Here is a 57671-nt window from a genome sequence, read left to right on the forward strand (position 1 = left end):
GCAAGGGGGCGCCAAGAACAAGAGTTCGAAAGATGATAAAGAGTGCGTAAAACACTGAGATGAAAGAAATAATCAGTCCAAGCCCACCGACAATCCTGAGTGGCAAAGTAGTGAATGCTGTAATGCCCGAAAGAGCCAGACTGGTCAGTTTGCCATAGCCCCAGCCGGATTGCCCTGCCAGCCGGTTTCTAACCTGAAAGGGAAGACCGATACTCTTATAACCTACCCAGGCATAGATACCTTTCATAAAGCGACTGCGCTCAGGCATGGCTCTGAGGGCATCGACCACTACCTTATCCAGTAGCCGGAAGTCGCCTGCGTGAGCTGGTACATCAATGCCTGTGCTGGAGTGCATGATTCGGTAGAAAAATTGTGCGCCTTTCTTTTTCAGGAAAGATTCATTTTTCCTGTCCTGACGGACGCCGTATACCATCTGGTAACCCTGTTGCCAGTAATCAACAAAAACAGGGATCATTTCCAGAGGGTGCTGAAAGTCTGCGTCGATCAAAACCACAGCGTCACCGGAGGCAGCATCAATTCCGGCAGTCAGCGCAGTCTCCTTGCCGAAGTTTCTGGATAACTCAATCAGCTTGATCCTCTCGTCATTACAGAAGGATTCGACCAGTTCGACCGTTTTGTCGGTACTGCCATCATCCACCACAATAATTTCAAGATGCTCGGTGATCTCTTCAAGCTGTTTAATCAGTGCTTCCATGAACCGACCAATGACCTGGCTTTCATTGAAAACCGGCACCACACAGCTAAGTAAGAAGTTGTTAGAGGGCATTTTGTCTCCGGCTCGATAATTTATAGGGTCATGAGTTTCGCTTTCCATCCTTGAACAGGGAGCGATATATCGGGCTCATGGCTACATTTAATTGTTATTATTTATCGGCTTGGCACTCTTTACAGTGAGGCTCAATTCACTAAGCTGCAGGAAAAGAACAAGGTTATTCATCAGTAAAATGCTTTTTTTCTTGGTGTTGACAGAGCATTCCTGACTCGCGCTTGTGACCAAAAATTGAGCAAAGTTCTACACCATAGTGGTATGGTGTCTCTGAAAAAGCAAGTTGCGGTCAGAGTTTTAAAGGACTGACTCAGGATTGCGTGAATCCTTGCCCTCATTAGAAGAATCTTTTAGCTGGGGCATTCTGTCAGTTCGGGGCACAGAAGCATGACCAATGTCCTGTCGTCTGATACGGTATAGTCCGGATTTTGAGATCATAAACAGACCCTGTGACGGAGTAGCTATGAGAAAGGAACATCTGATTGCCCTGGTATTTGGCTTTGGGATTCTGGCCGTTGCCGCAGGGCTTTATCTGATGCAACCCGCTGATGAACCTGGGCAGGTAGATAGTAACAATGTGCTTGTTGAGACTCCCTCTGAGCCTGAGGCAGAAACCAGGGCAGCTGAAGACGACGATGATTTCCCGTTGTCCAATAATGGTGATGTAACACGGATTATTATTGATGATGAGGCTGGGGATATCGGTGACATTTTGTCTGAAAAGGTTCTGATCAATGACGAAGTGGTAGACCAGAGCGAACTGGATGAGCTGGATCACTGAGATATAACGATTATTTACCGAGGCTTATTGATTGATTACAAGATTGTGGGAAATATCTTACAAAGTCTGGTGCTTTCTTCCTGCATTCTGCCCTTCAGCAGCTTGATATGTTGAAGGTGCATGGACAGCAAATTCACACGGATGTGAACCCATCATGGACAGTCGGGTAGTAACCCTGAGTCTCCCCTCAGGGTTTTTACTCAGCCCCTGCCTCTGAATTGATCAGCAATAATCCAGAACCTCAGTGAAGTCTTCTTACCGAGATGTTTGAGCATCTCCCTGAAAGTTGGGATGGATTTATAGAATGTCACCCTTCATAGAACCCGAAACCCTGGCAGCCCTGCTAACCGCCCCCGGGGTTGTCGTGCTTGATGCTCGCTTCAGTCTTGCCGACCCCAAACTGGGACAGACTCTTTACCGTCAAGGACATCTCCCCGGTTCTCGATACATCGATCTCGAGAAAGATCTGTCTGCTCCATTGGTTCCCGGGAAAACCGGCAGGCATCCCCTGCCGGAGCCTGAGGTGTTTGCTGAACATTTGAGAACCCTGGGTATCAGCAAAACCACCCATGTGGTTGTTTATGATGACGGTAATCATGCTATGGCTGCCCGAGCATGGTGGCAATTGCGCTGGGTTGGCGTGGAACCTGTTCAGGTTTTGCATGGTGGTTTCAAAAGATGGTCTGCTGGCTGTTATCCTGTAACGACTGAAACGCCTGCTATCACCCCCTCTGACTTTATGGCTGATGTTAATCACGGCATGACAGTCTCTGCCAGTGAGGTTATGGAGCAGTTGCAAAGTCCGGTTTTTCGTTTAATAGATGCCCGTGCTCCTGAGCGTTTTGCCGGAGAATCAGAGCCTCTTGACAGTAAAGCAGGTCATATTCCCGGGGCGATCTGTTATCCATTCACTTCCAATATGGATAATTCAGGTTCTTTTCTTTCCATAGAACAGTTACGAAAACAGTTGGGAGTTCTGATGGTCGATGGACTGGAGCCCGTGTTTTACTGTGGCTCGGGTGTTACTGCCTGTCATAACCTTCTGGCTATGGAATACGCTGGTATGCCAGCTGCCAAACTCTTTCCGGGTTCATGGAGTGAGTGGATTACTGATGACAGCAGGCCGGTAGCAACCGGTTTGCGTTGAACCCTGTGTCTTTTGGACTGGATGTTATCATCACAAGCGGCTATTGACTGAACTCTGTATACTCTGCTCTTTTCAGTGAATGCGTTAAGGGCAGAGAGATGGGCAGCAGTTATAGATTCCCGATTGGCACGCCTGGTCAAGTATGGGGCAAGGAAGAACGTAAAGTCTGGTATGAACAAACCACCATCAAGCGTGAATACCAAAGGGAAGTCGTGCCCAAAATAATGGCTTTGAAAGAGCATTATGATGTTGAGCAGTATGGTGCCCTCTCCTACGATGTTGAGCGTTTTCCTTTGTATGCCATCAGGAGTCGAAACTGGAACACTGACAAGCCCGTTGTTCTGGTGACCGGTGGAGTCCACGGCTATGAAACCAGTGGTGTTCACGGTGCGTTAAAATTTCTGGAAGTTGAGGCTAAAAACTTTGTAAGCCACTTCAATATCCTGGTGGCGCCCTGCATCAGCCCCTGGGGTTATGAAACCATCAATCGCTGGAATCCCAATGCCATTGATCCTAATCGTTCCTTCTACAAAGACAGCCCGGCAGAAGAGTCCACCAACTTGATGAAACTGTTGGCAGGTTTGGAGCAGGAAGTATTGGTTCATATTGATCTGCATGAAACTACGGATACGGATGAAACTGAATTTCGTCCTGCTCTGGCAGCAAGGGATGGCAAAGGCTATGTGGAAGAGGGAATACCGGATGGTTTCTACACAGTGGCTGATACCGAAAACCCTGTTCCCGAATTCCAGAAGGCGGTGATTGATTCCGTCAGACAGGTGACGCACATTGCACCCGCAGACGATCAGGGAAAAATTATTGGCTCCCCGGTGATTCAGGAAGGTGTGATCCACTATCCTATGAAAAAGCTGGGTCTTTGTGGTGGTATAACAGACTGCAGGTTTGGCACCACGACTGAAGTTTATCCGGACAGCCCAAAAGTAACTGACGAAGAGTGCAATGATGCCCAGGTGGCGGCTATTGTCGGCAGTCTCAATTATGTAATGGGTCAGCTCTGACTATGAGCCTGCGTTTCCTGCAGCAGGCAATGACGGCAGGAAACATCAACCGCAAACAAGCTTCAAGACAGCTTCAGATTGACAGGCTACAGGATCACCGGCGCAGCGGCGTCAGCTCGCGAATGTCTTTTTCCATAGCCAGCTTACTGACGACCTGGTTCTGGCTGGTAAAGCCTGAGACAGACATTTTGACTTCGTAGTGGCCTCGCTCCGGAACCAGTTCAGCAGAAAAGTTGCTGATCTTGAGGCCCTCTTCTGCACTGGAGTTCAATACTTTCTCAAGGCTGTCGAGGCTACCTGTCGTGACCAGTCTGAGTTTGAGTTCGCTCACTGTCTTCTCCTTTTTTTCGTGACGCTTTATTTCGCAGTGGCAAAAAAAAAGCCCCCGGACCTTCTCTTGGTGCGGGGGCTGTGTTTTCTGCTTTTAAGCTATCCACGACAGACCCCGCGACACATAATAATGCCGCGTTTCATAATGGTTTTGGTCATGGATCGTGTGGAATTCATGGTCGCTAATGCACCAGGCTAAATTTCAGTGCACTGTATACCAAATTTTTCAATTGTGTGTAAAGGCTTTTTGTTGAAAGGCTGAAAGTAAAAAACAGGCTATTCTTTTTGATACAAGTTCGATAGAGATTGGGCTTTGTCCAGTGATTTCATGTAAAATGGCCTGTTATGTTCATGAAGAAATACGACGCCCCGAGAGGAGTAAATGAAACAATGGCAAGTTGATAGCTGGAGAGAAATGCCTGTCATCCAGCTGCCGGAATACCCCGATCAAGATCATCTTAAACAGGTGGAGCAACAGTTACACCGCATGCCGCCGCTGGTCTTTGCCGGTGAGGTAAGAGCGTTGCGACAGAAGTTGACGGCTGCTACCGAGGGCAAAGCGTTTCTATTGCAGGGTGGTGACTGTGCCGAGAGCTTTCTGGAGTTCTCAGCAGATAATATTCGGGATACCTTCAAGGTCCTGATGCAGATGGCCGTCGTGCTGACATTTGGCGCCAGTTGTCCTGTCATCAAGGTAGGCAGGATGGCTGGCCAATTTGCCAAGCCCCGTTCGTCTGGTACCGAAGTCATAGAAGGTGTTGAGCTGCCGATTTATCGCGGCGACATCATTAATGCTATGGACGCCACAGTAGAATCCAGAATTCCTGACCCCGAGAGAATGCTTAAGGCCTATCATCAGGCGTCATCGACTCTGAACCTGCTCAGGGCTTTTGCCCAGGGCGGGCTTGCGTCTCTGGAGCAGGTTCACGCCTGGAATCTGGATTTTGTCGCCAGCAGTCCACAGTCTGAGCAGTACAGTCATCTGGCTGATCGAATTGATGAAGCACTTGATTTCATGAGGGCCTGCGGTATTTCTTCCGAGCATTCCAGGGTGATCAGTGAAACGGACTTCTACACCTCCCATGAAGCTCTTTTGCTGCCTTATGAGCAGGCCATGACCCGTCAGGACAGTCTTTCCGGTCACTGGTACGACTGCTCGGCACACATGCTCTGGGTAGGCGACAGAACTCGTCAGGTTGAGGGGGGACACGTTGAATTCGTTCGGGGTATTAGCAACCCGATTGGTCTGAAGGCGGGTCCAACCATGCCTCCTGAAGATCTGATTCGCCTGATTGATCTGATCAGCCCGGACAACGAAGCTGGTCGCCTGAATGTGATTGTGCGCATGGGCGCAGACAATGTTGAAAAACACCTGCCAGAACTGATTCGTGCTGTCGAGAGGGAAGGGCGTCAGGTGTTGTGGAGCTGTGATCCGATGCACGGCAACACATTCAAGGCCTCCAACGGTTATAAGACGCGTGAGGTCAGCCGAATTCTGCGTGAGGTGAAACAGTTCTTTGCGGTTCACCAGGCAGAAGGAACCTATGCGGGTGGTGTTCACTTTGAAATGACCGGTCAGAAGGTAACCGAGTGCATTGGTGGTTCCCGTGCCGTAACCGAAGACTCTCTGGGTAATCGCTATCATACTCACTGTGATCCAAGACTGAATGCTGATCAGGCGCTGGAACTTGCTTTCATGATTTCCGACACTCTGAAAGACTGTCGAAAACTGCGTGAAAGATGACCACGATGATGCAGTTGGACAGGATCCTTCGAGGGGGTAGTGAATGGCATTGTTACTGCTCAACTCAGCACTGAGGAATTGGAGTTGATAATATCTTTACAGGGCATCTATGCTTCGGAAGGAAATTTTCCCAGTCTGACTAAAAAAATAACCATGAGCGAAAAAACATTTTACATTAAAAAAAGGTCCTTCCTGTGCAAGTTCTTGGTTGTCTGTTTTTTAGCTGGTTGAAGTTTTGTGGCAAATACTTTTGTCAAAGGCGAATCATTTTGGTAGATTAGCCGCCGTTCCGTGGCGAGGCCTCAAAAGCCTGTCACGAGATAGAGACGGGGTATAGCGCAGTCTGGTAGCGCGCCTGCTTTGGGAGCAGGATGTCGGGAGTTCGAATCTCTCTACCCCGACCAGTTTCTTGCAGAAGTAACCTGACTTCTGGACAGAACACGGGGTATAGCGCAGTCTGGTAGCGCGCCTGCTTTGGGAGCAGGATGTCGGGAGTTCGAATCTCTCTACCCCGACCAAATTCTTGCAGAAATTTCACGGTTTCTGGTCAAAACGCATCGGGGTATAGCGCAGTCTGGTAGCGCGCCTGCTTTGGGAGCAGGATGTCGGGAGTTCGAATCTCTCTACCCCGACCATTTTTTCCTCCTTTTTTTCTGTCTATAGTTGTTGTGTAACAACCAACAAAATATTCACAGAAGAAACTCCATGGCGATTTTAAAACTGGTTCCGGAATCCAATCCTACTTTAAGAACTCCCACTACCCCTGTTACTGACTTTGGTCCGGGTTTTCAGAAAATCGTGGATGATATGTTCGAAACTATGTATGCCGTTAACGGTGCCGGGCTGGCTGCTACACAAGTTGGTCTGGGGATGAGAGTGGCGGTAATTGATGTCACGCGTGATAAAAGTCAGCCTCTGGTCATTGTAAATCCTGAGATTATTGAAAAGTCGGGTGAACAGAAAATGGAGATGGGCTGTCTTTCACTGCCGGGCTGCTGGGCAGCAGTTAAGCGGGCAGGCTGGGTCAAAGTCAGGGCTCAGGATCGTCATGGTGAATTTTTCGAGATGGAAGGTGAGGGTATCCTTTCAGAAGCTTTTCAGCATGAAATCGACCATCTGGACGGTGTATTATTTATTGACAAACTCTCGGCTCTGAAGCAAAAAATGGTACGTCAAAGAGCACGTAAGGCGCTGAAGAAGCATGAAAGAGGTAATAAATAAGGCCGCAGACAGATTTGAATCCAACATGTTTTTGACTCTTGATCCTATAGAAGGTTTGTAGGCTGGAAAATAGAAGTGTTTTCATAGTAAACCGAGCCTTGTTCATTTCAGAGTGCATTTATTAATAAACTAAAAGCAGCTTCCTTTCGGCAGAATGAATCGCTTTAGTCTACTTTAGATAAGGTCGTGTTTATTGGCTTGGAGTTACTGTTTTGCTCATTAAAAAAATAAAGGAGTTTGCTCGAACGGGACGTCGTTCATTATTTATAGCTTTTATTGTTTCTATCCCCTGGACTACTGCTGAAGGATCAAACGGCTTGATTGTTCAAGCTCTGGCGATAAACGCTTTTCTTGATTATCTCTATAATCTGCAACAGGGTAATCTGGAAGGAGAAAATGATTCTTCCAGACCTTTTACTATTGGTCTGGATGGGCCTTCCGGAGCCGGTAAGTCTACTTTTCTTGATCAATTTACTCAGGAGCTTCGAACTTCTTCGGCACTTTATCAACGATCACATTCGGAGCTGTCAGGCAGGGTCTGCAGTCTGGAGACACTGGGGATTGATACCTTTCTTCATTCCCGTGCCGACCGACGTGAAATGTTCAGCCATCTGGGCGATGGCGCGTCAGGGAACAACAATGGTGAGGAGTATCGGGCAGAGCTTAGAGATAGCTGTCTGGCAGCGATAGCCCGGGGGGATTCTTTTCGGTATGCCCCTTATTGTCGCCATCTGGAAGGTCAGCTGGGTCCTGAAGAAGCCCGGCGTATCACCTGCGATATTCTTATTATCGAAGGTACTCATGTGAATGATCCGGGGGCTCGGGCTTCCATTGATCACGCCCTGTTTCTCGACAGTGATGATAATTTAATTACCTGGAATATGTGGAAACGGAACTATCTTCTGGGTAATCGAACGAAAAAAGAATTATTTGCAATCTTGCAGGTTTTGTTTGAGCAGTTTAAAACCTGGAGAAGAAGAAATGCTGACCTATCGGACATTCATTTTTATTGGCATACGAATAACGAAGTTCCTGAACTGACAGAAGAAACTATTGATTCAGAGCTGCCAGATCTGGCTCGACAGTTGCGACTTCATCATTTTAACTCAGGCTATGCCCTGACACGTCTTTTTCAACAGAATTCATTAGATTCGGAAGTATTAAGCAGTCGTATGCGTCATCACTTCCAACCTTTCATGTCCAGTAGAAGTCTTGTGGCGATGGAACATGAAAGCTTTCTTTCGTTTGCTAGAATGTTGTTGGAACCATTAAGGCTGACTCTTCACGAGGTCCATCATGGCAATGAGTGTTTATTTGTTTCACTGAACGCTATTCTGCCAAACGATTATTTGAATCGGGAGCGTGTCATTGTCCTGTTGAGACAGTTATGGAAAACCTGGGAGCAGAATAATCTGACTGATGCCCAGAGAAGGCTTTTAAGCTGGATTGCTGCAGATATTGAAGCTGAAGCTGATTTTCTCTCAGAAGGGAATCTGGGCGGACTTCCTACTATTTTGATGACCTGGGCAGCCCTGCTGGGGTCGGATCATCCACCTGATAAACCTTTGTATCTTATGATCCGGTTGGGCGGTGTTATACAGGTCTGGAGCCTTAATCTGGACGGCACCATCAGTGAATTGGATGCTGTTCCTGAAGTTGAGCCGGTGCTGATCTACGATGGTGTTAATCGCTGGATGTTTGCAACGTCCGAACAGAATATCCTGAATAATGTGCCCGGTGTGCTTCCAACGACGCTCTCCACTGATGGTGGTACTTTTAATGATGATGGAGGTCATGACGATGACTCAGGCTTCTATTCTTCTTCCAGTTCCAGTTCATCTTCTTCCCTGTCATCACTCTTGAGCTCATCGGGCGGTCCTATCCGCCAGATTGATGACATGGTGATTGGGGGTAATTTAACCGAACCTGAGCCTGAGCCGTTGTCCAGTTATATTATTTCGCCAGGATTGATAATGCATTCTCGGTAGTAGCCTGTGCGATCTCTTTTGTAGAGCTGGAACGTAATTGTGCCAGATGCTCAAGGACAACAGGTAATAGGGTGGGAGTGTTCCTTTGACCCTGATAGCCTGACATCGGCATGTCCGGGGCATCGGTTTCCAGAACAATACTACTCAGGGGTAACGAGGTGGCCAGCTGGCGTGTTTTTCTGGCCCTCTGGTAGGTAATTGTACCGCCAAACCCCAGTTTGAAGCCCAGTTCAATATACTGTCGGGCCTGTTGTTCACTGCCAGAAAAAGCATGTACGATGCCACCTTTCTCCGGTTTAATTTGCCGGATTTCTTTAAGGATTTCATCGTGTGCTTTCCTGCAGTGCAGAATGACAGGTAGCTTAAATTGATCGGCAAGCTCAAGCTGCCTGATAAAATAGTAGTGCTGTTGCTGACGGTCCGAGTTGGTCAGCGAGTAGTCCAGGCCTATCTCACCCACAGCACAAACCGTCTCGGAATGACGTTCCAGGAATACTTTCAATTCATCAAGGTGTTGAGGTCTGTGGCTTTTCAGAAAATAAGGATGTAGTCCGAGTGAGACAAAGCGTCGCACAGAATCGGGCAAATCATTCACTTGTTTCAGAACTCTGGGCCAGTAACGCGCTTCCGTTGCCGGGATGCAGATTGAGCGGACACCTGCGAGCCAGCATTGTTCAAGGGTTTCATCCCGGTCCTGGTCGAACTCGGGAAAGTCCAGGTGACAATGGCTGTCAAACAATTCTGGTATAGGGGACATAATGTTCATAAAGTTGGTCATCGGGCTTCAGTCTGTTATGTTACCCCGATGAAAATAAAGCAGTACATAGGGTTGGGTGTTTCGCTGGTGCTGATTGCAGTACTGGTTTTTATACCTCGCTACTTCAAGTCGGAATCTGAAACAGGGCTGACCGGGCAGAGCTTCCACAAGAGATGTCTGGTGGCTGAAGGCTGTCGACTGACAACAGCAGACAGCGAGATTGAGCTGAGAATAAAGCCGTCAGGTCTGCCGAAGCTGGAGCCGCTGGATGTTGAAGTTCTCCTGAGAGGCCTGTCAGCAGACAGGGTTACCATGGAGTTTTTTGGCCGGGATATGCCGATGGGGTTAGCTCCTTTTCCACTCTACAAGCAGTCCTCTTTTTTTGGGCCTTCGGTATTCAGTGGCGTAGGTAACCTGACTTTTTGCACGGTTGATAAAGATATGACCTGGCTGGCCAGACTGGTGATTGAATCAGGTTCCGAAGTGACAACAGTTGTTTTTGAACTGGAGACTTGAATTATGAAGCTATTGGCAATGGCTACGTTGGCCATTTTCGCAGGCATGTCACCTATAGCCCTTCAGGCGGCAGATGTTGAGATAAAGGATCAGTACGCAAGAGCGGTACCGGCTGTTTCCACAAACTCTGCGGCTTTTCTGACTATTACCAACAAAGGTAAAGAAGATATCAAGCTGGTCTCTGCCGACAGTGATAGCGCGGTTCATGTTGAGCTGCACGGTCACAGGCATGAAGGGAATATGATGAAAATGTTCGAGTTGAAAGATATTGATATACCGGCAGGTAAAACTGAATATCTCAAAAGTGGTGGCAATCATATCATGCTGATGGGTTTGAAGAGGCCATTGAAAGCCGGTAGTGAGGTTGATGTCACCCTGCATTTCTCTGACGGGGACGCTGTGGATGTAAAAGTGCCGGTAAAGGATCTTAGTCACGAAACCAAAGATATGGCCCATGGCAGTGCCACGAAGCATGGCGAGATGGATCACGGCTCAGTGGATCACAGTACCATGGATCACTGATTCAGAAGTCATCCTGGCCTGATCCTGTCACTTCACTTTAAAGCGAAGTGGCAGGATTCAGGAGAGCTCAGTGCTCGCGGGTGGTCCTGAAGCTAATATCCGGGTAGCGTTCCTCTGCCAGGGAGAGATTGACACGGGTAGGAGCCAGGTAAGTCAGGTAGCCACCACCATCAGTCGCCAGATTGTCAGCGCATTTGCGCTTGAATTCCTCCAATTTACGTTCGTCCGTACAATCCACCCAGCGGGCAGTATTGACATTTACCGGCTCGTACATAGCCTCCACCTTGTACTCATCCTTAAGGCGGCGCATAACGACATCAAACTGGAGTACGCCGACCGCACCCAGGATCAGGTCATTATTGTTCAGAGGCATGAACAACTGGGTTGCGCCTTCTTCTGAAAGTTGTTGCAAGCCTTTCTGGAGCTGCTTGAGCTTCAGAGGGTCTCTCAGGCGAACGCGCTTGAAAAGTTCGGGGGCGAAGTGTGGAATCCCGGTAAAGCGAATCTCTTCGCCCTGGCTGAAAGTATCGCCAATCTGGATAGTGCCGTGGTTGTGCAGACCGATAATGTCACCGGAGATAGCTTCCTCGACATGGGAGCGATCACCTGCAAGAAAAGTGACAGCGTCGGCAATTTTTACATCTTTGCCGATTCGCACATGCTTCATTTTCATATTACGGGTGTATTTTCCGGAACAGATGCGCAGGAAGGCAATGCGGTCACGATGTTTAGGGTCCATATTGGCCTGGATCTTGAATACAAAGCCAGAAAATTTGGCTTCGTCCGGCTCCACTGCCCTCTGATCTGTTATACGAGCCAGAGGCGCTGGAGCCCACTCGGCAAAGTCGTCCAGCATTTCACGGACGCCAAAGTTGGCTAGGGCAGTACCAAAGAAAACAGGCGTCATCTTGCCAGCATGATAGGCTTCCAGGTCAAACTCATGACTGCCGCCGCGAACCAGTTCCACCTCATCGACAAAGTCTTCATGAATATCACCCAGCAGCTCTTTGGCTTCGTCCGACTCAAGACCCTTGATACGAATATCGTCGGGTATAGTATGTCCCTGGCCGGGGGTGAAGACGTGAATAGTATCGGTGTAGAGGTTATAAACCCCCTTGAAATTCTTGCCCATGCTGATCGGCCAGGTAATGGGAGCACACTGAATTTTCAGGATGCTTTCCACTTCGTCCAGCACTTCAATCTGGTCCCGGACTTCACGGTCCATCTTATTAACAAAGGTAAAGATTGGAGTGTCTCTCAGACGACAGACCTCCATCAGTTTAATGGTCCGGTCTTCGACACCCTTGGCGCCGTCAATCACCATCAGGCAGCTATCCACTGCTGTCAGGGTTCGGTAGGTGTCTTCCGAGAAGTCTTCGTGTCCGGGAGTGTCCAGCAGGTTGACAGTGCAACCTTTGTAAGGGAACTGCATAACCGAGGTGGTGATCGAGATACCTCTTTCCTGTTCCATTTTCATCCAGTCAGAAGTAGCCATACGACCGCTTTTACGACCTTTTACAGTGCCGGCCATCTGGATAGCACCACCCAGAAGCAGCAGCTTTTCTGTGATGGTGGTTTTACCGGCGTCCGGGTGACTGATGATCGCAAAGGTTCGACGCTTTGCCACTTCGGGGGATAATCCACTCATTGATGTTTTGCCTGATTCCAGAGCTTGAAAAAATGGCGACATTATATCCGCTCTGTTGCGCAAAGCCAGAATCATCATAAAAGATTGAAATCGGATGTTGTGCTTGATAACACAGGACTTTTGGCGAAACCGGTCGATAAAGTTGTGAGGAGATTGATGATAAGGAAGTGAGTGTTTTGAATCCATCGCAACGGACTTTGCAATGCTTGCAACCCCTGCTGGACAGAGGGCAGGATGAATCCAGTGACATTTCTGTCAGAGGCAAGTGGCGAGGCCGGGAGGCCGAGTTGCTGCCGCTTCCTGTCAGAGAGCTGAGGGAAGGTGAAAAACTCAGTGCCAGTGAAGGTACTACGGCATTTGTTTTCAAGTACGGCAGTTTTGTGGAAAATCAGCTTCACAATGATCTCAAAAGCAAGCCGCTGAACCAAAGAACCATTAAAAAGCTGGAAACACGGGCCACAGAGCTGTTAAGGGATGTCAGGAAGCTGAATTGCAGCAGTATAGAGCTCTGGCTGGATTCCGGTATGGTGGCAAAAGCGTTTGAGACTGCGACACCTTTTAAGTGGCGATCTCTTCCTCCACATGAGCAGGAGCATCTTAAGGAAGTCGTTCAGTTTCAGCTCTCTGGTCATACCGATTATCTGAGTCAATCAAAGGCTCTTGAGCTTGCGGTAAAAGTGGTCGCTCAGCATGAATCCATCTTCTCAGCCAATATTCCCGAAACGGCCCGCTTTCTCACCGGGGAAACAGAGGAGGGACATACTCTTTTTCCCGGTCAGCTCAGGCTCTGGGCCGAAGAGCACTTTGATAAGGACAAAGTCCCGGGAACTCCGATAGAAGGTGATGATCTCTATATCAGCCAATACGAGATGGAGCTGATAGGTAATGCCGAGTATTACACCAACCGTGTTTCTGGGCTTCTTTCCGGTTCCCCATTGGAGCGTCTGCAGAACACCAGTTATGCCGAACAGGCTGAAGAGGCCAGAGAGCTTGCCAAGCAACTTATCAAGACGCTGGATGCACTGGAACGGCATTCACAAAATTTGCCTGCCCAATTGCAGCAGGCTCTAATCCATGATCTGGTGGGGCAGCTCGATGGTGTGTTGGATTTTATCGATCAGCTGGAGGTCAGTGACCAGGAGAATCCACTGGGGCCGCAGCAGTGGAAAAAGTTTAAAGGTCAGGAACTGATTTCCGCAATTAATGTTCTCAAGAATGAAATTGAGCATGAAAGTGCACTCATCAACAACTCAGGTAAGAAAGGTCTACTCAGCAGAAAGAAAACCAGAAAGCTGGCAAAGCTGGAAGCATTGCATCAGACGTGGAGTGACCATTTTGACCGTATTCAGGAAGGAACAGACAATGATCTTCCTCCAGCCAGAGCGAAGCTAACTGGAAGAGCTTCCCGGGCTGACGCTCTTCCCGTGGTTGATGCAAAGGCTTATACCGCCTGTATACTGAAGCGGCTGGGAGAGGTGGGTCTGGATAATGCCAGCAAGAAACTGAAAGAATCACGCAGTGAGGTGCTCTCAACAGTTCAATGGGAAAAAATCACTACCCATCTGGATGTGAGGATTGAGGGGCGAACCCGGCATTATGAGAGTCAGCTGACCCCTGCTTCGCAAATGAAGTGGGGAGAAGGAGCAAAAGATATCTTTGAGCATTCTTATGAGGGTATGGGCAGGCCTTCGACTGAAACCAGAGAACGCGTTCATGCCGTCAATATGGCACAATCTGAGCTGTCCACTGCAGAAATGGGGAACAAGAAAGTTCTGTTCAAAGGGTTGCGTTCCGGAACCCTCTCGGCCTATGGGATAAAAGAAAAAGAGCCTCGACTTGCCGCAGCCAAAAACCGGGCCAGGGAGTTGGTGACGGCGGCTGTAAAACAGTTTCTGGATGATAATCCAGACTATCTGACATCGGGGCAGCCTGTTCCTTTGAAAATGCTCTCCACGTCTATGCTCAGTGCCGACAAACTGAGGCACTATCTGCATATTCATGATGATGAACTGAAGATGCAGAGAGAGCAGGTCGCCGCCCTCAAGGAAGTTCAGAAAGAACTCAACGATGGTAAGCCATTGGTTATTTCTGATGCCAAAGGCGAAAAATATCAACTCAGAGTCAATATGAAGCTGGCCAACACTAATTATGGTGTCAATTCACTGTCATTGGGTGGTCTGAAGTCGGTTGTCCGTCCCTGGGGTGAGGCCAAGCGGGTTAATAATGAGGGACTTATTGAACTGATGGGCTCTTTAGACCAGTTCGATCCTGTTGGCGGTTGGGTTGGCGACTATCTGGCAGGCTCGGCCCCGGAGCAATCCAAGCAGATTGTTCGTATGCTGGTTGAACAGATCAGGGATCTTCATGTTTCAGGCGACTATCAAACAGAAGGCGAAGATGCCTATAAGATGGTTGAGCGAATTCAGTTGCTGGCATTCAAGATAGGCGCAGTGGGTCATATCAATTGTAAAAGTGGCAAGGATCGAACCGGAGAAGCCGACGCCTCTATCAAGCGCTTTGCTGCCGAAGTGGAGGCCAGAGGCTATGTCCCGGATCCCCGCAAACCCGTTAGCCGGGAGGATCGTAACCTCAGTCAGGCTTTCCAGTTTGGTTCAGGTAATCTTGAATTGCAGCAAATGAACATCAACATCCCCGGGTTCAAGACTAAGTTGAACAAAAAGCGTCTGGGTGAATTTGCTCATAAGCTTGCTCATAAAGCTCGGTTTAAAGTGAAATAACCACCGAAAATCTTGCGGGTGTGAACTCTGCCCGCCTTGTTTTTCCCGGTGCTAAACAGCATGAGAGCCTCCAACTGCTAAGCCAGGTTTCAAAGCTTCCTCAAGTCTGACATAGACAGAAAGTATTTTGGATCTGTCTTACGAGGCTTATAGGTTGATTAGTCCTTTTCTGACGTCTGCAAATAACCCTCTGTCTACGAACATGGCTGTCTGTTGTTTTACTAGAAACCTAAATCGAAACTGTTATCTGGACCGCTAAAATCGATGTTGCCTATCTCGATGTTGCCTATCTCGATGTTGCCTATCTCGAGGTTGCCTAGCTCGAGGTTGCCTATCTCGAGGTTGCCTAGCTCGAGGTTGCCTAGCTCGAGGTTGCCTAGCTCGAGGTTGCCTAGCTCGAGGTTGCCTAGCTCGAGGTTGCCTAAATCGAGACTGCCTAAGTCGAGACTGTTACCCAGACCGCTTAAATCGATGCTGTCACCGATACCGCTTAAATCGAGACTGCCTTGATCAAGAACATCTCCAATGACTGAATCTGAAATTGATAAATTTCCTGTGACAGTAGACGGAGAAAGATCTCCGCGCACATCACCGGTATCAGATGAATATCTGCTACCCATATTGACGGGATATTCAGGGCTTAATAGGGCAGCATACACATAGGGCATCAAAAACCCATCTATTGGAAAAAACCAGGCAGTGGGACTCATTTGAGCCAAGCTATGGTAATAACTGCCAAGCTTCTGATGGTGCAACGACAATGAGTTGTCTAATTCTTGCTTTTTCTGGCTCACAAGTTTATCGAACTCATGGGATTTAATTAAAACCTGAGCGTCAAGCTTGCGCTTGAGATTAGCGATGGCAGTTTCTTTTAAATTCTGACATTTGTTTTCTGTGGTTGGATAAGCTTTGATCTTTTTAATCTCTTTATTTATTATTTTTGGTCTCGGTATTTTTTTTTGGTAAGTCCGTGGGTTCATATGTGTTTCATTAAAAAATTTGTCGATTAGTTCTTCAGCGCTTTTTCTCATTTTGTCTGTGGGTGCTAGTATCATAGCTTCCAAGGAAAGCGTAATAGCCTCTTTTAAAGGTATTTTTAATCTATCTGTGTCAAGACGACTTCTAATGTGGCGAAAACTAAGATCCGCTTTTTTAAATTTCTTGGTAGCTTCTTTAATTTTTTCATTGTAGCGTGTGAGAATACTTGGTTCTCTAATTAGAGTGCTAATTTGATTTTGATAATTAGTTTTGTGTGAGCCAATAATCTTTTCAATCTGTGACTGACTGTTTTTAATAAAAACTTTTCTTGATGCGTCTACGGTTTTATAAAACTGTTGATTAATTTTCTGTTCAATGATTTTTTTATGAAGTTTCCTGAGGTCAACATGGTCTGGATTTATTGCTAAAGCTTTCAGGCAAAAGGTGCTCTTGTCTTTATCAAAACCTGCATGTTTGGTGAGCCGGTAAAAGTGCTCGAAACTGACTGCCTGGGATACCACTTTTTTATACAAGATATCAAACTGTTTTGAGGAATGTGGATTTAAGGCAGTGACTTTATCAAATGTAAGGAGTGCATCATCAAAGTTTTTAATAAATGTACACATCTTATTGAATAATCTGTCGGCAACCTCATCTCTAGTAAATTCGCCCAGTCCAGCAAGACTTACTCTGATAAAAGCCCTTATCCCGGAAGCTAATGAGTCGACCTCGTTGGTTAGTAAAGAAGATGCCTTTTTGAGAATTATTTTTTTACTGTCTTCACGAATAGCTTTCATCTTCTTATCAAGTAAAAACAGTGATTCAGTGGATACCTCTTCAGGTAAATGCTCTATTGTTTTTATCATATGCTGAATAAGAAAATTATGCTTTAAATCTGACAGGGTTCTTATATTTCCTTCATGATTTTCAACGAATTCTATTAACGACTCCATAGTGTTGAGTGAATCAAGGTGACGGCACATATTAGCAACGGCTATGTTATGCAGTGTTGCATTCAAATTTTTAAGAAGCTCTAAGTTTCTTTGTACTCTTTCTTGCCCCCACGTCTGCAGATTAATGCGAAGATGATCCAGACTTTTTTGCTCTTTCTGTATCTTTTCATCGACCAAACAAGAAACCCTGTATATCAACTGGAGAGTCTCGGCATTACCGGAGTCAGGGTGTTGAGCCTGGTCCTCGTCAAATAACGTCTTTAATGAGTCCTTTAGCGGACAGAGCGTATCGGGAAATGCAATGAACTCAGATAGCTCTGAGTAGACGAGATTCAGTAGGGGGCTGATACTGGAAAATGATTGGGTGGCACGCTTCAGATTATCTTCCAGGAGCGTATATATATTCTGTATTTGTTCATCAAGCCTATTCTGTAGTCTGACGTATCTTCTGTTATCGTATCTGTGTACGGGCCACTTAAGATTCTCATCTATATTAGATTTCAGTGTTTCCAACGCCAATTTGTTGCGCTCATAATCTTCCAAAGGCTTATCCTTATTTGCATAAGCTTGAAAGCTACTCCGATAGCTATCAATCTGGCGTTCAATTTCACTGAGGCCTAAACGCAACCAAACAAAATTGGGTAGCAGGCATCGAAAACATGATTGATCAAGTGCTGCAATTCTGGAGCGTCTTTGTAGTCCGGTACTTTGTGGTCCACTTGTTAAGGCCGATGAATCGATGTTCACAAGGGGCAATACTGAAGTAGTTTGTTCTCCATGATTCTGGGATGATTGCCATCTCGTATCAGTTTTTGTTAAGGAAAAATCATGTATCATAGTAATCTCCAATTTGAGCCTGAGTAGTCAGTTAGAAACAGACGCTGAGAAAAGCCGATTAATCAATTCTTGCTAAGTGGTTCCTCAGTTGTTTTCGAGTATTTCTGACCATAATGGCGGGTTAGACTGTGATTTCATGAAAATGTTCCATACATTTTTTCTGTTATTTTCTCATTACGTGAAATCTTTGCTGCATTGCTGATGAAGCCCGTCCTTCCAACCTCTGATCCAGCCATCGTTGCTTCACTCAAAAAAGGCATAAACTGCTCCCGACATCCTGCGACGGTGGATTCAGGTCAGGTAATTATCAGACCGATGGGTTCTGAGGCGCAGCTTGATCCAATAAGAGGTTGGGTGGCTGACCAACAGAAGGTGAATCTGCTTGCCAGCTGCTCACACTTAATGGTTTAGGTTGAAATAAAGGTTCAGTGCCTTGCAGGTGGATAGCATCCACCTGAAGAGAGAAGCTGTTCGGCAGGCTAGGAGGCTGACCGAGAATAGCGCCCGTAGCGAGGACGGCAGAAAATTGAGGATGAAAATTCGGTTTTGTGAGGAGAATAGCGAGCTATTTGACGAACAAAAGCGGATTTTCAGACCAATTTGCTGCCGCCGCAGTAGGGCAGACTATTCTCGGTCAGCCTCCTAGCAGCCTGTCGGACTTAAGACTGTCCTACTGCGGTTGCAATAAATTGGTCTAAAAATCTCTGTTTCTTCGTCAAATAGCTCGCTATTCTCCTCAGAAACAGAGATTTTTATCCTCAATTTCTTGCAATCCTCGCTACGGACGCTTAAGTCCGACAGGCTGCTAGTGTTCAGAATGTTCTGGCCACAGCAAAACGTGCCAGGTCTTCCGTAGCGTCACGATACTCGCAGCAGCATGCAGGTGCCATCCAGACCGATAGCGATTGTTTCCACGGACTCGGTAAGTGATGGCAAGTCGTAGCGAGTGTCTTTCTGGTCTTCGACTAACGCACCTAATCTGTAGGATAAATGCTTGATGTACGAGTTTGACAGTACTCTTTGATGATTGGTTTCAAAATCTTCTTTTACAGCAGGAGCAGGCATCTGACTGTATTTCCAGGCAAGAGTTTTGGCAAATTTGGGTGTAGCAGAGCCAACAATCCCAGTGCGAAGATCAATCGGTGCCAAAGTACTTCCACCCCTGACCCCCTGATAAACAGAACGTTCCATGGGTACGCGCCCGTATAAGGTTTCGTAGTGCTTCAGCACTTTTCCCTTATAGCTGCTCCACTTCTGCTGGTTAACGACGATAGGTTCTTTATTAGGGGGCTCAAATAGCTTCAGTAACTCTTGAGTTCCGAGTTGCCCTGCTTCATTCAGTGCTCTCTGCAAACCATCTTCAAGATTCAGCATGTTCCCAGAATCAATAGGCACCACAATCTGCTGGACAATAGTTTTCTCTCGGCGGGCAATAATAGAAGCAGACATGACAGGTTACTACTATGAAAAGGTGTTTCCATAATAGCTGTAAATTAAGTGTACATTTGTTTCAATCATTCAGAGAGAGCAACAAAAGCTTTCAGGAAAAGGGTGCTCTTGTCTTTATCAAAAGCTGTATGATTGGTGAGCCGGTAAAAGTGCTCGAAACTGACTGCCTGGGATACCACTTTTTTATACAAGACATCAGAATGTTTTTTTGAGGTATGTGGATTTAAGGCAGTGACTTTATCAAATGTAAGAAGTGCATCATCAAAGTCTTTAATAAATGTACACATCTTATAGAATAATGCCTCGGCAACCTCATCTTTTCTAAATCCACCCAGTCCAGTAAGACTTGCTCTGATAAAAGCCTTTATCCCGGCATCTAATGAGTCGATCTCGTTGGTTAGTAAAGAAGATGCCTTTTTGAGAATTATTTTTTTACTGTCTTCACGAATAGCTTCCATCTTCTTATCAAGTAAAAACAGTGGTTCAGCGGATACCTTTTCAGGTAAATGCTCTATTGTTTTTATCATACGCTGAATAAGAGAGTTATGGTTTGAATCTGACAGGGTTCTTATATTTCCGCCATGATTTTCAACGAATTCTATTAACGACTCCATAGTGTTGAGTGAATCAAGGTGACGGCACATATTAGCAACGGCCATGTCATGCAGGGTTGCATTCAGATTTTTAAGAAGCTCTAAGTCTCTTTGTGTTCTTTCTTGCCTCCTCATCTGCAGTTTAATGCGAAAATGATCCAGGCTTTTTTGCTCTTCCTCTATCTTTTGATCGACCAAACAAGAAACCTTGTATATCAACTGGAGAGTCTCGGCATTACCGGATTGGGGGTGTTGCGCCTGATCCTCGTCAAATAACCTCTTTAATGAGTCCTTTAGCGGACAGATCGTATCGGGGAGTGCAATGAACTCAGATAGCTCTGAGTAGACGAGGTTCAGTAGGAGGCTGATACTGGAAAATGATTGGGTGGCACGCTTCAAATTAGCTTTCAAGAGTGTATCTACATTCTGTATTTGTTCATCAAGTCTATTCTGTAGCCTGACGTATCTTCTGTTATCGTGTCTGCGTACGTGTCTGCGTATGGGCCACCTGAGATTCTCATCTATATTAGACTCCAGTGTTCTCAATGCCAATTTGTTGCGCTCATAAGCTTCCAAAGGCTTATCCTTATCGGCATAAGCTTGAAAGCTATTCCGATAGCTATCAATCTGGCGTTCAATTTCACTAAGGTCAAAATCCAACCGAAAAGATTCGGGTAATTTGGGTAGCAGGCATCGAAGGCATGATTGATTAATTGCTTCAATTCTGGAGCGTCTTTGCAGCCCGGTACTTTGTGGTTCAGGTGTTAAGGGCAATGAATCGATGTTCACAACCGATGAATCGATGTTCACAAGGGGCAATACTGAAGAAGCGGTTTGTTCTCCATGATTCTGGGATGATTGCCATCTCGTATCAGTCTTTGTTAAGGAAAAATCATGTATCATAGCAATCTCCAATTTGAGCATGAGTGGTCAGTTAGACACAGACGCTGAGATAAGCCGATTAATCAATTCTTGCTAAGTGGTTTCTCAGTTGTTTTCCAGTATTTCTGACCATAATGAAGGTTTAGACTGTGATTTCATGAAAATGTTCCCTACATTTTTCTGTTATTTTCTCATTATGTGTTTTGCCCCCTTCGATTCGGATGATAGAAGTCGTAGATCAAAATCTGATAGATGAATAAAATGAAGGGCTTATCAAGCTGATGGGTTCTGAGGTGCAGCTTGATCCCATAAGAGTTTGGGTGGCTAACCAACAGAAGGTGAATCTGCTTGTCAGCTGCTCACACCCGATGGTTTAGAGTGAAATAAAGGTTCAGTGCCTTGCAGGTGGATAGCATCCACCTGAAGAGAGAAGCTGTTCGGTAGTGTTCAGAATGTTCTGGCCACAGCAAAACGTGCCAGGTCTTCCATAGCGTCACGATACTCGCTGTCAGGCAAGGCCTGCAGGCAGGCAATGGCCTTCTCAGACTGTTCTCTGGCTATGCGGGATGTGTAATTCAGCGCTCCACAGGTGCGAACCGCCTCAACAATTTGATCAATCTTATCCAGACCACCTTGTTCAATAGCTTCCCTGACCAGTGCTTTCTGCTCCGGGGTGCCCTGGGAGAGAGTGAATATCAAGGGCAAAGTGGGTTTGCCTTCTGCCAGGTCATCGCCAAGGTTTTTTCCCATGTCTTCGCTGTTGCCCTCATAGTCCAGCAGGTCATCTACCAGCTGGAATGCCATGCCCAGATGATTGCCATAATCTCTCAGGGATTGTTCAACCCTGCTGTCCACATTAGACAGGATCGCTGCAGTATGGGTAGAGGCTTCAAAGAGCATGGCGGTCTTACATCGGATAACATCCATATACTGTTCTTCTGTCACGCTGGCATCGTTGATATTCATCAACTGCATGACTTCACCCTCAGCAATGATATTAGTGGCATCAGAGAGAATCTTGAGCAGCTTCATGTTGTCCAGACTGACCATCATCTGAAAGGCTCGGGAATAGAGAAAGTCGCCCACCAGAACACTGGGAGCATTACCCCAGAGCGCGTTGACCGTATCGCGACCTCGGCGGAGGTCCGACTGGTCCACGACATCATCGTGCAGCAGCGTTGCGGTATGGAGAAACTCGATGATAGCCGCCAGTGGGATATGGTCCTGTCCCCGGAAGCCTGTGGCGCCTGCGGTCAGCAGAACCAGAAGGGGTCTGAGCCGTTTGCCTCCGGACTGGATTATGTACTGGCCAATTTTGCTGACCATGACAACATCCGAGTGCAGTTGTTCGGCGATGTACTGGTTAACCAGAGCAAAATCTTCGCTGACAACGGTTTGAAAGGAGTGCTTGTTGCGTTCAGGCATAAGGCTGCTGCAGAGATAGGGAAATCGAGCATCGTAGGTAGAGACCACCCGGCTGTCAATAGCTGTATGACTTTGGTGCTTATTTCATGGGTATCACCCCCAGGGGTCATAAAGGATAAATCGGGGTTGCCAGTCGGATTGCAATTCCTTAGAATTTGCGCCCCTGTCTTACAATCTGACTGAGAATCCGGGCGGCGGTCCATTTTGTCATGCTTTTGAGCTCTGTTTTCAGAGTTGATCAGAAGTTTATGCGGCGCAGCCCACCTTGAAGTGATGATCAGATAGACGTAGATGGCATTGAAAATTCCGGTCTGAGTACCCTGGTCTTGTTTTCTTGAACCAAAGCCTGGATCTCGCCGGATGCCTTTGACAAAGAGGCTATTAAGGATTTTCGGAGATAAATATGTACGCAGTTATCAAAACTGGCGGCAAACAGTACCGTGTTGCTGAAGGCACAACCCTGAAGGTTGAAAAACTGGACGTAGCTGCAGGTGAAAGCCTGGATATTAACGACGTTCTGCTGGTAGCTAATGGTGAAGAAGTCAAGATCGGCGCTCCTGTTGTTGAAGGTGCCAAGGTGACTGCTGAAGTTGTAGCTCATGGTCGTGGTCCAAAGATCAAGATCATAAAGTTCAAGCGTCGTAAGCATCACCGCAAGCAGATGGGCCACCGTCAGTGGTTCACTGAGCTGAAAATTACCGGCATTGCTGGCTAATAATCAGGCCTTTTAATTGCTGAAGCCGCTCAAGGCTGATTAAAAGGGCATGGCTGATGGACTGGAAACAGTTCGTTAAATACTTCTAAGGTCTGCATCTGGTGTGGTAGCCGGCTGTTTGACCGGGCTAAAAGGAGAGCAGCATGGCTCACAAAAAAGCAGGTGGTTCTACTCGTAACGGTCGCGATTCAGAAAGTAAACGCCTTGGCGTTAAGCGTTTCGGCGGTCAGGTAGTCAACGCAGGTAATATCCTGGTTCGTCAGCGTGGCACCAAGTTCCACGCGGGTGAAAACGTCGGTATTGGCAGGGATCATACCCTGTTTGCCAAGGCTGACGGTAAGGTTGTTTTTGAGGTTAAAGGTCCTCAGAAGCGTAAGTACGTTCGCATCGAAGCTGCGTAACAGTACTTTTCTGGTGTTTACCCCCTGTTGAGGGTGGCGCCACGGGAAAGCCCTGCTTTTTGGCGGGGCTTTCTTGTATATGCGTAAAGTGATTTGAGTGGTGTAGACTCCTGAAGTTGAGTGTCTGGAGGTCAATGCTTTTCTTTTGCTGCAGGCATTTGGGTGAGTATTTATCTGCAGGCATTGGCCGTCTGAAGTCATTGCTGCGGGAGGTTTTGAATGAAGTTTGTCGATGAAGCCACCATCAGGGTTCAGGCTGGCAAAGGTGGCAATGGCTGCCTGAGTTTCAGGCGAGAAAAGTATGTTGCCAAAGGGGGGCCGGACGGTGGCGATGGCGGTGACGGAGGCAGCATCTATGTGGTTGCCGGGAACGACCTGAACACGCTGGTGGATTATCGCTATCAGCGCAGCTATCAGGCAGAAAGTGGTGAGTCGGGTCGTGGTCGCAATTGCTCCGGTGCCAAGGGTCAGGATCTGGAATTGCCAGTGCCTGTGGGTACTACGGTTGTGGATGATGAAACAGAAGAAGTGATTGGTGATCTGACACACGAGGGTCAGAAATTACTGGTGGCCCAGGGTGGCTGGCATGGTCTGGGTAACACCCGCTTTAAATCCAGCGTCAACCGTGCTCCGAGGCAGACAACCAAGGGTTCTCTGGGTGAAGAGCGTTCGCTCAGACTGGAGCTCAAGGTTATCGCTGACGTGGGGCTTCTGGGTATGCCCAATGCGGGTAAGTCTACCTTTATTCGCTCAGTCTCTCATGCCAGGCCGAAAGTAGCAGACTATCCCTTTACCACGCTGGTTCCTAATCTCGGTGTGGTGAGTGTGGAGAAGCATCGCAGTTTTGTTATCGCTGATATTCCCGGTCTGATTGAGGGGGCTGCCGATGGTGCGGGTCTGGGAATTCGATTCCTTAAGCATCTTTCACGTTGTCGTGTACTCCTGCATTTGGTCGATGTGGCTCCCTTCGACGAGAGCGATCCTGTGCATGTGGCAAATGCCATTGTCGATGAGTTGAAAAGTTTCAGTCCGGCTCTGGCTGAACGTGAGCGCTGGCTGGTGCTGAACAAGCTGGATTTGTTGCCCGAAGAGCAACAGCAGGAGATCTGTGATCGGGTGATTGCAGAGCTGGGCTGGGAAGGACCTGTTTACAAGATTTCCGCAATCTCTTCCCGGGGTACAGAAAAGTTGGCCCAGGATCTGATGTCTTACATTGAAGAGCGTAATCTTCAGGAGAGCGAAGATGCTGAACTGGCTGCTCAGGAAGCAGAGGCCCGTCAGAAGCTGGAGCACGAAGCCAGAGGGCGTATGCGTGAGCTGGCGGAAGAGAGGAGGCAGCAGCGTCTTGCCAGAAAAGCTGAAAAAGCGGCTCGGGACGATGATGATCATGACGACGATGATGATGTTGAAGTCTTCTACGCACCTTAGAGGCTGTGGCAAAACTGGCGAGCAAAGCTGAACCACTTTATAACTCAGTATTAGCGAAGCACTGCACGACAGCCTTCTCAGGTTCAGGAGCGAGTGCAGGAGAAAGTGCAGGAGAGCAACATGAGTGAGCGTAGCAGGCTGAAAACAGCCCGACGCTGGGTGGTCAAAATAGGTAGCGCCCTGTTAACGGATGAAGGGCGTGGTCTGGCTATTGATCAGATAGATGGCTGGGTCGATGAGTTGTGCGAACTGCGTAAGCAAGGTGTTGAGCTGGTTCTGGTGTCATCCGGAGCTGTCGCGGCTGGCATGGAAAAGCTTGGACAAAAGGAGCGACCGACCGCTCTGAACGAGCTTCAGGCTGCGGCTGCCGTGGGGCAAACGCGACTCGTTCAAACCTGGGAGAGCAGCTTTCAGAGGCATGGTATCCAGCCGGCTCAGGTGTTACTGACCCATGCGGACCACAGTAATCGTCAACGCTATCTGAATGCTCGCAGCGCCTTGAGAACACTGCTTGATATGGATGTGGTTCCCGTCGTTAATGAGAACGATACCGTTGTGACCGATGAGATTCGCTTTGGTGATAACGATACTCTCGGTGCTCTGGTGGCCAACCTGGTGGAGGCCGATATCCTGGTGATTCTGACGGATCAGGAAGGTTTGTATACTGCCGATCCTCGTAAAGACCCCAGGGCGAGACTGGTGAGTGAGGCCAGGGCCTTTGATTCGTCCCTGGATGTTATGGCAGGTGGTGGCAGTGGTCGTTTGGGGCGCGGTGGCATGCAAACCAAGCTTCGGGCGGCTCGTCAGGCGGCGGCATCTGGTGCGGCAACGGTTATTGTGGGCGGCAAGATTGAGAGTGTCATCACTCGCCTTTTTGAACAGGAAGCTTTGGGGACCTTGCTCACTCCGGATCATGAGCGATTGGCTGCTCGCAAGCAGTGGTTGCAGGGGCACATGCAAACTTCAGGAAAGCTGGTTCTGGATGCGGGTGCCGTTAATGTGCTTAAAAACCAGGGCAAAAGTCTTCTTGCCGTGGGGGTAAAGGCTGTAGAAGGTCACTTCCTTCGGGGCGAGATGGTGGCCTGCATTGATGAGTCGGGTCAGGAAGTGGCCCGTGGCTTGATCAATTACGGGGCTGATGATGCCCGGAAGATCATGGGCAAACCCAGTCACCAGATTGGTGAGTTGTTAGGTTATTCAGGTGAGCCCGAGCTTTTGCATCGAGATAATATGGTGCTTGCTGGGCATTGAGTCAGGTATGGGATCAGATCGCAACTCATTGAGGTATTCGTCTTTATGATCTGATCCCGGTTTCATGGACACCGGTATAATTATTGTCAATCCTGTTTCTTTTTCCACAAAAAGGATGCTGCTCTTCCCAGATGCCCACCAAGCCAAGCGGTTTTTCGAGCAATAAATCCTGAATGTTTGGCGGCCCAGTGAATCATGAAAAAATTAGTGGCGACAAATTTCTTGCCGTAGTAAGGCCAGTTTCTGGCGCTGATGGCGCTGTAATTTTTATCGTATTTGAAAATAGGGATGCAATCTTCCAGCGGGTAGCCTGTTATGCTTTCGAAGATGATGTTAAACGCTGCCTGACCAAATGAAACGCCCAGTGCCTGTGTTGTGCCCATGCTCAGATATTTGGCCGCTGCCAATTTGATAGCGCTGAATGTAAATGCAGTGGCTGCAACCTGCTGGGTCAGAATAGCCCATGAGGTTGTTGCCACCGTGTTATAATCTGCCTCCGAAGCACGTAGCTTCTCATACTCTTCTTTAACTGCCTCCGCGGAATAACCATTGGTGTCCCACTCATCTTGAAACTCGCCCCCTTTGTTTTGTTGAAAGAGCAGACCTGCCTGGGCGGCAATGCCGGCGGTATTCAGCGCCAGAATGGTGAGTGAATTCCAGATGCCTGTTTGCTGGAACGAAATTCCCAGGCCGAGTGCCAGGATGTAGTAAATGGTGTATTCAGAAGCACCACTTGCGGCGAATACCAGAGGTGGAAGCAGGAGAAGCGTGCCGCTATTTCTGTTCATATAATCACTGATTCCAGCGTTAGGTATGCCGGAATCTTTTTGATAGAGAGCCTGAGCCTTTCCGGGTTCCATCAGGATCTCTTTTGAATTCTCCGGGGAGACGGTGCGGTAATAAAACTCATGATCCCCTTTGCGGAACAAGTTGGACGACTTTTCAGTCTTCGCAACAGCGTCCGCGATCTTCCGGAAGGCTTCCTGATCGTTGTCGTTTGCAGCAGGCTGGCTGCCAATTTTGACTTTCTCCATGATTTTTGAAATTTCGCCGGTGCAAACGACCTTGGGATGCAAAGGGTGGTCGGATATCGTCTTTTGCACGAGTGCGGCAGCCTTGACGGGATTTATTTTGTAGTCAAATCTGGCTATCCCCATCTCGGTAATTAAATCGGTCGTTGTGCCTTTGGGGGCACAGAGCACCAGAGTGATTTCCGGAGGTAGGGCTGGCGTCGCGTAAGAGAACGTTGCTGCCAGACTGGTGAAAGCGAGTAAGATTAACGAATAAAAATGCCGCATGGTTAAGGTCCTCGTTGAGAGGGGGTAGGAAGAAATAATGCGGAAGTATAGTTGTGAATTTTAAGTTTCAATTTGTAAAGGCATAAAAAAAGCCGGTGAAAACCGGCCTTTTTGTTATGCCCTTGCTATGCAAGGGCTGGCAATTATGCAGACAGAGCTTTGATCTGTGCATTCAGGCGGCTCTTGTGGCGAGCAGCCTTGTTTTTGTGGATGATGCCTTTGTCGGCCATGCGGTCGATCACTGGAACAGCCGCAGTGTATTCAGTTTTAGCCAGTTCAACGTCTTTGGCTTCGATGGCGCGAACTACTTTTTTGATGGAAGTGCGAACCATGGAGCGCAGGGAAGCATTGTGAGTACGACGCTTCTCAGCCTGACGGGCGCGCTTCTTGGCGGATGGAGAGTTAGCCATTTGTGGTGCTCCTAAGAATCTTAATTAACCATTTGCACTGTTTTTAAACAGGGCTGCTTCGGGCACCCTGTTGGGAGTATGGTGTTTGCCGCGTCACCAATGAATCCCCCGGGCAAGGGTCTCACCAGTGCCATACCCATACAGTCAAGTCGCGGAATCATGCCTATTTGGACAAGGGTTGTCAATAAGGCTTCCTGGCGCTATGGCGTGCAAACCCGAATGGTGAGGCTGTTAATAACTTTGACAACTCAGTACTATTATCGGTTTTTGATCGTTTGAGCGACCTGAATGTCCACAGAAAACTTATCAGACAGTCCTCAGAAGAGTGAAGCTGAGGATAAATCACCCAGTTTGCTGAGGTCGAGCCTGGTCGTGGGCATAATGACCATGCTTTCCCGGATTTTGGGGTTGGCCAGAGATGTGGTTATTGCTGGGTATTTTGGTTCCACATCGTCAGCAGATGCGTTTTTTGTTGCCTTCAAGATTCCAAATTTTCTTCGTCGACTGTTTGCTGAGGGGGCTTTCTCCCAGGCATTTGTGCCGGTGTTGTCAGAGTATCGTACTAAACGCAGCTTTGATGAGGTGCGCTATCTGATCAGTCGGGTCAGTGGCACTCTGGCAGGTTTGCTGCTGTTGGTGACCCTGGTCTGCATGTTGGCCTCTCCCCTGTTAATCCGCCTGTTTGCTCCGGGTTTTATGGATTATCCCGAAAAACTGTTGTTGGCTCAGGAGATGTTGAGGATTACCTTTCCCTATCTTCTGTTGATCTCGCTGACGGCTCTGGCGGGCTCCATTCTGAATAGTTACAACCGCTTTGCAGTACCTGCGTTTACCCCGGTTCTGCTGAATCTCAGCATGATTGGCTCTACTGTATTGCTGTCGCAATGGTTTGATGAGCCTGTCATGGCTCTGGCCTGGGGTGTGGTGATTGCCGGCGTGTCACAGTTGTTATTGCAAATTCCTTTTTTATTGCAGATTCGCTTGCTGCCAGCTCCCGGGTGGGGACATAAGCATGAGGGTGTAAGGCGTATCATGAAACTGATGATTCCAGCGTTGTTTGGGGTGTCTGTCAGTCAGGTCAACTTATTACTGGATACGGTGCTGGCGTCTTTTCTGGAAACCGGGAGTGTCTCCTGGCTTTATTACTCAGACCGTTTGTCTGAACTGCCGCTGGGTGTTTTCGGTATTGCTATTGCCACAGTGATTCTTCCAAGCCTCTCTCGCAAGCATGCTGATGACCACGGAGATCAGTTTTCCAAAACCCTGGACTGGGCAATTCGTCTTGTCCTGTTGATTGGCGTTCCGGCGGGCATTGCGCTGTTCATTCTGTCAGAGCCTCTGTTGGCAACATTGTTCGACTACGGTGAGATGCAGAACCGGGACGTTATTATGGCGGGTATGAGTCTTCGGGCTTATTCCCTGGGATTGATTGCTTTTATGCTGATCAAGGTGCTTGCACCCGGCTACTTTGCCCGTCAGGACACCAAAACTCCGGTCAAGATTGCCATCATTGCGATGGTGGCCAATATGGCTTTTAATCTGATGTTGGTTTTCTGGCTTAAACATGCGGGTCTGGCCCTGGCTACTACCCTGTCTGCTTTCCTGAATGCCGGACTATTGTTCTGGGGGTTAAAGCGTTCCGGTGTATTCACTCCTGAATCGGGGTGGTGGTTGTTCTGCGGGCGACTGATCTTTGCCAATCTCGCAATGGCGGTGCTACTGCTCTGGATGGCGGGTGACGCTGCCTGGTGGCTGGATGCAACGCTCTGGCAGCGAGTGTTTGAAATGGCGAAAGTGGTTGCTGCCGGGCTTGCTGTTTACGCAACGGCCTTACTGGTTGTAGGTTTGCGCCCTGTTCACTTCAGGCATTAATGAGCAGTGTCTGGCGGGCAGTTTTTTACTGTCTGTCAGGCTTCCTTTCAGTACTTTTCCGGGCGACAGATTCAACCCGGGAAAAAAGAGCGGTGATTTGATGAACATGGCTCTTAAGTACAAAACGCTCCTGAGATATAATCCCTGCCTTTGCCAGCCTAACAGAGAATAGACCGCCTAATGCAGTTGATTCGCGGAATGCACAATATCAGACCGGAGCATCGCGCCTGTGTTGCGACTATTGGTAATTTTGATGGTGTTCATCTTGGACACCGGACTATCCTGGAGACACTGCGGCAGCAAGCTTTCGAGTTGGATGTCAGGATTTGTGTGATCACTTTTGAACCTCAGCCCCGGGAATATTTTCAGGGCGATCAGGCACCGGCAAGACTGACTAACCTGAGAGAGAAACTGACACTTCTGGAAGAAGCCGGTGTAGATCAGGTACTGTGCCTGCCTTTCAATCAGAAACTGCAAAACCTGACACCGGATGATTTTGTTATGAAGGTGCTGGTGGATGGACTGGATATACGCTATCTGATAGTGGGAGATGATTTCCGTTACGGATTGAAGCGGCAGGGAAATTTTGCGCACCTGAGAAAGATGGGCGATCAATTCGGGTTCGAGGTGTGCGACACCCGAACGGTATCTATGGATATGGACCGTATCAGCAGTACCCGGATTCGTGAGCAGTTGGCGAGTGTGAGTCTGGATGCGGCAGAGAAATTGTTAGGACGTCCCTTCACCATGATGGGGCGTGTTACAAAAGGCCAGCAGTTGGGCAGGCAGTTGGGCTTTCCAACTGCGAATATACGTGTCTGCAGGCGGACACTGCCTATACAGGGAGTGTTTGCAGTCAGGGCATGGTTCGATGGCCGAAGCTATGATGCGGTGGCTAACCTGGGTGTCAGGCCAACCGTGAATGCCACCCGTGCCATGCTGGAAGTGCACCTTCTGGACTATCAGGGTGACCTGTATGGCCACACCCTGCGGGTAGAATTTATCAAGAAGATCCGCAGTGAGAAAAAGTTTGAATCGCTGGATGCTCTCAAGGCAGCGATTGCTGATGATGTGGAAGCCGCAAGAAGCTTCTTTCATCAATGAGCCGGATTCAAAAAAGCTGTTTCACGAATACTCAGAAAAACAGCTTGTGAGAAGATTGCTGAGAAACATCGTCTGGAACTTCCGGGCGGGTTTCTTGAAACAGTTTGGGATGACGAGCTTTGGGCCTGTTTGTCTGGCCCGCAAGACGTGTGATGATGAGATCCAACTATGACCGACTATAAGCATACATTGAACTTGCCGGAGACTGATTTCCCAATGCGTGGAAATCTGGCCAAGCGTGAGCCTGAAATGCTCAAGCGCTGGTACGACGAAGCGCTTTACGAAGAGATTCGCAAGGTGTCCGAAGGTCGTGACAAGTTCATTCTGCATGATGGCCCTCCTTATGCCAATGGCGACATCCATATCGGTCACGCGGTCAATAAAATCATTAAGGACATGATCATCAAGTCCAAAACCCTGAGCGGTTTTGATGCTCCCTACGTGCCGGGCTGGGACTGCCACGGCCTGCCGATTGAACATAAAGTGGAAGGCATGTTGGGCAAGGCGGGCGATAAGGTTGATTTTAAAACCTTCCGTGCCAAGTGCCGGGAGTATGCCGCCAAGCAGGTCAATGGTCAGCGTGAAGATTTCAAACGCATGGGCATCCTGGGTAGCTGGGATAAGCCTTACCTGACCATGGACTTCCAGACCGAAGCCGACATTATCCGGGCCTTGGGTAAAATAGCCGACAACGGTCATCTGGTGAAAGGTTATAAGCCTGTTTATTGGAGTGTGGTTGGGGGGTCTGCATTGGCTGAGGCTGAAGTGGAATACCAGGAAAAAACCTCTACCCAGGTTGATGTGCGTTACGCCGCTCTGGACGAAGCTGATCTACTGTCTGCTTTTGATTTTGACAATGATGGCAAAGGTAATGAGCAGGGTGAAGGCGAAGTAGCCGTTGTTATCTGGACCACAACGCCATGGACTCTGCCATCCTCCCAGGCAGTAACACTGGGTGCAGAATTGGGTTATGCACTGATTCAGTGTCAGGTCAACGGTCAGCCTGCACGACTGATTCTGGGCGAACAGTTGGTTGAGTCTGCCATGCAACGCTACGGTATTGAAGACTACACTATCATTGCCCGTAGTCTGGGAGCCCGGCTTGAAGGCAAAAAAGTAGCCCATCCATTCTATCATCGTGAAATCCCCCTGATTCTGGGTGATCATGTCACCACCGACGCCGGTACCGGCTCTGTACATACTGCACCTGACCATGGTGTCGATGACTTTAACGTTGGTAAAAAGTACGGCATTGGCACACTGAACTATCTGGATGATGCCGGTCTCTATCGCAGTCATGTTGAACGTTTTGCCGGAGAGCATGTTTACAAGGTTGATCCAAAGGTTGTTGAAACGTTAGAAGAAAATGGTCGTCTTTTGGCTCAGGCCAAAATGGTGCACAGCTATCCACACTGCTGGAGAACCAAAACGCCCCTGATTTTCCGTGCTACACCGCAATGGTTTATCAGTATGGAAAAAGAAGGCCTGCTAAACACAGCCATGAAATCTCTGGATAATGTCAGGTTCACTCCAGACTGGGGTCGTAACCGTATGGAGTCCATGCTGGGCCAGAGCCCTGACTGGTGTATCTCTCGTCAGCGTACCTGGGGTGTGCCCATTGCTCTGTTTATTCACAAGGAAACCGAAGAGCTGCATCCTGATACCTCTGCACTCATTGAAAAAGTGGCCTTGAAAGTCGAGCAGAAAGGTATGGATGCCTGGTTTGATCTGGAGCCTGCTGATCTGTTATCAGCAGAAGATGCTGAGCACTATGTGAAGGTGACAGACACTCTGGATGTATGGTTTGACTCCGGTGTCACCCACTACTCTGTGTTGGATCGTCGCGAAGGTTTGCAGTCCCCTGCAGATATCTATGTAGAAGGATCTGACCAGCACCGTGGCTGGTTTCAGTCTTCCCTGAAGACCGGCATTGCTACTAAAGGTGTGCCACCCTACAAGCAGCTTCTGACCCATGGCTTCACGGTGGATGCCAATGGTCGCAAGATGTCCAAGTCTTTGGGCAATGTTATCGCCCCCCAGAAGGTATTCAAGTCACTGGGTGCAGATATTTTACGTCTCTGGGTGTCTGCAACAGACTACACCGCAGAAATGACCGTGTCTGATGAAATCCTCAAGCGCACGGCAGACAGCTATCGTCGTATTCGTAATACGGCTCGTTTCCTGCTGTCTAACCTAAACGGCTTCAACCCTGAAACCGACAGTGTAGCCTGGGATGATATGCTGTCTCTTGATCGCTGGGCCGTTGACCGTGCCATGGGTCTGCAGAAGGAAGTCATTGACGCCTATGACAGCTATAACTTCCTTAATGTTTACCAGAAAGTTCATAATTTCTGCTCTCTGGATTTGGGTGGTTTCTATCTGGACATCATCAAGGATCGTCAGTATACAACCCGGTCAGATAGTCTGGCGCGTCGCAGCTGTCAGACGGCTATGTTCCATATTGTTGAAGCCTTTGCCCGGTGGATTGCTCCCATCACCAGCTTTACGGCCGATGAGATCTGGCAGTCCATTCCTGGCTCGCGCAGCAAGTCTGTTCTGCTGGAAACCTGGTATGAAGACCTGAAAAGCCTGGAAGGTGATGAATTGGGTGCAGATTACTGGAACTCTGTCATGGCCGTAAAACACGCCGTCAATAAGGCGCTTGAAGATGCTCGTAAAGAAAGTGTGATCGGTGGCGGATTGGAAGCAGAAGTGACCTTGTTTGCCAGTGATGAACTGTTGGAAACGCTGGGCAAACTAGGCGATGAACTGCGCTTTGTCCTGATTACTTCCAAGGCTGAACTCAAGCCTCTGCCTGAAGCTGTGAAGGCTGTGGATACCGAAGTTGAGGATTTGAAGGTTGCTGTTCGCAAGTCAGTGCATGAGAAGTGTGATCGTTGCTGGCACCGTCGTGAAGACGTTGGCACTATTGAAGCACACACTTTACTCTGCGGGCGTTGTGTTGAAAATGTTGACGGTGAAGGTGAGGTCAGAAGATTTGCCTGATTGATCGTCATGAATCAGAAATGCCCGATAGCGTTCGGGCATTTTTTTCATTCACTGGTGCTCTATTTTTTGACTGCATGAACAGTCAGACGGACAAGGAAAAGTCACCTTCTCCGGTTATAGACATAGAGCTTTATCTTCTATTTCGGTTTGTAACCATATCGACATTTATACGACTCGGCATAAGATTTAACTGGGACTCACTAAAACAGATTAAAAGGGCCTCAACAGTATGAGAAAAAAATCCTGGGGAATGCTCCACTGGTTGTGGATAAGTGGAGTGGTTCTGATTCTGGATCAGGTGGTCAAGCATCGCATTGTGGACAGCTTATACCTTTATGAGCAGGTGCCTGTCATTCCTTCCTTTTTCTCGCTGACTCTGGCCTATAATACTGGCGCCGCATTCAGTTTTCTGAGTGATCAGGGTGGCTGGCAACGGTGGCTTTTTGTGGGGGTAGCATCCGTCGTCAGCCTGATGTTGGTCATCTGGCTTGCCCGAATGAAGAGAGAAGAAAGTTGGCAGGCCTGCTCAATGGCTCTGATACTGGGAGGTGCACTGGGCAATCTTTATGATCGGATCATGAATGGTTACGTCGTGGATTTTCTGCTGGTGTATCATGACGGTTGGTATTTCCCGTCCTTCAACCTGGCGGATATGGCCATAACCTCCGGTGCAGCCATGTTGGTTCTGGATATCTTCCGGCCTCAGCATAACAGTCATAGCTGAAATTATGCTGGACTATGGGGCACCTGGAGTCTTTAAGATGGCGGCAATCGTTGTCTGTGTATGAATGGATTTTTCGAAAGCGGGTATAGAAAAACAATGTCTGATGTTGTGGTAGGACCGGGAAGGCAGGTAACACTGCACTTTGCCCTGAAACTGGAAGACGGGCAGGTGGTAGACAGTAATTTTGATGGCCAGCCTGCTACATTTGTCGTGGGGGATGGGAACCTGCCTCAGGGTTTTGAGCAGGTGATTTATGGCTTGTCCGAGGGTGACCAGGGCAGCTTCAGAATCCCACCCGTCGGTGCTTTTGGTATGCCTAATCCCGAGAACATCAGGGAGTTTACCAGAGACACATTCTCTGATGATATGGAGTTGCAGGAAGGTTTAGTCGTTTCTTTTGCTGATGCCGCCAACTCTGAGCTGGCTGGCGTCATTACCGGTTTGACAGAGAGCCATGTTGAAGTGGACTTTAATCATCCACTGGCGGGTAAAGAACTGTTGTTTGAAGTGAAGGTTCTGAATATCACTCAAGCGATTCATACACCAGAAACTCATACACCAGACAAGAGCGCAGAGGCATGAAAATCAGGCTGGCAAATCCCCGGGGATTCTGTGCAGGCGTTGACCGGGCTATCGACATCGTAAACCGGGCTCTGGATGTTTTTGAGCCTCCTATTTATGTGCGTCACGAAGTTGTTCACAACAAGTTTGTGGTAGAAAACCTCAAACAGCGTGGTGCCATATTTGTCGAGGAGCTCCATCAGATACCGGATGATTCTATTGTTATTTTCAGTGCTCACGGTGTTTCCAAAGCAGTCGAAGTAGAGGCTGCCCGTCGTGGTTTGAAAGTCTTTGATGCCTCTTGTCCTCTGGTCAAAAAAGTCCATATGGAAGTTGTGCGTTACTCTCGGGATAGTATGGAGTGTATTCTGATTGGTCACGATGGTCACCCTGAGGTGGAAGGTACCATGGGCCAGTACGACGACTCTAAAGGCGGGAAGATGTACCTCGTCGAAACAGAAGACGATGTTCGGAAACTGACAGTGAAAGATCCGAAACATCTTGCTTATGTTACACAGACGACACTGTCTATGGATGATACCGCCAGGGTGATTGATGCACTGAGGGCCAAGTTCCCTGAAATTAATGGGCCGCGCAAAGATGATATCTGCTACGCCACTCAAAATCGTCAAGATGCCGTGAGGGCTCTGGCATCTGAATGCGATGCAGTCTTTGTGGTAGGTTCGGTGAACAGTTCCAACTCCAACCGCCTTAGAGAATTAGCCGAAAGAACAGGCGCATCAGCATATCTTGTTGACGGAGCCCAGGATATTCAGCCTGAATGGTTGGAAGGCAGACAGAGTCTGGGCATTACCGCAGGCGCTTCAGCCCCTGAAGTGCTGGTAAAAGGTGTCATCAATCGGTTGATTGAATTAGGCGCCGAAGAGCCCGAAGAACTGGAAGGGGAACAAGAGAATATTGTTTTTAGCATGCCCAAAGAGCTCCGGATGGTAGAAGTCTGACACATCCAATTGGCCAGGCATCAGGCATTTGCATCGATTTCGTTTCCGGAACAGCTGGCTGATTCTGAATGCTAAACCCGTTCCTCATTGCTCTGGTACAGCCCTTGCTTAAAAATAGCCTGTGAATAGTTATCTTTTCAGGGATATAGAGTGTTACAGGCTATGGATTCAGTGTTGTTGATTGGAGACCGTTCGGCTCGACTGTCTGTTTTAAACCAGGCACTGAATGAGTTTGGCTACCAAGTCATTAAGCGACAGGGGCAGAATGAGGACCTGCTGACCCTTGTGCCCGACCTCTCGCCCGATATTCTGGTGATTGGTCTGGATAAGCCTGCCCCCTCACTTCTGGAAAAGCTGGCTCTGATCAATAAGACCTCTCCACTCCCTGTCGTAATGTTTGTAGAGCAAACCACTGACAACATCGTCCAGCAAGCCACACGATCCGGCGTTAATGCCTATATCGTGGCTGATCTGCAGCCACAGCGCCTCAAAACCATTATTGATGTGGCCGTTGCCCGTTTTCAGGAATACCAGTCATTGAAAGATGAGCTGGAGCGGACCCGGAGTCGTCTGGAAGATCGAAAGTTACTGGACAAGGCCAAGGGGTTGCTGATGTCCAGACAGGGGATCAGTGAAGACCGGGCTTATAAAAAGTTAAGAAAGATGGCTATGGATAACGGTAAAACTCTGGCAGCTGTGGCCAGAAATGTTATTGATGTTTTCAACATGCTGGAAGAAAAAGCGTCATGATTGGAAGATTGCTCGTTGTTGGTGCGCAATTTCACTGTCGTGCACCAAACCGAAATAAAAATGAAACAAAATTGAAAAAAGATCAGAGTTAGAGGCCGAAATTAGTTGGCACGAAGAATGCTTTAACTCAGCTACAACAATAAAAAATGTTCCTGCCAAGGGCGGCAGGAGCAGGCATTCGCAACAAAGACGTTGTGAAAGAGAGCAAAGGCGCTCATCGCTATCCGGAAAAATTTCCAGGTAGCGGTGGGCGCCTTTTTTTTTACATGGATGTACCGAACCTCTGAAATGCGTGACGACAAGGTGATGGAGCGATCTATGAGCCAGAGCCGAGAAGGCATTTCAGGGGGCGGTGCAGAATAATAAATCTTTAGGTAGCAGGGCAGTGAGCTATCAGTAGAGATATTTGGAGTGACAAATGAAGTGGTTCAGACCCTTTAAGTCGGTGGCAATGAGTGCCCTGATTAGCGTCAGTGGTCTTGTGTCAATGCAGGCAAATGCCGAGTTGGGTTATCCAGAAAAAGAAGAGCTGAGGTTTGGTTTTATCAAACTGACGGACATGGCACCTATAGCCATTGCGTACGAAAAAGGCTACTTCGAAGATGAAGGCTTGTACGTCACCATAGAAGCTCAGGCAAACTGGAAAGTATTGCTCGATGGTGTCATCGATGGGCGGCTTGATGGCGCGCACATGCTGGCCGGTCAGCCTATTGCTGCGACCATGGGTTATGGTACAAAAGCGGAAATCATCACTCCGTTTTCCATGGATCTGAACGGTAACGGTATCACTGTTTCCAATGAAATCTGGAAACAGATGAAACCGAATATTCCCAAACGGGCAGACGGCAAGCCTCAGCATCCCATCAAGGCGGATGCTCTGAAACCCGTTGTTGAAAAGTACAAAGACGACGGCAAACCATTCAACATGGGTATGGTCTTCCCGGTCTCCACACACAACTATGAATTAAGATATTGGTTAGCAGCGGGTGGCATTCACCCCGGATATTATGCTCCACACAAGGGGGATACCTCAGGTCAGATTAATGCTGACGCACTGCTATCGGTGACTCCGCCACCTCAGATGCCAGCCACTATGGAGGCGGGCACTATCTATGGTTACTGTGTAGGTGAGCCCTGGAACCAGCAGGCTGTCTTCAAAAACATCGGTGTTCCTGTTGTTACGGATTACGAGATCTGGAAAGACAATCCGGAGAAAGTGTTCGGTATTACCAAAGCCTTTGCCGAAAAATATCCCAACACCACTATTCGTTTGACTCGCGCACTGATCCGTGCTGCCAAATGGCTGGATGAAAACAACAACGCCAACCGTCCTGAGGCTGTGAAAATACTTTCCCAGTCCAATTATGTAGGTGCTGACTACGACGTGATTGCCAACAGCATGACCGGTACTTTCGAATATGAGAAAGGTGACAAACGTGAAGTACCTGATTTCAACGTCTTCTTCCGTTACAACGCTACTTATCCCTACTACTCTGATGCGATCTGGTATCTGACCCAGATGCGTCGCTGGGGACAGATTTCTGAAGATAAACCCGATTCCTGGTACGTCGACATTGCCAAGAAAGTTTATCGCCCGGATATCTATGAAGCAGCTGCCAGGTCCCTGATCGAAGACAAACTGGCCAAGGTTAGCGACTTCCCGAACTTTGCAGAAGAAGACGGGTTCAGAAATCCACAGACCCACTTTATTGACGGCATCGTCTACAACGGCAAGAAGCCTAATGAGTACATCAACAAGTTCAGTATTGGTCTGAAGCAGGGCGACAAGATTTGATTTTGTTGTGAATGGATCAGCCTTGTGGTTGATCCATTCAAGCTCGGGCTGATGATTTTGAAAATACAGCCCCATCACGATTTGTGCACTGTTTTATGTTCTGGGATGGGCTGAATTTTCCGCTCAAGGCTGTTTGGGGGAGAGAACCAACATGACAACTGAAACTGCGTTGGCCAATAACAATACTAACAAGCCAATTATTTCTGAAAATCTTAAAACAACAATAATAATAACCTTTAAAACCCTGTTGATTCCTTTTGCCGGCATCCTGGTCTTTCTGATGATTTGGTCAGGGGTCGCCAGCAAAATTGATACATCACTGGGCCAATTTCCCGGACCCTCGGCAGTCTGGGAGCAAATGGGGTCGCTCTATGAAGAACACAGCGCCGAACGATTCAAAGAGCAGGCCTTCTATGAGCGACAAGAGAAGCGTATCGAAGCCAGACTGGCCAAGGACCCGGATTACGTACCCAAAATTCGTGCCTACACCGGTAAAGAAACGTTTCTGGACCAGATCTTCACCAGCCTTATCACTGTGCTGAGTGGATTTGTCCTGGCAGCAGTCATCGCCATACCCCTGGGGATTGCCATAGGACTGAATAAAACCCTGAATGCGGCAGTGAATCCTGTTATTCAGATTTTTAAACCGGTTTCTCCCCTGGCTTGGCTACCTTTGGTGACCATGGTCGTCAGTGCTGTGTATGTCAGTCCTGACCCTTTGGTAGCCAAGTCCTTTTTAAATTCCATGATTACCGTCACGCTCTGTTGTCTGTGGCCCATGGTAATCAACACTTCAGTGGGCGTTTCTTCTATTGAGAAGGATCTGGTGAATGTCAGCCGTGTGCTGAGACTGCCAGCCCTGAAGCATGTGCAGAAAATTGTTCTGCCCGCTTCCATACCGATGATTTTCACCGGCATGAGATTGTCGTTAGGGGTTGCCTGGATGGTTCTGATCGCTGCGGAAATGCTGGCTCAGAACCCCGGTCTTGGAAAGTTCGTCTGGGATGAGTTCCAGAATGGCAGCTCCAACTCTCTGGCCCGGATTATGGTGGCCGTTATCGTCATCGGGTTTATCGGTTTTCTGCTGGATCGCACCATGCTTCAGCTGCAGCGCTTTGTCTCCTGGGACAAGGCCGGCATAGTCAGTTAATTCACGGAGGTGACGGACATGAACTCTCAAAAAGCAGCGGGCACTCTATTAGACATAAGCCATATCGACATGGTGTTTGATACACCAAAAGGACCTTTCACGGCACTCAAAGGCGTGGACCTGAAGATCAGTAAAGGAGAATTTGTTTCGCTGATTGGTCATTCGGGGTGTGGTAAGTCAACCGTATTGAACATTGTTGCCGGGCTTTACCAGGCCACTACCGGGGGTGTAGTCCTTAACGGTAAGGAGGTCAGGGAACCGGGACCGGAAAGAGCCGTGGTGTTCCAGAATCATTCTCTGCTGCCCTGGCTGACAGCCTATCAGAACGTTGAGCTGGCGGTTAAGCAGGTATTTGGACGCTCAAAAAGCAAGTCTGAAACAAAAGAATGGATAGAGCACAACCTGGAATTGGTGCACATGGAGCATGCCATGCACAAGCGACCTGATGAAATTTCCGGAGGTATGAAGCAGCGTGTCGGCATTGCCAGGGCACTCTCCATGCAGCCGGAAATTTTGTTGATGGATGAACCTTTCGGTGCTCTTGATGCCCTGACCCGGGCTCATATGCAGGACTCTTTGATGGAGATCCAGCAGGAGCTGAATAACACCGTCATCATGATTACCCATGATGTGGATGAAGCCGTACTGCTCTCGGATCGTATCGTCATGATGACCAATGGGCCAGAAGCCACTATTGGCGAAATTCTTGACATCAATCTGGAACGTCCCAGAGATCGTCTGGCTCTGGCGGAAGACCTTGAGTATACCCGCCTGCGCTCTGAAGTATTGAAGTTCCTCTATGAGAAACAGCGCAAGGTGGAAAACATCAGCAAGCATAAAAAGAAAAAAGAAGCTTCCAGCAGTAAGGAAAGCTTTCAGGCCGCGTAGTATCCGGGGGGATATAACGCAGCTCAATCAACAATAACAACAATAAATCAGCAATGAGCGAGAAAAATAATTTTTTGTCGTCCATGCGATAAAAGGCTTTTCACAACAAAAAAACGGAGTTTAAGTCCTTGAAACACACAAAGGTAACATTACTGGCAGCGGCTATTGCGGGGGCAGCTGCTGTCTCAACAACTCAGGTTCAGGCTGACGAATTTATAGAAGCGCTTACCGGCGGAGAGGCGTATGGTGACTTCAGGCTCAGATACGAAACGGTTGATCAGGACAATACCCTGAAAGATGGCAAAGCACTGACCCTTCGCTCTCGACTGGGATACAAGACAGGGGATTACTACGGTTTCTCTGGCCTTTTGGAATTTGAAGATTCAAGGTCTATAGCGGGTATCGATGATTACAATGATGCGGTTGGCAATGGTGCTGACTATTCCGTGATTGCTGATCCGGAAGTGACCGAAGTCGATCAGGCATTTATTCAATATAAAATGGAAGGGCTGACAGCCAAGCTCGGAAGACAGGTTATCGCTTATGATAATCAACGTTTTGTTGGGCATGTGGGCTGGCGACAGGATCGACAAACCTTTAATGCATTCAGCGCTGATTATATGCCGGTTGAAGGACTGTCACTGAAATACGCCTACATCAACAAACGCAACCGGATTTTTGCGGAAGAAAAGGATCTGAGATCCAAGGATCATTTGCTCAACGCTTCTTATGCCACACCCTTAGGAAAACTGACCGGCTATGCATACTTGCTTGAGTTGGATGATGATACCGACAACAGTCTGGATACCTACGGCGTGCGACTCTCAGGTTCCGCAGATGTCAGTGACCTGAAACTCCTCTACACCGGAGAGTTTGCCACTCAGGAGTCCGAATCAGGCTCAGATAAATACGACGCCAATTTCTACTTTGTCGAGGGTGGAGTAGCGATATTCGGTATTACCACCAAAGTGGGTTATGAAGTACTGGGCTCCGATGATGGCAATTATGGCTTCTCGACGCCGCTTGCTACTGCTCATAAGTTCAATGGTTGGGCGGATCAGTTCCTGAGCACTCCTGCTCAGGGTCTTAAAGATCTTTATGCCACAGTTGGTGGCAAGCTTTTTGGTGGTAAGTGGTCGGTCACCTATCACGATTTTAGTGCTGATGAAGAGACCTCCACTATTGAAGATCTGGGTAAAGAGATCGACCTGGTCTACAGCAAGAAGTTTGGGAAGCACTATAACGCGGGTGTGAAATATGCTACCTATACTGCAGGCGATGATGCTGCTGGTAAGGTAGATACCGATAAACTCTGGTTGTGGGTGGGTTTAAGTTTCTGATAACAACGAAAAGGGAAGCCTGAGCTTCCCTTTCATAAAATAGTTATTGATCCCATATTCAATCCGGCTTAGCGGATGTCCAAAATACGATATTTATCGTCTACTTACCCAATTCTCTATCTGAAGTTTTGATACTCTTTCATAGTCTTGTAAATTTTTGGTTGCCACAATAAGTCCAGACTGACCGCATACCCTGCTATCAGTGTATCTGCAGGTATAGATGTAAATGCATGTGTCGATGAGGTGCCTGATCATGTCACAGAAATGTGGGTCTGTTATTCTGATGTTACAACTCAGGAAGTTTCGCTATGACTTTTCAAACGAATTCTGCTTTCAAACCCAGAATGATAGGCGCTGTGCCTGTTCTTGAAATCGACAATCCTTTTGCCAAAGCTATGATTTCCCTGCAGGGAGGGCAGGTTTTAAGTTATCAGCCAAAAGGTCAGGAGAAGGTCCTGTGGATGAGCCCGCTAGCGGATATGGTTGAGGGAAAAGCGATTCGTGGTGGCGTGCCCATTTGCTGGCCATGGTTTGGTCCTCGACAGGAAGGAGGCCCCAATCACGGTTTTGCCCGTACAGAGCTTTGGAAATTTGAGTTGACTGACACGCTGGAGACTGGCGAGACTCGAGTTGTTTTGTCATTACCAATTGACAGTATTCCGGAATGGGATGGTAAAGCAGGCCTAACTATAGAGATTATTGTTGGCAAAACACTAAGAATCAGTCTGACCTCGAGAAACACTGGAGCAGGAAAAGTTGAAATCAGTCAGGCATTGCATACTTATTTCACCGTATCAAACACGGACCTGATCTGGATTGAAGGACTGGATGGCAAGCGTTACCTGGATGAGACTGACGACAGCAGAGCCTGCATTCAGGAAGGGGATGTGATCATTCAGGGTGAAGTCGACAGAACCTATATTGATGATAGCGAAGCCTGCATCCTTCACGATCCTGGTTTGGGAAGAAAAATCACCATCAAAAAATCCGGCAGCAACGGCACAGTCGTCTGGAACCCGGGACCTGTTCGGGCAGAAAAAATGCATGATGTGCCTACTTTTGATTATAAGTCTATGGTTTGTGTGGAAACGATAACGTTGCCCCAGGTTTCTGTTGGGCTGGAACCGGGGGGGAGTCATGTTATGGTGGCTGAGATTTTTGTGGGGTGATTGGTTTTTTTGGAATGGAGCCCTCGGGTTTTTTGAGGGCTTTTTCAGAATTAGTTATCCCAGTTTGCGTTTCTTCTACCCAGTGAATCAAGCGTCAGGTTTCCATCAGCGGCCTGTGCACCTTGGGGTATGGCAGTCAGTGTGTATCCATTTTGACAGCCACCCACAGCACAGGCGGCAGAAACAGAATACCACCCATCCTCAGTCATAAATGGACTAGTGGCATGGCCAAGTGCCGTCATATCGGTTGTATAGACTTTATTGTCTAAAAAAAACTGCTCCTGTTGACCTGCTGCTTGCAACAAAGCCGTTTGACCTTCTGATCTTCTTCCATCGGTGAGAAAGGCTTGATAACTGGGAAATGCTATTGCAGCCAAAATGCCTATGATTGCAACTACAATCATAAGTTCTATTAGTGTAAAGCCATTATATCTGTTCATTGTATTTTGATTATTGATCATAGTGAGTGCTTCTTTACTGCTGCTCTACCCAACCGTAACGGTATAATCCTATTTCGCTTGGGATACCATTATATCCGGTATTTAAGTCAACAAGATTTTTTCCGGCACCCGGTGAAAAGATAGTGGCATCACCGGGTGTGCCGATGACGGATAAGGCTGTTTTTCTGACCCAGCTATCATCTTCTTGTCGGATTGCACTGGCAGTGTGTAAATTTAGAACATAAAAATAACTACTCCCTACACCAGGAGTACAAATATTAGCCCCGGGATTGCTGGATGGTGAGTAGGTACTGAAAAGAAGCTGCCCTCCATACACTTGTCCCGTCGTTGTTGTTTTCTCTCCAGTAGATTCAAGCTGAATATACCAACCATAGGAGCCTGCCAGTTGACTCAGAGCCTCCTGCTGCTCAATAGCTGTGCCTGTCTGAATGGTATTGGCTGTGGCGTTATACAAATCGGAGTGCCTTATTGTTGCTGGAGGCGTGGTGCATCCATTGCAGTCTCCGGATTTGTAGTAACGATAAAACAGGTTTTTATCTCTGAGAACATAGTAGTGATCAAGATTTGTTTCTGTAAGTGGGTTGGCACGGTTACCAGTTCCAAGAACAACAGCATCATAGGCTTCGCCTCTGTGGACAGTTCTAACTATCTCAGGCTGATACATAAACCTCTTGTCATCAGTTGAATCGGGTGAAGGCTTGTTGCTTGGGGCATCAGCTCCCAGCTCTGCAAATTTAAAGATTGACCAGATCGCCAGTTCATCACCCTCATCGTTGTAGTCTTTCCCGATATCAATTCGGAAAACATTCCCTCCTGAATCAGGTACATAAACCCTGTCAACCAGACCATCACCATTGCTGTCGAGGACTGCGGGTGGGGAAGGTACACTCCATTTTAAATCACTGTATTCAAAACGGGTTGCGTCGTTGTCATTGGTATCATCTGTATCGGGAGCAGTGAACGACTTTATAAGGCTGCCGGTTGCAGCATCAACAAAGTAAATGCCACGTCCTCTGGTTGAGTAATAGCGTTCGTATCTGGTCTCACCATTTAAGTCGGTGATTTCCTCACCTGTGCGATCATCATCTTTACCATTAATTCCGTCACCGTCATATCCTGCACCAAAAGCTAATGCGTATTTATAATATACGGTTTTTGTCGTTGAACTGCCGGAAACTGTTTCTTCCACGAATCGGTGGCCGGGTAAGATAACAGGTACTGGAGGTGCCCAGCTTTGGCCCATTTCTTCAAAGCCAGGTGTTGAATTATCAATTCTCCACAAGAGTATTGGAGGGGCTTCCGGGTCAGTCACATCAATAGCATAGTAACTTGTACCTCCACGCCTCATGCCAAAGAACAGGATCATTCGGTCTTTGTCAGCTTTCTTGATGCTACCGTCGTTGTTTACATCAAGACGCAATAAACTTATCTGACCATCCAGTCCGTAAGGGTGAGGTACATCATCAAGATTTTCATAGATTGACGGAACGATAGGAGCACTTTCTTTGGCAAAGAATGACCAATTTTCTCTGACAGTATTTCCTTGATCTTCTATAAAGTGGAGCTGACCAAAGTTGGTACCAAACACTATTCGTATATCAGGATTGGTTTGTGTATAGGCATTGGTTCTCGCTCCATAGTTCAATGTTACAGGTCTGGAGTGGAGAATATCTCCTAATACCCACCCTCTGTTAGATCCACTGGCATCACTTCCACCCTTTAGCCAGCTTATCAGATTTTGCGCGCTATAGGTCTTGCCTGAAGCAATGTTAAAACTTGAAGCGGGAATGTTATCAAGAGAGCTAATTTGCTCGGAGCCATCGGAGGTAACAATATTTGTATAGAATGAGCCCCGGCTGGTGAGCAGTTGTTCACCCAGACCACCACTTTCCACCTGATCACCATCATTGATTGTTCCCCAGTAGGTAGAAGCGCCATCATCAATTTGACTGGAACCCTCTTTCAAAGCCTGATCACATCCACGATCAACGACAGTGCCCACGTCATAGTCATCGCCATTTCCACATTCGGGAGTTTCTGTCTGGGACTTGAAAACTTTCAGTTTTTTGATGTTACCCGTCCAACGGGACGATTCTGAAGGCAGGAACATCGAATAATAAGCATTATCAAGGGTTTCTGTTCTATTAAAGCTGTTAACAGCGACAGCGGGTGAAACAAATGTACTACTTCGTTTCAAAATTTCTTTGATTGCACCTTGAAAAGCCGAGGCTATATCATCAACGGCTATACAGCCAGATTCTGAGTCTGTATTACTTCCAACGGTAGTGTAACAAACACCATTGCCCTCTCTGGCAGTGTCATAGAGTAAGCTTTGGTCTGTAGCAAAACCAATAGTATAAGTGTAAGCTTTCTGACTACCTGTAGATGAGTTTCCGTCTAAGCCTGATTCCCCTGGATTGGCGAGATACTTTGCAAGTTTAGGTAAACAGTTCTCACTCATTTCGTCTAGATAATCTTTATATTTATCACAGGTTGCAATCCGATCTGTACCATTGATTCTCAAATTTTTTATAGCATTGTTTCTGGAGCCGTCTTGGGAGGGTTCACCATCAGTCATGTAGATAACATACAAATTTTGGCAGCTTCTAACAGGAGAAATATAATCGCCATTAGACTCTACTGAGGTATCACCTTTTGAAGAGTTTTGGCCAAAATAAATAGACCCTTCAGTAAGGTATCTATAAACCTCATAAAAAGTATCGCAAAGGGGCGTCCAAGTTTCTGCTTGGATATTACCTACTAAGTTGATCAGACTCTGTGTTTCATTTGCGTTTCGTTGTCTCACGCCATTAAATATATATCCTCCATAATGACCAATTGGGCTTTTGCTTGAGTTAAAAATCGACAATCCAAAGTCAATATCTTTAGTATTATCACTGATAAGAGTCTGAATCGCATCTTTCGCAAGATCTAGTCGCCTGCTGAACCAGTTCAGGTAATTGCCATTACAACGGAATTGATTGTTTTCCAATGTTTCGCAATTCTGCTCACTTGAATCAATTGGAACTATCTTATGACGAAGTTTGACGTCATATAACCTGTCACGATAAGGATAAGAGCTAAGCCTGCGATAAGTTACGTTATTGTCATATTGCAGAGTCAGTGAGCCTGCTGATTCATTCATACTTCCTGAATTATCAAAAATGACAAGCACTTGAGGGCGTTCATTATTATTTATGTTACCGCCAATAAATATATCAGTGTCATCAGCACCAGCAGTGAAACTCAGCAGTAAAGGACTCAGGATTGAGAGTTTTCTCACTACAGAATATATGTACTTCTTGGTTTTAAAGAGGATCATGCGTCTAATACTTTTATTTTAATTTGACCTAGTTTGACTGAAAGTTATCACCTATGGTGACAGTACGACCTTCATCAAGGCCAAATGTTGAGCCGCTTTGGTCGCCCAGTAATCCCTTATAGCTATTCATTGCAATCGAAGTTCGAATTCCGGACTGCTCTCTTTCAGCTTCCAAGCGATAATACTCAACGGAATAATTACCAACACCGCTGGCATCTTCTTTTCTTGGAGTGTTTGCTGTTGTTGTTAGATAATTAGCAGAGGTATCAGAAGCAGTATTGCAACGATGATTCTGGATTTCAGCGCTGGTTGAGCCCGCAGGCGCTTCCGTTGGATTATAAGTATTTTTGGGGCTTTCTCCGGGACACTGATTTGGCGTTAATTGATCCATACCGAGAGCATTGACTTCATTCAATTCCCCTTGAGCTTGATTAAATGTCAGCGTTTTAAGTTCCGCATTAGCCAACTTCCTCGGTGACAGGTTCGAATAGTTTACAGAGGTGACAGCCACTGCAGTCAGCATAAGCAGGAATAATAGTGAGGTAAGCAGAATCATACCTTTTTGCGACAATGAATAACTTCTATGCATGGGTAAATTACCTGTATGCCTGATTGTATAGGTAGACAGTGGTACTGGCTAAGATACGGTGACGGTTGTCATTAGGTGCTGCAACAGTGATATCCCCCATCAAATAAGAACGTGTATCTTGATAGCCCGGATCATTGTCACTCGTGGTAAGAATATAAATGGTGGCTGAGATAACACTATTCCATTGATCTGCAGTCCAATTTTGTGTATTGGTGGGTACACCAACATACCGATTTACCTGACCATCCTCGTTATCGTCAATACCTAAAACTACCCTCATGCTTTCTACATTGTTTGCAACAGTATCTGTGACAAGGCTATCGTTGATGAGCCTTGTCAACTGAAGATTGTTGTTAAAAAGATAAAAAAGACTGAACTGATATTCCCTGATTATTTCGTCTTCCGGAGTCGCAGGTGGATTAGTTCCTCTGAAGAGTTGGCCTTGTTGAGTATTGGAAAAAATATAATTGGTGTTTGCCTGAAGCTGGTTGACGCCATTGGCAGGATCGAACTCCAGTGCCGGGCCTACTGCACCTTTGAATAAAATCCAGTCAGACGGAGAGCCGGCATTTACGGTGTAATTCCCAACTTGGCCAACTGCACATCCAAGAATATCGGCAGAGGAACGACCCGCAAGAAAAGGGGTCAGCGAGTTATAAACAGCACCGAGGTTATCACAGTCACTATTTGCGGGGTTTATAGAAAGGCCGTTGGTATCCAGACTTCCTATTCCAAGACCGTTGCCGTATCCAGCTGATCTCAGGTGTTTTGATATTACCGTAAGAGCCGTTCTACTGTTGTCATTAAGATCAACTCTCTGATTACTGTCTCTTTGTATTGTGAATGTATTGATATACAAAATACCAACACCTGCTAAAAGAAAAAGAGATAGCGTCATGGCTACCATGATTTCTATCAGGGATAAGCCAGATTGGTTATGGAGCGAATTTAGTTGGCTTCTCATGAGCACTATCCCTTAGCTTATAGTTGTATCAACAACCATCAATCTGCGTAAATCATTGGCATTGCCGCCGTTATAATTTGGGCTATTTGTGCCACAGGTCTGCGCAGCATTACTATCCGTTCTCTGAAACTTGCCTCTCCAGGCAATCACAAGAGTGACATCATCATCGTTGTTGACTGTTATACAGGCTGTGGGAGAAATAAGACCACCTGCGTCGTTATTGTTCAGTTGTATAGAACTACCGAAAAGATAGGCGCTCCACTCCCAGAGATCATAGGCTGCAAGTTGAGCGGGGGTGCAGTTGGAATTGTTCTGATTACAGAGTGTTCCCGGCTGATTTAAGGCGGCAACTATATTACCCTGGTAGTTAGCAAGTCCTTGGGGGTTGGCAGTCATTCTGGCCAGAAGGTCGTTTGTGAGTTGAAGGGCTATTGATCTTTGCTGTACTTCCTGAACATTCTTCTGGGATTCACTGACCAGACCGGCAACACCAAGAAGACCCACAGAGATAATGATTAATGCCACTAAGGTTTCAATCATAGTGAAACCTTTTTTCTGATGCTTGCTGTTGCCTCTTCCCTGATAAGTTGTCATCACTTTGGGCCCTCACTAACAGTAATTGCGCCGCCCGCTGATATATTTATGTTTACTTCGTTGTCTGAGTCATTGTGGTTGACGACAATGGCTGTGTTATTAATCGTTAAGCCTCTTGAGTCAAAGGTGTAGCTTGCTGAGTTGTTAGTAATATTTGTAGAGCCAACGAGAGCGGGTAGTTCCTGGATAGCAACGCCATTTGCAGAAACACTTGCTCCTCCAAGCCAACTATTGGTTGGTGTAACAACGACAGAAATTCCCCGGCTAATGGCTTCGGAACGCGCAAAATTGAGAATACTGGCAATATCCTGACCATGGGAGCGAACTCGATTATTAGCAATGGACGATTGCATGGATGGAAATGCAACAGTCGCCAATATGGCCACAATGGCTAATGTAATCATCAGCTCCACCAGTGTGAAGCCATTCGTCTTGGTTTTGGGCTGAACATCCATGAAAAAGCATTTCTTCTTGTATTTATTTTTCTTCTTTTCGAAAGCCGCAGGCAGTGTACCGATCCCTGCATGGCCGAGTTGAACACAATGTTTTTGCAGTTGGCAGTAGATACCGATAAGCGGTATTTCATCTGGATGAGCTGTTATAAGTACCTGCCACTTTGCCCCCTGCCGAAATCTTTTATCCCTGAAAACCAAGCGGTTTTTGCCATTGGTCGGTTGAAGCGATCTTGCTATCCGAGTTTCTTACAGTGCTTCTACGGTTTGAGATCAGAGACAACTAAAGTGCAGTTAAACGATGAGAAACCTTCTTCCCAAAGTATCGAAACAGAGAACTGATTATGGTGTTCGGATCGGGCCAAAAATGGAAAAGCGGGGCAGGGATGACGCTTCCTGAAATGCTGGTCACACTGTCTGTTTTTGCGATTCTTATCACTGTTGCAGCTCCCTCAATGAAAGATGTACTGGCAGATCGTCGTGTTGCTGCTAATACCCAGACACTGTTCGGCAGTATGTTGCTGGCCCGAAGTGAGGCGATTAAACGACGAAGTCCTGTTTCGATTTGCAAGTCCAGTAATGGGTCTGGGTGTGATAACTCACTGATGAACTGGAGCTCAGGGTGGCTGGTGTTTGCAGATGAAGATGCTGATGGTGCTCTCGACTCGGAAGATCAGTTAATCAGAGTCTTTGGAGATACGGATAATCTGATTTCCATGCAGTGGAATAATGGCAACACGCTGGGTTTTAACCCTCATGGACAAGCCCGGCTGGCAGGCACATTTACTCTGTGCGAAGCCAATTCGAGTGGCTTTGAAGTCAGGCAGATAGTTCTGAGTCTCACCGGGAGAGCAAGGGTGTCAGAGTCGGGAACCTGCAACTGAATAGACTGTGAAATCTACTGAGGTGCGTATGAAAGGAAGTACACGCAACCTGATCAACCAGCTGTATCAGAAGGGTATTGGCCTGATCGAGGTCATGGTGGCTCTGCTGGTGATCTCCGTCGGTGTGTTGGGCATGGCTGGCCTGCAAACCAAAAGCCTCCAGCATAACCAGTTGGCTTATCTCCGCTCCCAGGCTGTCATTGTTGTCAACGATATGATGGATCGTATTCGTGCGAATAAAACAGTCGCAGCTACGGGCAGTGATTACATCACTTTGGAAACAGAGCATGTTGCCGCTGCCTGTACGACTCAGGAATTTATTAATAGCTGTGAATCTGCAACCTGCAGTGAGTCACAGTTAGCAACCTATGATGTGCAGCAATGGAAATTCCAGCTGGCCTGTCAGCTACCCGATGCTACAGGCTCTATTGCCATAGAAGATACTTCCTCAGGCCGTGTCTATGTCATCACTCTGAAATTCAATGATTCCCATAGTGCCCAGGCAGCACGTGAAGTGGTGTTGAGGAGTGCACTATGAATAGAGAGGGGGTGAAGCAGGCAGGGTTATCACTGGTAGAGATGATGGTCGCCCTGCTGTTGGGGTTGATTCTTATCGCGGGTATTGGGCACCTTTTTTTGAGTGCCAATCGCACTTACATGTTACAGGATGAACTCTCCCGCATTCAGGAAAATGCGCGCTTTGCCATTGATTTGATCGCGCGGGATATTCGTATGGCTGGCTCTACAGGTTGCCCTCCCTCTTCGGATCTTGCCAATGCTTTATTTACCAGCACGGATGACCGCATCTGGATGGCACACTTTGATAAGGGCATTCTGGGTGTTCCCCAGGCCAATAATTCCAGAGTCGACAGCAATGCTATTTCAGAGAGTGTTGTCATTCACAAGGTTGATCAGGAAAGCGCGTTGAGTGTCATCAGCCACAATACCGGAACGGCCAGAATGACGCTGTCGGCTCCTCATAGTTTTAATTCAGGAGATCTTCTGGTTGCGGTTCGCTCTGACTGTCAGGGGGTCTCCGTTTTTCGTGCCGGAGCCAATACCAGTGGCTCAATGGTCTCTCACGAATCAGCTTCCAGTGGCAACTTGTATAACTGCACCAGCCAATTGGGTGGAAGCTATAACTGTCTGACATCCGCTGCGGACGCCAAAGCTGAGAGTCATACCGGTTCACAGGTTTTTCCTCTGTCTTCTGTCGTTTACTACCTCCGGGACAGTAACGGTGTCCCGAATCTCTATCGCAGGTTTGCCGGAGAAACTTCCTCTGGAGCGATTAATTCAGCTGAAGCGCTTCTTGAAGGTGTAGAAGGTTTAAGTCTGCTTTATGGCTATGACAGCGATGACGATGGCATTGCCAATCAATATCGAACCGCTTCAGAGATAGGGTTGTTCAGTCTTGATTGGCAAAATGTCACCAGTGTGCGTATGGAGATGCTGTTTAGAAGTTTTCAGGAGGTGACGGACACCCCTCAGTCCTATTTTTTTGCCGGAAACCGCATAACACCCTCGGATAATTTTTTACGTCGATCTTTTGTGATCACTATGGAGTTGCGGAATCGAATTCCGCAGTGAGGATCGCTCAATGAAAAGCACAATGAAGTCTCAACAGGGAAGCGTTTTAATGGTCAGTCTGGTGCTGCTATTGATTCTCACAGTAGCCGGTATTACTTCGATCAGGATGACCAGTCTGGAAGAGAAAATGACCGGTAACTTTCGAAATGAACAATTAGCCTTTCACTCTGCCGAAGTGGCAGTGCTCGAAGCTGAAAATTACATTGCCAATACCGTTTTTTCCCTTTCCAGTTTTAATTCAGGCTGCAGCAATGGGCTTTGTTTCAGTGGCGCTGAAATTACCGATGCAGGAACCTGTGAAAATGGCAGTGACAGGCCCTGGGAGGATGAGTCTGTCTGGTCTTCCTCTTCAAAACATCGAACGACGGTCATTAATCTGGAAGGTATATCTGCTCAGGCTAAATACATCGTTGAGTTCCGGTGCTATCTACCCAAGGAAAGTGATGGCCCTGTCCCCGACCCGGGCAGTTTTACTGACTGGGCGCAGTTTTATCGGATTACCGTATTGGCAACGGGTGGTTCTACAGATGCCCGGGTCATGCTGCAGACTACTTATAAAAAAAATGACTAGCTATAGCTCAAGGAGTGCAGTCATGAAGATGAAGCAAATGCTGATAAACAGCCTGTCTGTTTTGTCAGTCTGGTCCACTCTGGTATCAGCAGATCCCTCATCGAATCTCTATTCATCGGTGCCACCTCTGTTAAGTCGAAGCTCGGAACCTCTGGTTATGTTGGTGATGTCGGTTGATCACGAGCTGTTTAAAAAAGCCTACCCGGATTACTCGGATCTGGATGGTGATGGTCAGTTGGATGTGACCTATAAAGACGACTTCGAATACCTGGGGTACTTCGACAGTCAGTGGTGCTATTCGTACAGTTCGTCGAATGGGCGATTTTCACCGGTTGCACTGGCAACCGGTACCCATAGTCACTTCTGTGATACAGCAAGTGCACCATGGAGTGGTAATTTTCTGAATTGGGCGACCATGAGTCGAATGGATGTTCTGAGAAGGGTGCTCTTTGGGGGTAAACGTTCTTCTGATAGTTCATCATTGACCGTTCTGGAAAGAGCCTATTTGCCCAGAGATATTCATGCTTTTGTCAAAGTATACAATGGCAGTGATCTTGCCAGTCTGACTCCTTACAGTGGTTCTGTGAGTTTTTGTAATCTGGCGACCAGTGAACTTGGTGAACCAAAGGTTCGTATTGCCAGTGGTCAATGGCCACGCTGGGCTTCTACTGAAGTGATTCAGTGCCAGTGGGGTGCGTCTAACAGTCCTTCCAGCAGCTATGAGTTAGCAGAAAAAACGGTTCGGGTTGAATCCTGTGTAGCAGGTAAAGATGCATCAACGTCGGTTCGTTGCAGAGAGTATTCTAATGGCAACGCCAAACCGGTGGGATTGCTGCAACGCTATGGTGAAGATGGCAGTCTCCGGTTTGGCTTGATCAGCGGCAGTTACGACAAGAATATTTCTGGTGGCTTGCTGCGAAGAAATATCTCCAAAATTGGTGGTAACTCGTCGTCTTCTGATGATGAGGTCAATGTATCTACCGGTATTTTTAACGGCTCTGTCAATGGCATCATACAGCACATCAACAGCTTCAGAATTGCCAGGTACAGCTACAGTCAGAATAAATATACCGACTGCAGCACTTATGGCATTTCCATTGATACCTTTAAATCAGGGCGTTCAACTTATTCAAATCGTCATTGCAGCAACTGGGGGAATCCACTGGCTGAAATGTATCTGGAGGCTCTAAGATACTTTGCCGGTCAGTCATCACCCAGCAGTGCTTTTGATACCAGTGTTGATGATCAATTTGTGTCAGGACTGTCGACCGAGTCCTGGATTGCCCCCGTCACTTCAGCCAACGCCTGTGCCAACTGTTCAATTATCCTGTTGTCCAGCGGACTGAACTCTTTTGATTCCGACGAACTCTCCAGTAGTGCCGATTTGCCTGGCTTGTCGGGTACTGCCAGTGTGAATAGCAAAACCGATGAAGTAGGTGAGCTTGAATATAACAATAACTTTGCTGGTAACTATCTGGTTGGAGGTACAGGTAGCACGCGACAGTGTACAGCTAAGTATCTTAATGGGTTGTCAGAAGCCAAAGGCCTGTGTCCTGAGTTGCCTCAGCTGGAGGGGAGTTATCAGGCGTCCGGATTGGCGTTCTATGGCAACCAGACCGATTTGAACACTACTCTTGATGGTGTGCAGAAAGTCAAAACCTATGCCGTTCAATTGGCAGAGAGTATGCCTAGCTTTACCCTGAATGCGGGTGGTAAGCCTGTCACTTTCCAACCGGTTTGTCATACCAGCTCCAACTTTGGTTCCGGAACGAATTTCTCTGGCAGTGGTAGTGACTGCACACTCACTGATGTAGTGGTAGAGAATACAGTACTGAACTCTGATGGTGAGGTCGTGGAAGGCAGCTTGCTGTTTACCTGGGAGGACTCTCTCTGGGGTAATGATTTTGATTATGACGCTTCCTCACGCATTAAGTTTTGTGTTGGAGCCCAGTGCTCAGCCACTTCAGATTCAACCCTGCGTGTGGGTAGTTTTGGCAGTGACCAGGTGCGAATGGCTGTCCAAGTAGATGGTGTTTATGCCGGATTGAACCTGAGGTTCAGTTACACAATGACTGGTACTTACGACGATGGATTACAAAACGATTTTGTCTACAAAGGGCAGACGGATTATGAAGTGAATAACTTTACGGCCAGCGGCAACTCAGCAGGTCTACTTGAAAAACCGCTCTGGTTTGCGGCCAAGTACGGTGGCTTTGTTGATCTTGATGGCGATGGTACGCCCAGGTATGACGAAAATGGCGATGGGATTTCAGATGACGACCGGGAGTGGGATAGCCGGAATAATACTACAGGCTCAATAGGCGCAGATGGTTTACCTGACAATTATTATTTCGCTCGTAACCCCAGCCAGTTAGAAGCTCAGCTGGGGCAAGTGTTGCAGGATATCGTCAGCAGGGTGTCCTCCGCCACCAACGCGGCACTTTTTTCGAACAGTCAGACTGGCGCAGGTGTTCTCTATCAGGCGCTGTTTCAACCCGTTATGGAGTACAACGGTAAGACCATTTCCTGGGGTGGTATGCTTCACGCGCTCTTTGTCGACAGTAAGGGTTTACTTCGCGAAGACAGCAATGGTAATGACAAGCTTGATGATTATACGGTCGATAAAGTCGTGAAGTTGATTTTTGACCCCAACTCCAACCAGACGCTGCTTCAGAGATATTCCACTTCAGATTCAGGGGTAACACTGACGCCCGACGGCGCTCTTAAGTCCCTGAATCAGCTGGATGCAATCTGGGATGCCAGAGATCAATTATCCAGTCTCTCCAACGTCACCAGTCAGCGTACCTTCAGTTCCCTCGCTTCAGGTGGCCGCCATATTCTGACCTGGCTGGATGAAGATAATGATGGTGTTGTTGATATCGGTGAAACTCTGCCACTGACGCCTGATACATTCAGCACAAGCGAGGGTTATCTGGGGGTTTCAGCTTCTGAGGTTGCCAATGTCATCAACTATGTTCGCGGTGAGGAGATCTCCGGAACCCGTCCTAGAACCATTGACTACGATGAAGACGGAGACGATGATGTCTGGCGACTGGGTGATATTATTCATTCAACACCACAGCTGGTGTCTTCTCCGGAAAGTCGGTTTGATGCCCTCTATTCCGATACCACCTATACCTCCTTCTACAACCAATACAAAAACCGTCGGCACATGCTTTACGTAGGGGCTAATGACGGCATGATCCACGCTTTTAACGGTGGCTTCTGGGATGACAGTCAATACGGCTATAACACAACGGGGGATAACAGCGAAGTCAGCCATCCACTGGGTTCTGAACTTTGGGCTTATACGCCCATGAATCTGTTGCCTCATCTGCAGTGGTTGAGAGAGCCGGACTATCCCCATGTTTACTACATGGATGCAGAGCCTGTAACTTTCGATGCCAACATTTTTGACAGTAATGACAGTGATTATCCCGGCGGCTGGGGAACCGTGCTGGTGATGGGTATGCGTCTTGGTGGCGGTGATTACGAGGTGACTTTGGGTGGGAATAACAAAACACTTCGCTCTGCCTATGTAGTGCTGGATATCACTAATCCAGAGGAGCCCCCTAAACTGCTGGCGGAAATAACCCATCCGGAACTGGGCTTTACCACTTCTCGCCCTGCTCTGGTAAAACGTCGTGTGGCTGCCAAAGACAGCCAGGGTGAAGATGATTGGAGTCAAACACCTACGACGAATGAATGGTATCTGGTTTTTGCATCAGGACCCATCGGTACAGGGGAGTCTGGCATACGAACGGCACTGGATGACGGGTCGAGTAATCAGAATCTGAAACTCTTTGTCTATGATCTGAAAAGTAAAGCTTTTGTGTCGGGCATGGCGCCGATGGATTCAGGGGTTTCTCAGGCATACGGAGGTAATATTACAGCTGTGGATTGGGATCGGGATTATAAAGACGATGCCGTTTATCTCGGAGCAGTTGCAACAGGTGCTTCGACTTTGGATGGCAAACTTATGAGATTGCGTCTGCAAAACACTATGGCCGACTCAACACTGGCAACACTTCTTGATACCGGGAAGCCGATTTCAGCCGCCCCTGTTGTGGCCTCAGACAAGCGTCATCATTGGCTTTATGTAGGGAGTGGAAGACTACTGACGTATGATGACAATCGCACAACACAAGCACAGTCCTTCTATGGTTTCAGGGAACCACAGGATAGCAGCGGTGCTTTAACCTACAATGCGGTGTCTTTATCAGATCTGGTCAATACGACGGACGTTCAGGTCTACACCAATGGTAACATCAATAAAAAAACCAGCAGCGGCAATGTGGCTTATACAGTGGACTCCTCAACCGTCAGTAGCTTTACTGCGCTTCAGTCAGTGATTGCGGCCAAGAGTGGCTGGATGATTGATTTAGAGGGTGATGGTGTTATTCCCGCCGGGCGGTCAATCACCTCGGCTTCCCGATTGTTTTCTCTGATTCTGTTCACTGAATACAAGCCATCAGCAGACAGTTGCCGTGTGGATGGTTCCAGTACTCTGGTCGGCTTGCATTACCAGACGGGGACAGCATCACCCGATCCCGTTCTGGGTGAGCAGGATCAGGGCGATCAAACCAGCGCTGATCTTTCCATAAAAAGAGTCAATCTGGGGCTGGGCTATGCGTCGTCTCCCGTTATCCATCAGGGGGCTGGTGGCAGTCGATCTGCGGTAACCCAGGGCGCCGGGGGCAGTATCAGTAGTCACGAACTGAATTACCGTTTCCAGACTTCTGGCAGAATGTCATGGCGACAGATCTTGAGCATTCCCTGGGGAAGCGAATGATTCCATGGATCTCTGGTCTTGCCTTTCTTTTCAATTGGATAAAGCCATTATTCTGCATCCATAAAGACCAGATAACGTCGTGAATCCAGACCTATTTTTTCGAGATAGGCAAGACTGCAGCTCCGCACTTCTTCAGGGGAATAATCTTTGGATGCCTTGATGTCAGCAGGAACGGGTTCCAGAGGTATATTGTCACGCCGACACTGGTGGATATATTGAAACCAGGCCTGCAAGAATTCATTGACCAGTTGTACCTCTTCAGCTGTTTTCGGACAGCGGAAAAAACGGAATTCCATTGTTGGAAGCGCAT

48 protein-coding genes and 3 tRNA genes (2 of these 51 running past the window's edge) are annotated in these 57671 nt (G+C 47.6%); 33 read left to right on the plus strand and 18 right to left on the minus strand.

Annotated features, from left to right (window positions below; genetic code table 11):
- A protein-coding gene (locus ACOJUN_RS15845) for a glycosyltransferase family 2 protein (RefSeq protein ID WP_422132907.1) crosses the window boundary here: on the minus strand, window positions 1-787 show its 5' portion. The gene continues 179 nt to the left of window position 1, outside the view; the window shows 787 of its 966 coding nt (coding positions 1-787); it begins with the start codon at window positions 785-787; its stop codon lies off the left edge, out of view.
- A 463-nt stretch (window positions 788-1250) separates the two neighbouring features.
- Between ACOJUN_RS15845 and ACOJUN_RS15850 the strand changes: the two genes are divergently transcribed.
- The 3 genes from ACOJUN_RS15850 to ACOJUN_RS15860 all read left to right on the plus strand — a co-directional run bounded on the left by ACOJUN_RS15850 (window position 1251) and on the right by ACOJUN_RS15860 (window position 3734).
- Window positions 1251-1568 (plus strand): hypothetical protein, encoded by a 318-nt coding sequence (locus ACOJUN_RS15850; RefSeq protein WP_422132908.1) that lies wholly within the window; start codon window positions 1251-1253, stop codon window positions 1566-1568.
- A gap of 304 nt (window positions 1569-1872) precedes the next feature.
- The gene (locus tag ACOJUN_RS15855; RefSeq protein WP_422132909.1) at window positions 1873-2715 is read left to right on the plus strand and encodes a sulfurtransferase; all 843 of its coding nucleotides are present in this window, start codon (window positions 1873-1875) and stop codon (window positions 2713-2715) included.
- A gap of 98 nt (window positions 2716-2813) precedes the next feature.
- Window positions 2814-3734: a M14 family metallopeptidase gene (locus tag ACOJUN_RS15860; RefSeq protein ID WP_422132910.1), complete on the plus strand. Its 921-nt coding sequence runs from the start codon at window positions 2814-2816 to the stop codon at window positions 3732-3734.
- Window positions 3735-3828: 94 nt separating this feature from the next.
- Here ACOJUN_RS15860 and ACOJUN_RS15865 read toward each other — a convergent pair whose 3' ends face one another.
- Entirely contained in the window at window positions 3829-4065 is a 237-nt protein-coding gene (locus ACOJUN_RS15865) for a hypothetical protein (protein WP_422132911.1), read from the minus strand.
- 381 nt (window positions 4066-4446) lie between these two features.
- On the opposite strand from ACOJUN_RS15865, the gene ACOJUN_RS15870 reads away from it, so the two are divergent.
- The 6 genes from ACOJUN_RS15870 to ACOJUN_RS15895 all read left to right on the plus strand — a co-directional run bounded on the left by ACOJUN_RS15870 (window position 4447) and on the right by ACOJUN_RS15895 (window position 9017).
- A complete protein-coding gene (locus ACOJUN_RS15870; protein ID WP_422132912.1) occupies window positions 4447-5808 on the plus strand; it encodes a class II 3-deoxy-7-phosphoheptulonate synthase in 1362 nt (453 codons plus the stop codon).
- Window positions 5809-6135: 327 nt separating this feature from the next.
- Window positions 6136-6212 (plus strand) — tRNA-Pro (locus tag ACOJUN_RS15875).
- A 37-nt stretch (window positions 6213-6249) separates the two neighbouring features.
- A tRNA-Pro gene (locus ACOJUN_RS15880) sits at window positions 6250-6326 on the plus strand.
- Window positions 6327-6366: 40 nt separating this feature from the next.
- Window positions 6367-6443, plus strand: a tRNA-Pro gene (locus tag ACOJUN_RS15885).
- Window positions 6444-6513: 70 nt separating this feature from the next.
- Entirely contained in the window at window positions 6514-7029 is a 516-nt protein-coding gene (gene def / locus ACOJUN_RS15890) for a peptide deformylase (RefSeq protein ID WP_422132913.1), read from the plus strand.
- 212 nt (window positions 7030-7241) lie between these two features.
- Window positions 7242-9017: a hypothetical protein gene (locus tag ACOJUN_RS15895; RefSeq protein WP_422132914.1), complete on the plus strand. Its 1776-nt coding sequence runs from the start codon at window positions 7242-7244 to the stop codon at window positions 9015-9017.
- Here ACOJUN_RS15895 and ACOJUN_RS15900 read toward each other — a convergent pair.
- A complete protein-coding gene (locus ACOJUN_RS15900) occupies window positions 8983-9774 on the minus strand; it encodes a TatD family hydrolase (RefSeq protein WP_422132915.1) in 792 nt (263 codons plus the stop codon). The two genes, ACOJUN_RS15895 and ACOJUN_RS15900, sit on opposite strands and share 35 nt — an antisense overlap.
- Before the next feature lie 48 nt (window positions 9775-9822).
- Between ACOJUN_RS15900 and ACOJUN_RS15905 the strand changes: the two genes are divergently transcribed.
- Complete coding sequence (locus ACOJUN_RS15905) at window positions 9823-10290, plus strand: hypothetical protein (RefSeq protein ID WP_422132916.1); 468 nt, start codon at window positions 9823-9825, stop codon at window positions 10288-10290.
- A 3-nt stretch (window positions 10291-10293) separates the two neighbouring features.
- A complete protein-coding gene (locus tag ACOJUN_RS15910) occupies window positions 10294-10812 on the plus strand; it encodes a copper chaperone PCu(A)C (protein WP_422132917.1) in 519 nt (172 codons plus the stop codon).
- Window positions 10813-10879: 67 nt separating this feature from the next.
- Here ACOJUN_RS15910 and ACOJUN_RS15915 read toward each other — a convergent pair whose 3' ends face one another.
- Window positions 10880-12460 (minus strand): peptide chain release factor 3, encoded by a 1581-nt coding sequence (locus ACOJUN_RS15915; protein ID WP_422132918.1) that lies wholly within the window; start codon window positions 12458-12460, stop codon window positions 10880-10882.
- A gap of 176 nt (window positions 12461-12636) precedes the next feature.
- Between ACOJUN_RS15915 and ACOJUN_RS15920 the strand changes: the two genes are divergently transcribed.
- Entirely contained in the window at window positions 12637-15198 is a 2562-nt protein-coding gene (locus ACOJUN_RS15920; protein WP_422132919.1) for an inositol phosphate phosphatase SopB, read from the plus strand.
- A 221-nt stretch (window positions 15199-15419) separates the two neighbouring features.
- Here the strand turns inward: ACOJUN_RS15920 and ACOJUN_RS15925 are convergent, their stop codons facing one another.
- The 5 genes from ACOJUN_RS15925 to ispB form a co-directional block, all read right to left on the minus strand.
- Window positions 15420-17966 (minus strand): hypothetical protein, encoded by a 2547-nt coding sequence (locus ACOJUN_RS15925; RefSeq protein WP_422132920.1) that lies wholly within the window; start codon window positions 17964-17966, stop codon window positions 15420-15422.
- A gap of 134 nt (window positions 17967-18100) precedes the next feature.
- Window positions 18101-18226, minus strand: a complete 126-nt coding sequence (locus ACOJUN_RS15930; RefSeq protein ID WP_422132921.1) for a hypothetical protein — start codon at window positions 18224-18226, stop codon at window positions 18101-18103.
- A 598-nt stretch (window positions 18227-18824) separates the two neighbouring features.
- Complete coding sequence (locus ACOJUN_RS15935; protein WP_422132922.1) at window positions 18825-19415, minus strand: hypothetical protein; 591 nt, start codon at window positions 19413-19415, stop codon at window positions 18825-18827.
- Between the two features lie 65 nt (window positions 19416-19480).
- Entirely contained in the window at window positions 19481-20668 is a 1188-nt protein-coding gene (locus ACOJUN_RS15940) for a hypothetical protein (protein WP_422132923.1), read from the minus strand.
- A gap of 669 nt (window positions 20669-21337) precedes the next feature.
- Entirely contained in the window at window positions 21338-22315 is a 978-nt protein-coding gene (gene ispB, locus ACOJUN_RS15945) for an octaprenyl diphosphate synthase (RefSeq protein ID WP_422132924.1), read from the minus strand.
- A 403-nt stretch (window positions 22316-22718) separates the two neighbouring features.
- Between ispB and rplU the strand changes: the two genes are divergently transcribed.
- The 4 genes from rplU (at window position 22719) to proB (ending at window position 26110) form a co-directional block, all read left to right on the plus strand.
- A complete protein-coding gene (gene rplU / locus ACOJUN_RS15950) occupies window positions 22719-23030 on the plus strand; it encodes a 50S ribosomal protein L21 (protein ID WP_422132925.1) in 312 nt (103 codons plus the stop codon).
- Between the two features lie 143 nt (window positions 23031-23173).
- Window positions 23174-23431 (plus strand): 50S ribosomal protein L27, encoded by a 258-nt coding sequence (gene rpmA / locus ACOJUN_RS15955; RefSeq protein WP_422132926.1) that lies wholly within the window; start codon window positions 23174-23176, stop codon window positions 23429-23431.
- 219 nt (window positions 23432-23650) lie between these two features.
- Window positions 23651-24859, plus strand: a complete 1209-nt coding sequence (gene cgtA, locus ACOJUN_RS15960; protein ID WP_422132927.1) for an Obg family GTPase CgtA — start codon at window positions 23651-23653, stop codon at window positions 24857-24859.
- A gap of 120 nt (window positions 24860-24979) precedes the next feature.
- Window positions 24980-26110 carry a glutamate 5-kinase gene (gene proB / locus ACOJUN_RS15965; protein ID WP_422132928.1) on the plus strand — a complete coding sequence of 377 codons (1131 nt, stop codon included), beginning with the start codon at window positions 24980-24982 and terminating at the stop codon, window positions 26108-26110.
- An 86-nt stretch (window positions 26111-26196) separates the two neighbouring features.
- Here the strand turns inward: proB and ACOJUN_RS15970 are convergent, their stop codons facing one another.
- Together ACOJUN_RS15970 and rpsT are read right to left on the minus strand one after the other, a co-directional pair.
- Window positions 26197-27408 carry a hypothetical protein gene (locus ACOJUN_RS15970; protein WP_422132929.1) on the minus strand — a complete coding sequence of 404 codons (1212 nt, stop codon included), beginning with the start codon at window positions 27406-27408 and terminating at the stop codon, window positions 26197-26199.
- 143 nt (window positions 27409-27551) lie between these two features.
- Window positions 27552-27818 carry a 30S ribosomal protein S20 gene (rpsT, locus tag ACOJUN_RS15975; RefSeq protein ID WP_317142656.1) on the minus strand — a complete coding sequence of 89 codons (267 nt, stop codon included), beginning with the start codon at window positions 27816-27818 and terminating at the stop codon, window positions 27552-27554.
- Window positions 27819-28106: 288 nt separating this feature from the next.
- On the opposite strand from rpsT, the gene murJ reads away from it, so the two are divergent.
- The 12 genes from murJ to ACOJUN_RS16035 all read left to right on the plus strand — a co-directional run bounded on the left by murJ (window position 28107) and on the right by ACOJUN_RS16035 (window position 43142).
- Window positions 28107-29690 (plus strand): murein biosynthesis integral membrane protein MurJ, encoded by a 1584-nt coding sequence (gene murJ, locus ACOJUN_RS15980; RefSeq protein WP_422132930.1) that lies wholly within the window; start codon window positions 28107-28109, stop codon window positions 29688-29690.
- 180 nt (window positions 29691-29870) lie between these two features.
- A complete protein-coding gene (ribF, locus tag ACOJUN_RS15985) occupies window positions 29871-30794 on the plus strand; it encodes a bifunctional riboflavin kinase/FAD synthetase (RefSeq protein ID WP_422132931.1) in 924 nt (307 codons plus the stop codon).
- Between the two features lie 168 nt (window positions 30795-30962).
- The gene (ileS, locus tag ACOJUN_RS15990; RefSeq protein WP_422132932.1) at window positions 30963-33800 is read left to right on the plus strand and encodes an isoleucine--tRNA ligase; all 2838 of its coding nucleotides are present in this window, start codon (window positions 30963-30965) and stop codon (window positions 33798-33800) included.
- A 232-nt stretch (window positions 33801-34032) separates the two neighbouring features.
- The gene (gene lspA, locus ACOJUN_RS15995; protein WP_422132933.1) at window positions 34033-34527 is read left to right on the plus strand and encodes a signal peptidase II; all 495 of its coding nucleotides are present in this window, start codon (window positions 34033-34035) and stop codon (window positions 34525-34527) included.
- A 96-nt stretch (window positions 34528-34623) separates the two neighbouring features.
- Window positions 34624-35109, plus strand: a complete 486-nt coding sequence (locus tag ACOJUN_RS16000) for an FKBP-type peptidyl-prolyl cis-trans isomerase (protein WP_422132934.1) — start codon at window positions 34624-34626, stop codon at window positions 35107-35109.
- Window positions 35106-36050, plus strand: a complete 945-nt coding sequence (gene ispH, locus ACOJUN_RS16005) for a 4-hydroxy-3-methylbut-2-enyl diphosphate reductase (RefSeq protein ID WP_422132935.1) — start codon at window positions 35106-35108, stop codon at window positions 36048-36050. The genes ACOJUN_RS16000 and ispH overlap by 4 nt, the downstream gene beginning before the upstream one ends.
- Before the next feature lie 162 nt (window positions 36051-36212).
- Window positions 36213-36800 carry an ANTAR domain-containing response regulator gene (locus tag ACOJUN_RS16010; protein WP_422132936.1) on the plus strand — a complete coding sequence of 196 codons (588 nt, stop codon included), beginning with the start codon at window positions 36213-36215 and terminating at the stop codon, window positions 36798-36800.
- Window positions 36801-37251: 451 nt separating this feature from the next.
- Window positions 37252-38595: a CmpA/NrtA family ABC transporter substrate-binding protein gene (locus ACOJUN_RS16015; RefSeq protein WP_422137081.1), complete on the plus strand. Its 1344-nt coding sequence runs from the start codon at window positions 37252-37254 to the stop codon at window positions 38593-38595.
- Window positions 38596-38746: 151 nt separating this feature from the next.
- Window positions 38747-39745: an ABC transporter permease gene (locus ACOJUN_RS16020; RefSeq protein ID WP_422132937.1), complete on the plus strand. Its 999-nt coding sequence runs from the start codon at window positions 38747-38749 to the stop codon at window positions 39743-39745.
- Between the two features lie 18 nt (window positions 39746-39763).
- Window positions 39764-40633, plus strand: a complete 870-nt coding sequence (locus ACOJUN_RS16025; RefSeq protein WP_422132938.1) for an ABC transporter ATP-binding protein — start codon at window positions 39764-39766, stop codon at window positions 40631-40633.
- Between the two features lie 128 nt (window positions 40634-40761).
- Entirely contained in the window at window positions 40762-41973 is a 1212-nt protein-coding gene (locus ACOJUN_RS16030) for an alginate export family protein (RefSeq protein WP_422132939.1), read from the plus strand.
- 308 nt (window positions 41974-42281) lie between these two features.
- A complete protein-coding gene (locus ACOJUN_RS16035) occupies window positions 42282-43142 on the plus strand; it encodes a D-hexose-6-phosphate mutarotase (protein ID WP_422132940.1) in 861 nt (286 codons plus the stop codon).
- A 50-nt stretch (window positions 43143-43192) separates the two neighbouring features.
- On the opposite strand, the gene ACOJUN_RS16040 is transcribed toward ACOJUN_RS16035, so the two are convergent.
- From ACOJUN_RS16040 to ACOJUN_RS16065, 6 genes are read right to left on the minus strand one after another with little or no spacing between them, the layout of a single operon-like run.
- Window positions 43193-43603: a type IV pilin protein gene (locus ACOJUN_RS16040; protein ID WP_422132941.1), complete on the minus strand. Its 411-nt coding sequence runs from the start codon at window positions 43601-43603 to the stop codon at window positions 43193-43195.
- A gap of 13 nt (window positions 43604-43616) precedes the next feature.
- Complete coding sequence (locus ACOJUN_RS16045; RefSeq protein WP_422132942.1) at window positions 43617-46925, minus strand: pilus assembly protein; 3309 nt, start codon at window positions 46923-46925, stop codon at window positions 43617-43619.
- Window positions 46926-46953: 28 nt separating this feature from the next.
- Window positions 46954-47514: a hypothetical protein gene (locus tag ACOJUN_RS16050; protein ID WP_422132943.1), complete on the minus strand. Its 561-nt coding sequence runs from the start codon at window positions 47512-47514 to the stop codon at window positions 46954-46956.
- A 7-nt stretch (window positions 47515-47521) separates the two neighbouring features.
- Window positions 47522-48478 carry a PilW family protein gene (locus tag ACOJUN_RS16055; protein ID WP_422132944.1) on the minus strand — a complete coding sequence of 319 codons (957 nt, stop codon included), beginning with the start codon at window positions 48476-48478 and terminating at the stop codon, window positions 47522-47524.
- Between the two features lie 12 nt (window positions 48479-48490).
- Window positions 48491-49072, minus strand: coding sequence for a type IV pilus modification protein PilV (gene pilV, locus ACOJUN_RS16060; protein WP_422132945.1), 582 nt, complete (start codon window positions 49070-49072; stop codon window positions 48491-48493).
- Window positions 49072-49725, minus strand: coding sequence for a GspH/FimT family pseudopilin (locus ACOJUN_RS16065; protein ID WP_422132946.1), 654 nt, complete (start codon window positions 49723-49725; stop codon window positions 49072-49074). The genes pilV (ACOJUN_RS16060) and ACOJUN_RS16065 overlap by 1 nt, the downstream gene beginning before the upstream one ends.
- Before the next feature lie 143 nt (window positions 49726-49868).
- On the opposite strand from ACOJUN_RS16065, the gene ACOJUN_RS16070 reads away from it, so the two are divergent.
- Genes ACOJUN_RS16070 through ACOJUN_RS16090 form a run of 5 tightly spaced genes read left to right on the plus strand, consistent with a single transcriptional unit; the run spans window position 49869 to window position 57361 of the window.
- Complete coding sequence (locus tag ACOJUN_RS16070) at window positions 49869-50408, plus strand: GspH/FimT family pseudopilin (RefSeq protein ID WP_422132947.1); 540 nt, start codon at window positions 49869-49871, stop codon at window positions 50406-50408.
- A 28-nt stretch (window positions 50409-50436) separates the two neighbouring features.
- Window positions 50437-50946 (plus strand): type IV pilus modification protein PilV, encoded by a 510-nt coding sequence (pilV, locus tag ACOJUN_RS16075; RefSeq protein WP_422132948.1) that lies wholly within the window; start codon window positions 50437-50439, stop codon window positions 50944-50946.
- Window positions 50943-51998, plus strand: coding sequence for a PilW family protein (locus ACOJUN_RS16080; RefSeq protein ID WP_422132949.1), 1056 nt, complete (start codon window positions 50943-50945; stop codon window positions 51996-51998). The genes pilV (ACOJUN_RS16075) and ACOJUN_RS16080 overlap by 4 nt, the downstream gene beginning before the upstream one ends.
- A 10-nt stretch (window positions 51999-52008) precedes the next feature.
- Window positions 52009-52569 (plus strand): pilus assembly PilX family protein, encoded by a 561-nt coding sequence (locus tag ACOJUN_RS16085; protein WP_422132950.1) that lies wholly within the window; start codon window positions 52009-52011, stop codon window positions 52567-52569.
- A gap of 22 nt (window positions 52570-52591) precedes the next feature.
- Complete coding sequence (locus tag ACOJUN_RS16090; RefSeq protein ID WP_422132951.1) at window positions 52592-57361, plus strand: pilus assembly protein; 4770 nt, start codon at window positions 52592-52594, stop codon at window positions 57359-57361.
- A gap of 47 nt (window positions 57362-57408) precedes the next feature.
- Here ACOJUN_RS16090 and ACOJUN_RS16095 read toward each other — a convergent pair whose 3' ends face one another.
- Window positions 57409-57671, minus strand: partial view of a hypothetical protein gene (locus ACOJUN_RS16095; RefSeq protein WP_422132952.1) — the 3' portion only. 1792 nt of this gene lie beyond the right edge of the window; only the last 263 of its 2055 coding nucleotides appear in the window; the start codon falls outside the window, past its right edge; its stop codon occupies window positions 57409-57411.

The organism is Endozoicomonas sp. ALD040, assembly GCF_049275945.1.
In the GTDB taxonomy this organism is placed as follows: Bacteria; Pseudomonadota; Gammaproteobacteria; order Pseudomonadales; family Endozoicomonadaceae; genus Endozoicomonas_A.

Excerpts from the sequence above, each read along its gene's own strand:
- ACOJUN_RS15850 (WP_422132908.1), top strand. The coding sequence starts at position 1,251 with ATGAGAAAGGAACATCTGATTGCCCTGGTATTTGGCTTTGGGATTCTG.
- ACOJUN_RS15855 (WP_422132909.1), top strand. The coding sequence starts at position 1,873 with ATGTCACCCTTCATAGAACCCGAAACCCTGGCAGCCCTGCTAACCGCC.
- ACOJUN_RS15860 (WP_422132910.1), top strand. The coding sequence starts at position 2,814 with ATGGGCAGCAGTTATAGATTCCCGATTGGCACGCCTGGTCAAGTATGG.
- ACOJUN_RS15870 (WP_422132912.1), top strand. The coding sequence starts at position 4,447 with ATGAAACAATGGCAAGTTGATAGCTGGAGAGAAATGCCTGTCATCCAG.
- def (WP_422132913.1), top strand. The coding sequence starts at position 6,514 with ATGGCGATTTTAAAACTGGTTCCGGAATCCAATCCTACTTTAAGAACT.
- ACOJUN_RS15900 (WP_422132915.1), bottom strand. The coding sequence starts at position 9,774 with ATGTCCCCTATACCAGAATTGTTTGACAGCCATTGTCACCTGGACTTT.
- ACOJUN_RS15905 (WP_422132916.1), top strand. The coding sequence starts at position 9,823 with ATGAAAATAAAGCAGTACATAGGGTTGGGTGTTTCGCTGGTGCTGATT.
- ACOJUN_RS15910 (WP_422132917.1), top strand. The coding sequence starts at position 10,294 with ATGAAGCTATTGGCAATGGCTACGTTGGCCATTTTCGCAGGCATGTCA.
- ACOJUN_RS15915 (WP_422132918.1), bottom strand. The coding sequence starts at position 12,460 with ATGAGTGGATTATCCCCCGAAGTGGCAAAGCGTCGAACCTTTGCGATC.
- ACOJUN_RS15925 (WP_422132920.1), bottom strand. The coding sequence starts at position 17,966 with ATGATACATGATTTTTCCTTAACAAAAACTGATACGAGATGGCAATCA.
- ACOJUN_RS15930 (WP_422132921.1), bottom strand. The coding sequence starts at position 18,226 with ATGCCTTTTTTGAGTGAAGCAACGATGGCTGGATCAGAGGTTGGAAGG.
- ACOJUN_RS15935 (WP_422132922.1), bottom strand. The coding sequence starts at position 19,415 with ATGTCTGCTTCTATTATTGCCCGCCGAGAGAAAACTATTGTCCAGCAG.
- ispB (WP_422132924.1), bottom strand. The coding sequence starts at position 22,315 with ATGCCTGAACGCAACAAGCACTCCTTTCAAACCGTTGTCAGCGAAGAT.
- rplU (WP_422132925.1), top strand. The coding sequence starts at position 22,719 with ATGTACGCAGTTATCAAAACTGGCGGCAAACAGTACCGTGTTGCTGAA.
- rpmA (WP_422132926.1), top strand. The coding sequence starts at position 23,174 with ATGGCTCACAAAAAAGCAGGTGGTTCTACTCGTAACGGTCGCGATTCA.
- cgtA (WP_422132927.1), top strand. The coding sequence starts at position 23,651 with ATGAAGTTTGTCGATGAAGCCACCATCAGGGTTCAGGCTGGCAAAGGT.
- proB (WP_422132928.1), top strand. The coding sequence starts at position 24,980 with ATGAGTGAGCGTAGCAGGCTGAAAACAGCCCGACGCTGGGTGGTCAAA.
- ACOJUN_RS15970 (WP_422132929.1), bottom strand. The coding sequence starts at position 27,408 with ATGCGGCATTTTTATTCGTTAATCTTACTCGCTTTCACCAGTCTGGCA.
- rpsT (WP_317142656.1), bottom strand. The coding sequence starts at position 27,818 with ATGGCTAACTCTCCATCCGCCAAGAAGCGCGCCCGTCAGGCTGAGAAG.
- murJ (WP_422132930.1), top strand. The coding sequence starts at position 28,107 with ATGTCCACAGAAAACTTATCAGACAGTCCTCAGAAGAGTGAAGCTGAG.
- ribF (WP_422132931.1), top strand. The coding sequence starts at position 29,871 with ATGCAGTTGATTCGCGGAATGCACAATATCAGACCGGAGCATCGCGCC.
- ileS (WP_422132932.1), top strand. The coding sequence starts at position 30,963 with ATGACCGACTATAAGCATACATTGAACTTGCCGGAGACTGATTTCCCA.
- lspA (WP_422132933.1), top strand. The coding sequence starts at position 34,033 with ATGAGAAAAAAATCCTGGGGAATGCTCCACTGGTTGTGGATAAGTGGA.
- ACOJUN_RS16000 (WP_422132934.1), top strand. The coding sequence starts at position 34,624 with ATGTCTGATGTTGTGGTAGGACCGGGAAGGCAGGTAACACTGCACTTT.
- ispH (WP_422132935.1), top strand. The coding sequence starts at position 35,106 with ATGAAAATCAGGCTGGCAAATCCCCGGGGATTCTGTGCAGGCGTTGAC.
- ACOJUN_RS16010 (WP_422132936.1), top strand. The coding sequence starts at position 36,213 with ATGGATTCAGTGTTGTTGATTGGAGACCGTTCGGCTCGACTGTCTGTT.
- ACOJUN_RS16015 (WP_422137081.1), top strand. The coding sequence starts at position 37,252 with ATGAGTGCCCTGATTAGCGTCAGTGGTCTTGTGTCAATGCAGGCAAAT.
- ACOJUN_RS16020 (WP_422132937.1), top strand. The coding sequence starts at position 38,747 with ATGACAACTGAAACTGCGTTGGCCAATAACAATACTAACAAGCCAATT.
- ACOJUN_RS16025 (WP_422132938.1), top strand. The coding sequence starts at position 39,764 with ATGAACTCTCAAAAAGCAGCGGGCACTCTATTAGACATAAGCCATATC.
- ACOJUN_RS16035 (WP_422132940.1), top strand. The coding sequence starts at position 42,282 with ATGACTTTTCAAACGAATTCTGCTTTCAAACCCAGAATGATAGGCGCT.
- ACOJUN_RS16040 (WP_422132941.1), bottom strand. The coding sequence starts at position 43,603 with ATGATCAATAATCAAAATACAATGAACAGATATAATGGCTTTACACTA.
- ACOJUN_RS16045 (WP_422132942.1), bottom strand. The coding sequence starts at position 46,925 with ATGATCCTCTTTAAAACCAAGAAGTACATATATTCTGTAGTGAGAAAA.
- ACOJUN_RS16050 (WP_422132943.1), bottom strand. The coding sequence starts at position 47,514 with ATGCATAGAAGTTATTCATTGTCGCAAAAAGGTATGATTCTGCTTACC.
- ACOJUN_RS16055 (WP_422132944.1), bottom strand. The coding sequence starts at position 48,478 with ATGAGAAGCCAACTAAATTCGCTCCATAACCAATCTGGCTTATCCCTG.
- pilV (WP_422132945.1), bottom strand. The coding sequence starts at position 49,072 with ATGACAACTTATCAGGGAAGAGGCAACAGCAAGCATCAGAAAAAAGGT.
- ACOJUN_RS16070 (WP_422132947.1), top strand. The coding sequence starts at position 49,869 with ATGGTGTTCGGATCGGGCCAAAAATGGAAAAGCGGGGCAGGGATGACG.
- pilV (WP_422132948.1), top strand. The coding sequence starts at position 50,437 with ATGAAAGGAAGTACACGCAACCTGATCAACCAGCTGTATCAGAAGGGT.
- ACOJUN_RS16080 (WP_422132949.1), top strand. The coding sequence starts at position 50,943 with ATGAATAGAGAGGGGGTGAAGCAGGCAGGGTTATCACTGGTAGAGATG.
- ACOJUN_RS16085 (WP_422132950.1), top strand. The coding sequence starts at position 52,009 with ATGAAAAGCACAATGAAGTCTCAACAGGGAAGCGTTTTAATGGTCAGT.
- ACOJUN_RS16090 (WP_422132951.1), top strand. The coding sequence starts at position 52,592 with ATGAAGATGAAGCAAATGCTGATAAACAGCCTGTCTGTTTTGTCAGTC.